59 protein-coding genes and 1 pseudogene (1 of these 60 running past the window's edge) are annotated in these 55,136 nt (G+C 58.2%); 37 read left to right on the plus strand and 23 right to left on the minus strand.

Features of this window, described 5'->3' with window-relative positions; genetic code table 11:
* The first annotated feature begins 185 nt into the window (after positions 1 to 185).
* Positions 186 to 578, plus strand: coding sequence for an H-NS histone family protein (locus RMS95_RS01310; RefSeq protein ID WP_310642886.1), 393 nt, complete (start codon positions 186 to 188; stop codon positions 576 to 578).
* A 115-nt stretch (positions 579 to 693) separates the two neighbouring features.
* On the plus strand, positions 694 to 1,017 hold the full coding sequence (locus RMS95_RS01315; protein WP_310642887.1) for a hypothetical protein: 324 nt from the start codon (positions 694 to 696) through the stop codon (positions 1,015 to 1,017).
* 25 nt (positions 1,018 to 1,042) lie between these two features.
* On the opposite strand, the gene RMS95_RS01320 is transcribed toward RMS95_RS01315, so the two are convergent.
* Positions 1,043 to 1,972 (minus strand): polyprenyl synthetase family protein, encoded by a 930-nt coding sequence (locus RMS95_RS01320; RefSeq protein ID WP_310643169.1) that lies wholly within the window; start codon positions 1,970 to 1,972, stop codon positions 1,043 to 1,045.
* A 181-nt stretch (positions 1,973 to 2,153) separates the two neighbouring features.
* Between RMS95_RS01320 and rplU the strand changes: the two genes are divergently transcribed.
* The 4 genes from rplU (at position 2,154) to proB (ending at position 5,017) form a co-directional block, all read left to right on the plus strand.
* Complete coding sequence (gene rplU, locus RMS95_RS01325) at positions 2,154 to 2,465, plus strand: 50S ribosomal protein L21 (RefSeq protein WP_104796975.1); 312 nt, start codon at positions 2,154 to 2,156, stop codon at positions 2,463 to 2,465.
* A gap of 12 nt (positions 2,466 to 2,477) precedes the next feature.
* Positions 2,478 to 2,735: a 50S ribosomal protein L27 gene (gene rpmA, locus RMS95_RS01330; protein ID WP_100131650.1), complete on the plus strand. Its 258-nt coding sequence runs from the start codon at positions 2,478 to 2,480 to the stop codon at positions 2,733 to 2,735.
* Positions 2,736 to 2,800: 65 nt separating this feature from the next.
* On the plus strand, positions 2,801 to 3,868 hold the full coding sequence (gene cgtA / locus RMS95_RS01335; protein WP_310642890.1) for an Obg family GTPase CgtA: 1,068 nt from the start codon (positions 2,801 to 2,803) through the stop codon (positions 3,866 to 3,868).
* Between the two features lie 9 nt (positions 3,869 to 3,877).
* Positions 3,878 to 5,017 (plus strand): glutamate 5-kinase, encoded by a 1,140-nt coding sequence (proB, locus tag RMS95_RS01340; RefSeq protein ID WP_310642893.1) that lies wholly within the window; start codon positions 3,878 to 3,880, stop codon positions 5,015 to 5,017.
* 180 nt (positions 5,018 to 5,197) lie between these two features.
* Here the strand turns inward: proB and RMS95_RS01345 are convergent.
* A pseudogene (locus RMS95_RS01345) lies at positions 5,198 to 5,689 on the minus strand (RNA pyrophosphohydrolase); the annotation flags it as partial.
* Between the two features lie 104 nt (positions 5,690 to 5,793).
* Here RMS95_RS01345 and RMS95_RS01350 point away from each other — a divergent pair.
* From RMS95_RS01350 to RMS95_RS01360, 3 genes are all read left to right on the plus strand, one after another.
* Positions 5,794 to 7,539, plus strand: coding sequence for a proline--tRNA ligase (locus tag RMS95_RS01350; protein ID WP_310642897.1), 1,746 nt, complete (start codon positions 5,794 to 5,796; stop codon positions 7,537 to 7,539).
* Between the two features lie 68 nt (positions 7,540 to 7,607).
* A complete protein-coding gene (locus RMS95_RS01355; protein WP_405023348.1) occupies positions 7,608 to 8,276 on the plus strand; it encodes a lytic transglycosylase domain-containing protein in 669 nt (222 codons plus the stop codon).
* Positions 8,277 to 8,326: 50 nt separating this feature from the next.
* Positions 8,327 to 8,707 (plus strand): hypothetical protein, encoded by a 381-nt coding sequence (locus tag RMS95_RS01360; RefSeq protein WP_310642901.1) that lies wholly within the window; start codon positions 8,327 to 8,329, stop codon positions 8,705 to 8,707.
* Between the two features lie 49 nt (positions 8,708 to 8,756).
* On the opposite strand, the gene grxD is transcribed toward RMS95_RS01360, so the two are convergent.
* Genes grxD through hemA form a run of 4 tightly spaced genes read right to left on the minus strand, consistent with a single transcriptional unit; the run spans position 8,757 to position 12,332 of the window.
* Positions 8,757 to 9,074, minus strand: coding sequence for a Grx4 family monothiol glutaredoxin (grxD, locus tag RMS95_RS01365; protein WP_310642903.1), 318 nt, complete (start codon positions 9,072 to 9,074; stop codon positions 8,757 to 8,759).
* A gap of 26 nt (positions 9,075 to 9,100) precedes the next feature.
* Complete coding sequence (gene prmC / locus RMS95_RS01370; RefSeq protein WP_310642905.1) at positions 9,101 to 9,958, minus strand: peptide chain release factor N(5)-glutamine methyltransferase; 858 nt, start codon at positions 9,956 to 9,958, stop codon at positions 9,101 to 9,103.
* Entirely contained in the window at positions 9,955 to 11,064 is a 1,110-nt protein-coding gene (gene prfA, locus RMS95_RS01375) for a peptide chain release factor 1 (RefSeq protein WP_310642907.1), read from the minus strand. Before prfA ends, prmC begins: the two co-directional genes overlap by 4 nt.
* Positions 11,065 to 11,072: 8 nt before the next feature.
* Entirely contained in the window at positions 11,073 to 12,332 is a 1,260-nt protein-coding gene (gene hemA, locus RMS95_RS01380) for a glutamyl-tRNA reductase (protein ID WP_310642908.1), read from the minus strand.
* Positions 12,333 to 12,356: 24 nt separating this feature from the next.
* Between hemA and RMS95_RS01385 the strand changes: the two genes are divergently transcribed.
* The 11 genes from RMS95_RS01385 to aspS all read left to right on the plus strand — a co-directional run bounded on the left by RMS95_RS01385 (position 12,357) and on the right by aspS (position 25,407).
* Positions 12,357 to 12,641, plus strand: coding sequence for a hypothetical protein (locus RMS95_RS01385; RefSeq protein ID WP_310642910.1), 285 nt, complete (start codon positions 12,357 to 12,359; stop codon positions 12,639 to 12,641).
* A gap of 117 nt (positions 12,642 to 12,758) precedes the next feature.
* A complete protein-coding gene (locus RMS95_RS01390) occupies positions 12,759 to 16,631 on the plus strand; it encodes an FAD/FMN-binding oxidoreductase (RefSeq protein ID WP_310642912.1) in 3,873 nt (1,290 codons plus the stop codon).
* A gap of 14 nt (positions 16,632 to 16,645) precedes the next feature.
* Positions 16,646 to 17,065 carry a DUF971 domain-containing protein gene (locus RMS95_RS01395; RefSeq protein WP_310642914.1) on the plus strand — a complete coding sequence of 140 codons (420 nt, stop codon included), beginning with the start codon at positions 16,646 to 16,648 and terminating at the stop codon, positions 17,063 to 17,065.
* Positions 17,066 to 17,081: 16 nt separating this feature from the next.
* Complete coding sequence (ubiE, locus tag RMS95_RS01400) at positions 17,082 to 17,813, plus strand: bifunctional demethylmenaquinone methyltransferase/2-methoxy-6-polyprenyl-1,4-benzoquinol methylase UbiE (protein ID WP_310642916.1); 732 nt, start codon at positions 17,082 to 17,084, stop codon at positions 17,811 to 17,813.
* Positions 17,814 to 17,841: 28 nt separating this feature from the next.
* On the plus strand, positions 17,842 to 18,810 hold the full coding sequence (locus RMS95_RS01405) for a TIM44-like domain-containing protein (RefSeq protein ID WP_310642919.1): 969 nt from the start codon (positions 17,842 to 17,844) through the stop codon (positions 18,808 to 18,810).
* 59 nt (positions 18,811 to 18,869) lie between these two features.
* Positions 18,870 to 19,442, plus strand: coding sequence for a hypothetical protein (locus RMS95_RS01410; RefSeq protein ID WP_310642922.1), 573 nt, complete (start codon positions 18,870 to 18,872; stop codon positions 19,440 to 19,442).
* Positions 19,439 to 21,007: a ubiquinone biosynthesis regulatory protein kinase UbiB gene (gene ubiB, locus RMS95_RS01415; RefSeq protein ID WP_310642924.1), complete on the plus strand. Its 1,569-nt coding sequence runs from the start codon at positions 19,439 to 19,441 to the stop codon at positions 21,005 to 21,007. Before RMS95_RS01410 ends, ubiB begins: the two co-directional genes overlap by 4 nt.
* Positions 21,008 to 21,025: 18 nt before the next feature.
* Positions 21,026 to 22,471, plus strand: coding sequence for a sodium:solute symporter family protein (locus tag RMS95_RS01420; protein ID WP_310642925.1), 1,446 nt, complete (start codon positions 21,026 to 21,028; stop codon positions 22,469 to 22,471).
* Positions 22,472 to 22,577: 106 nt separating this feature from the next.
* Entirely contained in the window at positions 22,578 to 22,919 is a 342-nt protein-coding gene (locus tag RMS95_RS01425) for an FmdB family zinc ribbon protein (RefSeq protein WP_310642927.1), read from the plus strand.
* A 38-nt stretch (positions 22,920 to 22,957) separates the two neighbouring features.
* A complete protein-coding gene (locus RMS95_RS01430) occupies positions 22,958 to 23,593 on the plus strand; it encodes a DUF502 domain-containing protein (RefSeq protein WP_310642929.1) in 636 nt (211 codons plus the stop codon).
* A 2-nt stretch (positions 23,594 to 23,595) separates the two neighbouring features.
* On the plus strand, positions 23,596 to 25,407 hold the full coding sequence (gene aspS / locus RMS95_RS01435; protein WP_310642931.1) for an aspartate--tRNA ligase: 1,812 nt from the start codon (positions 23,596 to 23,598) through the stop codon (positions 25,405 to 25,407).
* An 82-nt stretch (positions 25,408 to 25,489) separates the two neighbouring features.
* Here aspS and RMS95_RS01440 read toward each other — a convergent pair whose 3' ends face one another.
* Positions 25,490 to 26,011: a hypothetical protein gene (locus tag RMS95_RS01440; protein ID WP_310642933.1), complete on the minus strand. Its 522-nt coding sequence runs from the start codon at positions 26,009 to 26,011 to the stop codon at positions 25,490 to 25,492.
* A 157-nt stretch (positions 26,012 to 26,168) separates the two neighbouring features.
* Here RMS95_RS01440 and RMS95_RS01445 point away from each other — a divergent pair, with 157 nt between their 5' ends.
* From RMS95_RS01445 to RMS95_RS01455, 3 genes are all read left to right on the plus strand, one after another.
* Positions 26,169 to 27,446: a PQQ-dependent sugar dehydrogenase gene (locus tag RMS95_RS01445; RefSeq protein WP_310642935.1), complete on the plus strand. Its 1,278-nt coding sequence runs from the start codon at positions 26,169 to 26,171 to the stop codon at positions 27,444 to 27,446.
* 81 nt (positions 27,447 to 27,527) lie between these two features.
* Positions 27,528 to 27,842 carry a cytochrome c gene (locus RMS95_RS01450; RefSeq protein ID WP_310642937.1) on the plus strand — a complete coding sequence of 105 codons (315 nt, stop codon included), beginning with the start codon at positions 27,528 to 27,530 and terminating at the stop codon, positions 27,840 to 27,842.
* A gap of 45 nt (positions 27,843 to 27,887) precedes the next feature.
* Positions 27,888 to 28,793 (plus strand): alpha/beta fold hydrolase, encoded by a 906-nt coding sequence (locus RMS95_RS01455; RefSeq protein WP_310642939.1) that lies wholly within the window; start codon positions 27,888 to 27,890, stop codon positions 28,791 to 28,793.
* On the opposite strand, the gene RMS95_RS01460 is transcribed toward RMS95_RS01455, so the two are convergent.
* On the minus strand, positions 28,759 to 29,898 hold the full coding sequence (locus tag RMS95_RS01460; RefSeq protein WP_310642941.1) for a class I SAM-dependent methyltransferase: 1,140 nt from the start codon (positions 29,896 to 29,898) through the stop codon (positions 28,759 to 28,761). The two genes, RMS95_RS01455 and RMS95_RS01460, sit on opposite strands and share 35 nt — an antisense overlap.
* Before the next feature lie 68 nt (positions 29,899 to 29,966).
* Entirely contained in the window at positions 29,967 to 30,647 is a 681-nt protein-coding gene (locus RMS95_RS01465; RefSeq protein WP_310642943.1) for a hypothetical protein, read from the minus strand.
* Between the two features lie 147 nt (positions 30,648 to 30,794).
* Here RMS95_RS01465 and RMS95_RS01470 point away from each other — a divergent pair, with 147 nt between their 5' ends.
* From RMS95_RS01470 to RMS95_RS01490, 5 genes are all read left to right on the plus strand, one after another.
* Positions 30,795 to 31,532: an endonuclease/exonuclease/phosphatase family protein gene (locus tag RMS95_RS01470; protein ID WP_310642945.1), complete on the plus strand. Its 738-nt coding sequence runs from the start codon at positions 30,795 to 30,797 to the stop codon at positions 31,530 to 31,532.
* Positions 31,529 to 32,722, plus strand: coding sequence for a cardiolipin synthase ClsB (clsB, locus tag RMS95_RS01475; protein WP_310642947.1), 1,194 nt, complete (start codon positions 31,529 to 31,531; stop codon positions 32,720 to 32,722). The genes RMS95_RS01470 and clsB overlap by 4 nt, the downstream gene beginning before the upstream one ends.
* A gap of 34 nt (positions 32,723 to 32,756) precedes the next feature.
* Positions 32,757 to 33,452, plus strand: coding sequence for a GTP cyclohydrolase I (gene folE, locus RMS95_RS01480; protein ID WP_310642949.1), 696 nt, complete (start codon positions 32,757 to 32,759; stop codon positions 33,450 to 33,452).
* Positions 33,453 to 33,463: 11 nt separating this feature from the next.
* Complete coding sequence (locus RMS95_RS01485; RefSeq protein ID WP_310642951.1) at positions 33,464 to 33,889, plus strand: BLUF domain-containing protein; 426 nt, start codon at positions 33,464 to 33,466, stop codon at positions 33,887 to 33,889.
* Between the two features lie 84 nt (positions 33,890 to 33,973).
* On the plus strand, positions 33,974 to 34,813 hold the full coding sequence (locus RMS95_RS01490) for a DUF429 domain-containing protein (RefSeq protein ID WP_310642952.1): 840 nt from the start codon (positions 33,974 to 33,976) through the stop codon (positions 34,811 to 34,813).
* Between the two features lie 5 nt (positions 34,814 to 34,818).
* On the opposite strand, the gene RMS95_RS01495 is transcribed toward RMS95_RS01490, so the two are convergent.
* The gene (locus RMS95_RS01495) at positions 34,819 to 36,147 is read right to left on the minus strand and encodes a DNA-directed DNA polymerase (RefSeq protein WP_310642954.1); all 1,329 of its coding nucleotides are present in this window, start codon (positions 36,145 to 36,147) and stop codon (positions 34,819 to 34,821) included.
* A gap of 43 nt (positions 36,148 to 36,190) precedes the next feature.
* On the opposite strand from RMS95_RS01495, the gene RMS95_RS01500 reads away from it, so the two are divergent.
* Both RMS95_RS01500 and RMS95_RS01505 read left to right on the plus strand, forming a co-directional pair.
* Positions 36,191 to 36,475, plus strand: coding sequence for a type II toxin-antitoxin system HicA family toxin (locus tag RMS95_RS01500; protein ID WP_310642956.1), 285 nt, complete (start codon positions 36,191 to 36,193; stop codon positions 36,473 to 36,475).
* Positions 36,472 to 36,804 carry a type II toxin-antitoxin system HicB family antitoxin gene (locus RMS95_RS01505; RefSeq protein ID WP_310642958.1) on the plus strand — a complete coding sequence of 111 codons (333 nt, stop codon included), beginning with the start codon at positions 36,472 to 36,474 and terminating at the stop codon, positions 36,802 to 36,804. Before RMS95_RS01500 ends, RMS95_RS01505 begins: the two co-directional genes overlap by 4 nt.
* On the opposite strand, the gene RMS95_RS01510 is transcribed toward RMS95_RS01505, so the two are convergent.
* From RMS95_RS01510 to RMS95_RS01520, 3 genes are read right to left on the minus strand one after another with little or no spacing between them, the layout of a single operon-like run.
* Positions 36,801 to 38,483, minus strand: coding sequence for a SulP family inorganic anion transporter (locus tag RMS95_RS01510; protein WP_310642960.1), 1,683 nt, complete (start codon positions 38,481 to 38,483; stop codon positions 36,801 to 36,803). The two genes, RMS95_RS01505 and RMS95_RS01510, sit on opposite strands and share 4 nt — an antisense overlap.
* A 32-nt stretch (positions 38,484 to 38,515) precedes the next feature.
* Positions 38,516 to 39,844 (minus strand): sulfatase-like hydrolase/transferase, encoded by a 1,329-nt coding sequence (locus tag RMS95_RS01515; protein ID WP_310642962.1) that lies wholly within the window; start codon positions 39,842 to 39,844, stop codon positions 38,516 to 38,518.
* Positions 39,845 to 39,851: 7 nt separating this feature from the next.
* Positions 39,852 to 40,829, minus strand: a complete 978-nt coding sequence (locus tag RMS95_RS01520; RefSeq protein WP_310642963.1) for a tripartite tricarboxylate transporter substrate binding protein — start codon at positions 40,827 to 40,829, stop codon at positions 39,852 to 39,854.
* Positions 40,830 to 41,099: 270 nt separating this feature from the next.
* On the opposite strand from RMS95_RS01520, the gene RMS95_RS01525 reads away from it, so the two are divergent.
* Positions 41,100 to 41,636, plus strand: coding sequence for a MarR family transcriptional regulator (locus tag RMS95_RS01525; RefSeq protein WP_310642965.1), 537 nt, complete (start codon positions 41,100 to 41,102; stop codon positions 41,634 to 41,636).
* Entirely contained in the window at positions 41,630 to 42,124 is a 495-nt protein-coding gene (locus RMS95_RS01530; protein ID WP_310642967.1) for a thermonuclease family protein, read from the plus strand. Before RMS95_RS01525 ends, RMS95_RS01530 begins: the two co-directional genes overlap by 7 nt.
* A 63-nt stretch (positions 42,125 to 42,187) precedes the next feature.
* Here the strand turns inward: RMS95_RS01530 and RMS95_RS01535 are convergent, their stop codons facing one another.
* From RMS95_RS01535 to gpmA, 3 genes are all read right to left on the minus strand, one after another.
* Positions 42,188 to 42,940: a molybdopterin-synthase adenylyltransferase MoeB gene (locus RMS95_RS01535; RefSeq protein WP_310642969.1), complete on the minus strand. Its 753-nt coding sequence runs from the start codon at positions 42,938 to 42,940 to the stop codon at positions 42,188 to 42,190.
* An 18-nt stretch (positions 42,941 to 42,958) separates the two neighbouring features.
* The gene (locus RMS95_RS01540) at positions 42,959 to 44,419 is read right to left on the minus strand and encodes a S41 family peptidase (protein ID WP_310642970.1); all 1,461 of its coding nucleotides are present in this window, start codon (positions 44,417 to 44,419) and stop codon (positions 42,959 to 42,961) included.
* Between the two features lie 79 nt (positions 44,420 to 44,498).
* Entirely contained in the window at positions 44,499 to 45,242 is a 744-nt protein-coding gene (gpmA, locus tag RMS95_RS01545; RefSeq protein ID WP_310642972.1) for a 2,3-diphosphoglycerate-dependent phosphoglycerate mutase, read from the minus strand.
* A gap of 92 nt (positions 45,243 to 45,334) precedes the next feature.
* Here gpmA and RMS95_RS01550 point away from each other — a divergent pair, with 92 nt between their 5' ends.
* From RMS95_RS01550 to RMS95_RS01570, 5 genes are all read left to right on the plus strand, one after another.
* Positions 45,335 to 45,742 (plus strand): rhodanese-like domain-containing protein, encoded by a 408-nt coding sequence (locus tag RMS95_RS01550; RefSeq protein ID WP_310642973.1) that lies wholly within the window; start codon positions 45,335 to 45,337, stop codon positions 45,740 to 45,742.
* 19 nt (positions 45,743 to 45,761) lie between these two features.
* The gene (gene grxC, locus RMS95_RS01555) at positions 45,762 to 46,019 is read left to right on the plus strand and encodes a glutaredoxin 3 (protein ID WP_310642975.1); all 258 of its coding nucleotides are present in this window, start codon (positions 45,762 to 45,764) and stop codon (positions 46,017 to 46,019) included.
* An 83-nt stretch (positions 46,020 to 46,102) separates the two neighbouring features.
* The gene (gene secB / locus RMS95_RS01560) at positions 46,103 to 46,552 is read left to right on the plus strand and encodes a protein-export chaperone SecB (RefSeq protein WP_310642977.1); all 450 of its coding nucleotides are present in this window, start codon (positions 46,103 to 46,105) and stop codon (positions 46,550 to 46,552) included.
* A 21-nt stretch (positions 46,553 to 46,573) separates the two neighbouring features.
* Positions 46,574 to 47,629 (plus strand): NAD(P)H-dependent glycerol-3-phosphate dehydrogenase, encoded by a 1,056-nt coding sequence (locus tag RMS95_RS01565; RefSeq protein ID WP_310642979.1) that lies wholly within the window; start codon positions 46,574 to 46,576, stop codon positions 47,627 to 47,629.
* Positions 47,630 to 47,645: 16 nt separating this feature from the next.
* On the plus strand, positions 47,646 to 47,831 hold the full coding sequence (locus tag RMS95_RS01570) for a hypothetical protein (protein WP_310642981.1): 186 nt from the start codon (positions 47,646 to 47,648) through the stop codon (positions 47,829 to 47,831).
* 30 nt (positions 47,832 to 47,861) lie between these two features.
* On the opposite strand, the gene panC is transcribed toward RMS95_RS01570, so the two are convergent.
* The 7 genes from panC to metG all read right to left on the minus strand — a co-directional run.
* Positions 47,862 to 48,725, minus strand: a complete 864-nt coding sequence (gene panC / locus RMS95_RS01575; RefSeq protein WP_310642983.1) for a pantoate--beta-alanine ligase — start codon at positions 48,723 to 48,725, stop codon at positions 47,862 to 47,864.
* A gap of 6 nt (positions 48,726 to 48,731) precedes the next feature.
* Positions 48,732 to 49,622 carry a 3-methyl-2-oxobutanoate hydroxymethyltransferase gene (gene panB, locus RMS95_RS01580; protein WP_310642985.1) on the minus strand — a complete coding sequence of 297 codons (891 nt, stop codon included), beginning with the start codon at positions 49,620 to 49,622 and terminating at the stop codon, positions 48,732 to 48,734.
* A gap of 41 nt (positions 49,623 to 49,663) precedes the next feature.
* Entirely contained in the window at positions 49,664 to 50,461 is a 798-nt protein-coding gene (locus tag RMS95_RS01585) for a ScpA family protein (RefSeq protein ID WP_310643171.1), read from the minus strand.
* A 97-nt stretch (positions 50,462 to 50,558) separates the two neighbouring features.
* Complete coding sequence (locus tag RMS95_RS01590) at positions 50,559 to 50,762, minus strand: DUF3460 family protein (protein ID WP_310642987.1); 204 nt, start codon at positions 50,760 to 50,762, stop codon at positions 50,559 to 50,561.
* A 66-nt stretch (positions 50,763 to 50,828) separates the two neighbouring features.
* On the minus strand, positions 50,829 to 52,508 hold the full coding sequence (locus RMS95_RS01595) for a SulP family inorganic anion transporter (protein ID WP_310642989.1): 1,680 nt from the start codon (positions 52,506 to 52,508) through the stop codon (positions 50,829 to 50,831).
* Complete coding sequence (locus tag RMS95_RS01600; RefSeq protein ID WP_310642991.1) at positions 52,505 to 53,257, minus strand: YoaK family protein; 753 nt, start codon at positions 53,255 to 53,257, stop codon at positions 52,505 to 52,507. Before RMS95_RS01600 ends, RMS95_RS01595 begins: the two co-directional genes overlap by 4 nt.
* 6 nt (positions 53,258 to 53,263) lie before the next feature.
* Positions 53,264 to 55,136 carry the 3' portion of a methionine--tRNA ligase gene (metG, locus tag RMS95_RS01605; RefSeq protein ID WP_310642992.1) on the minus strand. The gene runs 200 nt beyond the window's last position, so the window shows 1,873 of its 2,073 coding nt (coding positions 201-2,073); its start codon lies off the right edge, out of view — the gene reads right to left on this strand; it ends in the stop codon at positions 53,264 to 53,266.

Genomic DNA, 55,136 nt, shown 5'->3' on the forward strand with positions numbered 1-55,136 from the left:
AACCGTGACGGATGAGGAATTGACTATGATTGAAAACCGATTGAATCATCGCCCCAGAAAGCGACTAGGATTCAAGACACCTCACGAGGTATTCCATGCCTCGTTAAAGCGTGTTGCACTTCGTCCTTGAATCCGCCAATTGATATATCATCTCTATTGAAACTTTACTTATTGGGGATGAATATATGGCACGTACAACCGTCGCAAATCAACTTGCTACTATTCGTAAACAACGCGAGTTGTTGGCTAAAAAAGAACAGGCGTTGTTGAGCAAATCACACGACAAAGTTCTGTCGCAAATTGTTCAAATGGCCAAAGATGCTGGCTTGACAGCTGCAGACATCACCAAGGCACTGACAGAAGGCAAGCCCGCGAAGGCTGGCAAAGTTGCCAAGGCGCCTAAAGCTGTTAAAAAAGGCGCATTGGCTGGTAAGAAAGTGGCACCTAAATACCGTAATCCCGCTAATCCAGAGCAAACGTGGACAGGTCGTGGCGTTTCGCCAACTTGGGTTCAGGCTTTGAAAACCGCCGGTACTTTAGATACTGCACTGATTGCCGTAGAGCCCGCAGCGGTTTAACGTCGTTTTGATATGCATCAAAGCCCGCGTCATGCGGGCTTTTTGTTTTATATCTGAGGTTCTGTTTGAACTTGCTCAGTTCTAGAATGAGCTTTTAAACAAAATTAATCGAAAAATGAAAAAGACAATATCAGTTCTTGGTTTTATTGTTTTTGGAATGATGAGCGTCTACGCTGCGACCGCCGGTTATCCTACGGTCCCGTTGAATGAGCTGCCAGATCCTTTGCGCTCCGTGTGGAAAGAGCAAAAACCAGAAATGACGCCAATGAGTCATTGCGCGGCCGCATTTGACAGCCATACGGATGGCGAAAAAATGATATTTCGCTGTTCGATCCATATCAAGATGTCAGCCGAGGGAGAGCGTCGTGCCATGCGCTATTGCGAGGAAAGACGTGCTGAAAAGAATATCAAAGCCCCTTGCAGACTGGTGCAGGAATAAAGGGAACTGACTTTTCGCGAGCGGCTTAACTTCTTCGATCTAAGAGTTGAGCCGCTAAGGCGTGCAACGCATCGCGGTAAGGGCTGGGCGCCAAGACGTGCAAAGCGGCAATGGCGCGCTCCGCTTCCAAGCTGGCGGAACTGCGCGTGGCCTCTAACGAGCCCGTGCTGCGCACGATGCGAACAATGTCGGGCAAGGCCTCCATATCACCGTTTTCAATGGCCCGCTGAATGATGAGGCGTTCTTGTTCAGGGGCGCGCTGCATGGCGATGATCAAAGGTAAGGTATTTTTCCCTTCGCGCAGGTCATCACCTAAATTTTTACCAAGTTCTTGAGCGTCGCCGTCGTAATCAAGCACATCGTCAATCACTTGAAATGCAGTGCCTAATGCTTGGCCATAGTCGGCACATGCCGCTTCTACCTCGGGCGTGCTGCGTGCCATGATGGCTGCTAAACGGGTGCTGGCTTCAAATAACTTCGCTGTTTTTGAGCGAATCACGCGTAAATAACCCGCTTCATCCAGCGAAGCGTCATGCATGTTCATCAGTTGCAAGACTTCGCCTTCTGCAATCACATTCGTGGCATCAGCCAAGACTTCCATCACGCGCATTTCGCCAGAGTCAACCATCATTTGAAAAGCGCGCGAATATAAAAAGTCACCGACCAGCACGCTGGCAGGGTTGCCAAACGATTCGTTGGCGGTGGCACGGCCTCGGCGCAAGGTCGACTCGTCGACCACATCGTCGTGCAGCAGGGTGGCGGTGTGGATGAACTCCACAATGGCGGCTAAGTTATGGCGCTGGGTGTCTTGATAGCCAAGAGCCCCCGACATGAGTAAGACCAAGGCGGGGCGAATGCGCTTCCCGCCTGCTGAAATGATGTACTGCGACACCGTGCTCACCAAAGGCACGCCTGAGTCCAAACGTTGCGCGATGACGCGGTCAACCTCTGCCATATCGGCAGCAATCAAAGACAGGGCGGAGGAGGAGGCAGAGGTCAAAACAGGGAGGTACTCAACAGTTGAAAAGCCAGCAAATTATAGGGATGTGCGGGTTAGCCTTGGAACTGCTACAATTTCGGGCTCTGCGGAAATTCGTTCGCAGATATCCAAATAGATTCTTATCTAGAGGTCTCACATGTACGCGGTCATAAAAACCGGTGGCAAACAGTATCGTGTTGCTGCTGGTGAAAAAATTAAAGTAGAACAGATTGCTGCGGACGTTGGCCAAGAGATTGTGATCGATCAAGTTTTGGCAGTCGGTAACGGCGCTGAACTCAAGGTCGGCACACCCTTGGTGTCCGGTGCAACTGTCACAGTGACAGTTTTGTCTCATGGCAAGCACGACAAAGTGCGTATTTTCAAAATGCGCCGTCGTAAGCACTACCAAAAACGCCAAGGGCATCGTCAGCAGTTCACTGAACTGCAGATTGCTTCCATCAACGGCTAAGGAGCATTTGACATGGCACAGAAAAAAGGCGGCGGCTCTACGCGAAACGGGCGTGATTCCAAGCCCAAAATGCTCGGTGTGAAAGCTTTCGGCGGTGAGTTGATCTCCGCAGGCGCCATCATCGTGCGTCAACGTGGTACCAAGTTTCACCCCGGCGTTAACGTCGGCGTGGGCAAAGACCACACCTTGTTCGCTTTGGTTGATGGCCACGTGTCGTTCGGCGTTAAAGGCGCTTTGAACAAGCACATGGTCAACGTGACACCTGCTTAATTGAATTAAGCAGAATGTTGCAAAGCCCCGATTCGTCGGGGCTTTACTCTTTTTAGACTACATCCATGAAATTCGTTGACGAAGCCTATATCGACATTGCCGCTGGCGATGGGGGGAACGGCTGCGTCTCGTTCCGCCATGAGAAGTACAAAGAATTTGGAGGCCCCAACGGTGGGGATGGTGGGCGAGGCGGGCATGTGTTTGCCATCGCCGACGTCAACCTGAACACCTTGGTCGACTTCCGCTTCTCGCGCCGCCATGAGGCCAAGCGCGGGCAGCACGGCTTGGGTTCCGACATGTTCGGGGCGGCCGGAGACGACATCATTCTGAAAATGCCGGTGGGCACCATCATCACTGACGCCGAAACTGGCGACGTGTTGTTTGAGTTGCTGACCCCGGGTGAGGTCATCACCATCGCCAAAGGCGGTGACGGTGGCTTCGGCAACATGCGTTTCAAGAGCGCCATCAACCGCGCGCCTCGTCAAAAAACGCCCGGCTGGCCCGGTGAAAAACGCAGCTTGAAGCTGGAGCTCAAAGTGTTGGCCGATGTCGGGTTGCTGGGCATGCCGAATGCCGGCAAGTCCACGTTGATCTCCGCGATCTCCAATGCGCGTCCCAAAATTGCCGATTACCCCTTCACCACCTTGCACCCCAATTTGGGCGTGGTGCGCGTGGGCCCTGAGCAAAGCTTTGTGGTCGCCGATGTGCCGGGGCTGATTGAAGGTGCGTCTGACGGTGCGGGCTTGGGACACCAGTTTTTGCGCCATTTGCAACGCACCCGCCTGCTTTTGCAGATCGTGGATGTGGCCCCTTTCGACGATGGTGTCGATCCCGTGGCGCAAGCCAAGGCCATCGTGGCCGAACTGAAGAAATACGACAAAGCCTTGTACGACAAACCACGTTGGTTGGTCCTGAACAAGCTCGACATGATTCCTGCCGACGAGCGTGCTGCGTTGGTGGCGGACTTCGTCAAACGTTTCAAATACAAAGGCCCCGTGTTTGAAATCTCCGCGCTCACGCGTGAAGGTTGCGAGCCTTTGATCAAAGAAATCTACAAGCACATCAAAGCGCAGCAGGTGGCCGAGCAGCCGCCTGAGTACATCGATCCGCGCTTTGCTGAGCCCACGCCTTAACGTTTCAACATGACAGAACTTCGCTCCACCGTGTTGCGCGATGCGCGTCGCATCGTGGTCAAAGTCGGTTCTAGTTTGGTGACCAATGAAGGTCGCGGCTTAGACGAGCAAGCCATTGGTGAATGGTGTCGTCAACTCAGCGCCTTGGTGCGCGATGGCCGCGAGCTCATCATGGTCTCCAGTGGCGCGATTGCCGAAGGCATGAAGCGTTTGGGTTGGACCACGCGTCCCAAAGAACTCCACGAATTGCAAGCCGCCGCCGCCGTCGGCCAAATGGGTTTGGCCCAGATGTACGAAACCAAGTTGCGTGAAAACGGCTTGGGTTCTGCGCAGGTGCTGTTGACCCATGCAGATTTGGCGGACCGCGAGCGTTATTTGAATGCGCGGTCCACTTTGTTGACCCTGTTGGCCCACGGGGTGCTGCCGGTCATCAATGAAAACGACACTGTCGTCAACGATGAAATCAAGTTTGGCGACAACGACACCTTGGGAGCCTTGGTGGCCAACTTGGTCGAGGCCGATGCTTTGATCATTCTCACGGACCAAAAAGGCTTGTTCACCGCCGATCCGCGCCATGACCCCGCCGCGACGTTTGTGCATGAAGCCCGCGCAGGCGACCCCAAACTCGAAGAAATGGCGGGCGGAGCGGGCTCCAGCATTGGCCGTGGCGGCATGATCACCAAAATCTTGGCGGCCAAACGCGCGGCAGGTTCCGGTGCTTCTACCGTGATTGCGTGGGGGCGCGAGCCCGATGCGTTGCTACGGCTGACACAAGGCGAGGCGATTGGCACCTTGCTGATCGCGCCGACTCAAAAGCAACAAGCCCGTAAGCAATGGATGGCCGATCATTTGCAATTGCGAGGTGCAATCACCATCGATGAAGGTGCCGCTGTCAAGTTGCGTCACGAGGGCAAGAGTTTGTTGCCCATTGGCATGACCGCTGTGAGCGGTGATTTTTCACGCGGCGAAGTGATTGCCATCGTGGACGGGCAGGGCCAAGAAATTGCGCGCGGTCTGGCCAATTACGCCAGCGCCGAAGCGCGTTTGCTGTGTCGCAAGCCCTCGACCGATGTGGAGTCCTTGCTTGGCTACGTGGCCGAAGCTGAAATGGTCCACCGCGATAACTTGGTCCTCACCAAGTTAGCTTGATAAAACGATGACATGGGCACCAAGAGGCCCATGCCGATCGTTTCAGCCCTCGTGGGGGCGCATCGCAGACTGAGGGTCTGGATCGAAGGTCGCGCCGGGCGGCAACTCCATGTGACCAGACACCCCAAATTGCTTGGACATCACCATCATGTCTTGCGGATGCTGATGCGTGTTGCGTTGAAATCTGTTTCGGTTGTCTTGGCGCGGCAAAAAGCGTGACAGCTCGGTCAGCGCCATTTCATACACCCCACGCTTGAACTCCACCACCACATCCAGCGGCACCCAATAATCGTTCCAACGCCAAGCGTCGAACTCAGGGTGGTTGGTGGCACGCAAGTTCAAGTGGTGGTCAGGTGCCACCAGTTGAAGCAAAAACCAAATTTGCTTTTGGCCTTTGTAAAAGCCACGCGCATCACGGCGAATAAACCGGTCAGGCACCTCATAGCGCAACCAATCACGGGTACGGGCAACGATGCGCACATGCTCTTGTTTGAGCCCCACTTCTTCATGCAGCTCGCGGATCATGGCTTGCTCGGGTGTTTCTCCTCGATCAATGCCGCCTTGCGGGAACTGCCAGCTGTGCGTGCGAATGCGCTTGCCCCAAAAAACCTGATTTTTTTGGTTGAGCAAGATGATGCCGACGTTGGGTCTGAACCCCTCTCGGTCAAGCATAATCAAACCTCAAATTTTTAAACTGAGACCATTATGCACAGAGCTGCATCTTGTCTCTCGGATTTACCTAAATTCCCCTCTCTTTATCGACCTTAGTTGCCCGCATGAAAGCCTCTCAGTTTTTAATTTCCACCCTCAAAGATGCCCCCGCAGATGCCGAAGTGGTCAGCCACAAATTGATGATGCGTGCGGGCATGATCAAAAAGCTCGGCGCTGGTATTTACAACTACATGCCCATGGGCTTGCGTGTGATTCGCAAGGTCGAGGCGATCGTGCGCGAAGAGATGAACAAGGCGGGTGCCATTGAGCTGACCATGCCCGTGGTGCAACCCGCCGAGCTATGGCAAGAGACGGGCCGTTTCGACAAGATGGGCCCTGAGTTGCTGCGCATCAAAGACCGCCACGGCCGCGACTTTGTGGTGCAACCTACCAGCGAAGAGGTGGTGACCGACATCGCCCGCCAAGAAATTCGCAGCTACAAGCAGTTGCCCAAAAACTTCTACCAAATTCAAACCAAATTCCGCGATGAGCGTCGTCCCCGATTTGGTTTGATGCGTGGTCGCGAATTCATCATGAAAGACGCGTACAGCTTTGACCGTGACCAAGTCTCGGCCAAGCAAAGCTACCAAGTCATGGCCGACGCGTATCGCAAAATTTTTGACCGGTTCGGCTTGACCTACCGCGCGGTGGCCGCTGACAGCGGCGCCATCGGTGGCGACTTGAGCGAAGAGTTTCAAGTGATTGCCGCCACGGGCGAAGACGCCATCGTCTATTGCCCCACCAGCAACTACGCCGCCAACATGGAAAAGGCCGAGGCCTTGGCCCCCACGCAAACACGCGGCTCAGCCACGCAGGCGCTGACTAAAACCGCCACGCCTGGCAAGAGCACCTGCGAAGACGTGGCGGCCTTGTTGAACGTGCCGTTGAACACCACCGTCAAGTCACTGGTGCTGGCCACCGATACGCTCAACGACAAAGGCGAAGTCGTCAAGTCACAAGTCTGGCTCTTGCTCTTGCGCGGCGACCACGACATGAACGAAGTCAAAGTGGGCAAGCTGCCCGGCTTTGAAGGCGGCTTCCGCTTTGCGACGACTGGTGAAATTGATGACCACTTCGGTTGCAAGCCTGGCTACCTCGGCCCCGTCAACTTGAAGCAGCCTTTGAAAATCGTGGCTGACCGCGATGTGGCTCTCATGGCCGATTGGATTTGCGGCGCCAACGACGTGGACTTCCACATGACGGGCGTCAACTTTGGCCGTGATGTGGCTGAACCTGATTTGGTGGCCGACATTCGCAATGTGGTGGCCGGTGACGCATCACCCGACGGCCAAGGTGTGCTCGCCATCGAGCGCGGCATCGAAGTGGGCCATGTGTTCTACCTCGGCACCAAGTACAGCCAAGCCATGAACGCGACGTTCTTGGATGTAAACGGCAAGCCTCAATTCATGGAAATGGGTTGTTACGGCATTGGCGTCACACGCTTGCCAGCCGCTGCCATCGAACAAAACCACGACGAGCGCGGCATGATTTGGCCTGACGCCATTGCACCGTTCACGGCCGTCATTTGCCCCGTCAACATGGACCGCAGCGAAGACGTCAAAACCGCCGCCTTCAAGCTCTACCAAGAACTGTTGGCTTTGGGCGTGGACGTCATCTTGGACGACCGTGGCGAGCGCCCCGGCGCGATGTTTGCCGATTGGGAGCTGATTGGCGTGCCACACCGCGTGACCATTGGTGACAAGGGTTTGAAAGACGGTGTGGTCGAGTACCAACACCGCCGCGACACCGAATCTACCAAAGTGGCTGTGGCTGACGTTTTGGCGCATGTGAAGGCCAAACTCGGTCTGTGATGCAACAGGCTGCTTGCTCCCGCCTAGGCCAAGTTGGCTTGGCGGGTGTTGAGCTTCTGATGCGGGTCATGGCCCTGCAAGGGGGGCGCGCTCTCAGGCCCCTCAGGACCGTGTTTTCTTTGTTCTGTGCCGCGTGCATCGCTTCGGCCCACGCAGGCAGTCAGCGTGAAGAACCCTTGATCGACTCGGTGCGCACCGCACTCAGTGCGGCCGTGAACTCGTCGGCCCCACCCAGCTTGGTCCATGCCGACGACAAAGCCGCGCAAGCCTTTCAGCAATGGCTGACACAGGCTGAGGCGCGCTTAGCCAAACAACTGCAGCGTCGCAAAGCAAGCACGACGTCGCCCGATGCATTAACCCATGAGTTAGCCAGCGCACATTTGCGTCGCGAATTTCTACAAACCGTTTGGTACGAAAGCCAGCGGGCGGGTTTGGAGCCTGCATTGGTTTTGGGGCTGATTCAAGTCGAGAGTGGTTTTCGCAAGTTCGCCATCAGCAGCGCAGGCGCGCGGGGCTTCATGCAGGTCATGCCCTTTTGGACGCGCGTCTTGGCACAAGACGATGCATCGGTGCTCTTTCAAGCCCAAACCAATTTGCGCTTCGGCTGCGTGATCTTGCGTCATTACCTCAACCTCGAAAACGGGCATTTGGCCTTGGCGCTGGGTCGTTACAACGGCAGCCGAGGGCAGATGGACTATCCCAATGCCGTCATCTCCGCCAAAATGGCGTGGCAATGAAACCTCATTTTTTTTCACACCTTGGTTATTGGCTTTTCATTGGGCTCTTGATGCTCAGTGGCTGTGCCACGCCTGAGTACAAGGCGGCGTACCAAGAGTGTTCGCCCAGCGCGTACAGCCAATACCCAGAGGACAAGGTTCGCTCGTTCGAGATGCGTCAGCGTTGGGTTCAGGTGCCGACGGGGCGAGTCAATTGCGTCACCGTCCAAGATGCGGCGCACAACAAGCAAACCGTGTGTACGCCCGTCATGTGGATGGACAGCGTCATGGTGATGGAGCCTGTGATCGTGGACCGCAACGAAGAGCCACGTCGACGTCTGATCAGCGCATGCGCGGAAAGTTTGTGCGTGCAGCGTTTTGGCAATCACGAATGCAAACCCACGGTCCCTGCGCCTGAAGCTGCACCCCCTGCCGCAGCCACGCCACCATGAAAAAAGCCCGCTGCAAGAGCGGGCTTTGTCTCAAATGACAAGTCGTAGATTAGCCGTTGATCACTTGGGTCAACTCGCCCGACTCGTACATTTCCATCATGATGTCTGAGCCACCGATGAACTCGCCCTTGATGTAGAGCTGAGGAATGGTGGGCCAGTTGCTGTATTCCTTGATGCCTTGACGAATTTCGGCATCGTCGAGCACGTTCACGGTCTTGATGGCTTTGGGGTCGACGCCGCAGGCTTTCAAGATCTGAATGGCGCGGCCAGAAAACCCGCACATGGGGAAGCTTGCGCTGCCTTTCATGAACAGCAACACCTCGTTGCCCTTTACCAGCTCATCAATACGTTGTTGCACATCGCTCATGGGTCACTCTCCAAATCAAAAGTTAATTATTTCACTGTTGGCCATTGTCCGCCCGTGCAGCGCAGGATGCCCGCGATGTCAGGGCGGCTTTGTACCGCTTCGAAGCCTTGGTTGCTTAACAAAGTTTGCACGGCATGGGCTTGGTCAAAGCCGTGCTCCAGCAGCAGCCAGCCGCCGGGTTTGAGGTGGTGGCTGGCTTGGCGCACGATGGCGCGAATGTCATCTAAGCCATCGTGGCCTGACGCCAATGCCGACAAAGGTTCGTGCTTCAACACGGCCAAATGGGCATCGTCGCTGGCCACATAAGGTGGGTTGGAGACGATGGCATCGAAGTGCTGGGGCTGGCCAACGTTTGGCGCCTCAAATGGGGCGAGCCAAGATCCATGGTGAAACGCCACAGCCAGCCTGAGGCGTTGCGCATTGGCTTGGGCCACGGCCAAGGCGTCCGCACTGGCGTCTACGGCGCAGAGTTGGGCGTCTGGGCGTGCGTGTTTCAGGGCCAATGCAATGGCGCCGCTGCCCGTGCCTAGGTCTACCACAGAGGGGGTGGGCGTATCAGCGAGGCAAGACAAGGCCCATTCCACCAAGGTTTCAGTGTCGGCACGTGGATCGAGCACGCGGGCATCCACTTGCAAACGCAAACCAAAAAATTCTTTGTGACCCGTGATGTAGGCTACGGGTTCTGTGTTGAGTCGCCGTTGTACGTAGCTGGCAAACGCGTCTTGGATGCCCGCGTCGAGCACATCGTCGCTGTGCGCGAGCAGCCACGCGCGGTCGTGTGGTTCGCGGCCCAAGGCGTGCAACAACAGCACTTGCGCGTCTAGGCGCGGCAGCCCTAAAGTTTGCGCGCCCATGAGGGCTTGTTGCACGGTGGGGGCGCTCATGTGTTGCCCACTTCCAGCGCCGCCAACTGCTCGGCTTCGTGGGCGTGACGCAAGGCTTGCAGCGCATCGCCCAAATCGCCTTCCATGATGAAGTTGAGCTTGTAGAGCGTGAGGTTGATGCGGTGGTCGGTCCAACGCCCTTGCGGGAAGTTGTAGGTGCGAATGCGGTCTGAGCGGTCGCCGCTGCCAATCAGCCCCTTGCGCATGGCCGCGTCTTTGGCGGCGCGCTCGGCGCGGTCTTTTTCTTGGATGCGTGCGGTCAGTACTTTGAGGGCCGATGCTTTGTTGCTGTGCTGGCTGCGGCCATCTTGGCATTCGGCCACGATGCCCGTGGGCAAGTGGGTGATGCGCACCGCAGAGTCGGTCTTGTTGATGTGCTGGCCGCCCGCACCGCTGGCGCGGTAGGTGTCGATGCGCAAATCAGACGGGTTAATTTTGATGGCCTCGGCTTCATCCGGCTCGGGCAGCACCGCCACGGTGCAGGCGCTGGTGTGGATGCGGCCTTGGGTTTCGGTGGCGGGCACACGCTGCACGCGGTGGCCACCTGACTCAAACTTGAGCCAGCCATACACGCCGTCGCCGCTGGAGCCGCCGTCCATGCGGACCACCACTTCTTTGTAGCCACCTAGTTCGCTTTGTGATTCGCTCACGATCTCAGTGCGCCACCCTTGGCGCTCGGCGTAGCGCATGTACATGCGCAGCAAATCGGCGGCAAACAGGGCCGACTCGTCGCCGCCCGTGCCTGCGCGAATTTCAATGAACGCAGGACGCGCATCGTCGGGGTCTTTGGGCAGCAGCATGCGCTGCAATTCGGCCTCTAACTGCGTCAACTCCGCTTGGGCGCTGGCAATTTCTTCGTCCGCCATGGCGCGCATCTCGTCATCGTCGCCCACGTCTTGCAGCATGTGTTGCGCGGCTTGCATGTCGGCTTCGCGCTGTTGGTAGCGGGTGAAACGGCTGGCGGTGGCGGCCACATCGGTGTGTTCGCGAGACAGGGCCAAAAACTGCGCCATGTCTTTCATGATGTCTTCGCGAGACAGCAAAAAGTCGAGCTCGGCCAAGCGTTGCGTGTAGCGCGCCAGTTGGGCGCGTAAAAAGTCTTTCATGGGCGAGCCTAGCGGTTGCCGCGCAAAAAGAAGTGCTCAATCGCGCGGCGGGCGTCTTCGCGGGCGGTGATGTCGCCGGCATGCAGCTCAGCCATGGCACCGTGCAGCATTTTTTGGGTCAGACCGCGTGACAGCGTTTCGAGCACCGCATCCACATCCTCGCCTTTGGCCAGCAGCTTGCGTGCGCGGGCGAGTTCGGCTTGGCGCCATTCGTCGGCTTGGGTGTTGAGTTGCTGAATCAGCGGTACGTTGCTGCGCTGGTCTAACCAGTTGGCAAAGCTTTGCACGCCTGCGTCAATGATGGCTTCGGCTTGCGCCACAGCGGCTTGGCGGTTGGCTTGGCCGGTTTGTACCACCACCGACAAATCGTCTACGGTGTAGAGGTACACGTCTTCGAGCGACTTCACTTCGGGCTCAATGTCGCGTGGCACGGCCAAGTCGACCATGAACATGGGGCGGTGCTTGCGTTGCTTGAGTGCACGTTCGACGGCGCCCAAGCCTATCAGGGGCAGGGTGCTGGCGGTGCAGCTCACCACCACGTCGAATTCATGTAGGCGCTCGGGTAAGTCGGCCAAGCGCATCACTTGGCCGCCAAATTGTGTGGCGAGTTTTTCGCCGCGCTCGAGTGTGCGGTTGGCGATGGCGATGCCTTTGGGCGTTTTGGCCGCGAAATGGGTGGCGCAAAGCTCAATCATTTCGCCTGCGCCCACAAACAACACGCGGGTTTCGCTCAAATCTTCAAACAATTGGCTGGCCAAACGCACGGCAGCGGCGGCCATGCTGATGGAGTGCGCGCCAATCTCGGTAGAGCTGCGCACTTCCTTGGCCACGGCGAACGAGCGTTGGAACAGTTGATTGAGGGTGGTGCCCAACGCACCGGCCTCTGAGGCGGCACGGACCGCGTCTTTCATCTGACCCAAAATTTGGGGCTCGCCCAGCACCATGGAGTCGAGGCCGCTGGCGACGCGAAAGGCGTGGCGGGCTGCTTGGTCGTCTTGCAGGGCGTAGGTGTGGCCGTGCAGCGCATCGGGTGACACGCCCCCCGATTGGGCCAGCCAAGCCAAGGTTTGTTGCAGTTGGGTGGCATCGCCCGCGCCGTAAATTTCGGTGCGGTTGCAGGTGGACAAGATGGCCACCTCGCTGTCTTGGGTATGGCTCAGGCGCAACGCACTCAATGTGGGCGCCATTTGTTCGAGGGCGAACGCGAACTTTCCCCGCAAGTCGAGCGGAGCTGTGTTGTGATTGAGGCCCAAAGCCCAGACTGCCATCCCCAGATTATAAAATTTACGCGCATGGGTCCTTCAGAACACATCATTCACACTTTTAACTTCATCGCCCCCGCGTGGTGGATGGCCTTGTTTTGCGCCTTGTTCGCCCGTTTTGTCCTGCGCCGCTGGCTCTCTGCCTCACGCTGGGGGGTACTGACACAGACTTTTTGGGGCGGTGTGTTGGGCACGCTCATCTTGTTGGGCGGTTTGTGGCTCTGGGGCGTTGACGGCAAGATGGCCACCTACGGCGCTTTGGTGCTGGCCTGTGCCACGGCGCAATGGCTGATGTGCCAAGGCTGGCGACGCTGAAGCATCCACTTCGTGGGTAAGTTCTCTCTGGGGCTGCTCGGCCTTAGGGGCATACCCTGCAGTACCATTCATGCCCAATAAGCGAACCTTAAGCGCCGTCTACGCGCACCCTGATCTATGAACGCTCCCACCTCGCTCAACCATTTGCTCGCCACGGCCCCTGAAAGCCCTCGGCTGCGCGAAATCCCCTACAACTACACCTCGTTTTCTGACCGCGAAATCGTGATCCGTTTGCTCGGTCTCGATGCTTGGGAGTTGTTGTTGCGTCTGCGCCAAGAGCGTCAAACGGGGCGTTCGGCACGCATGTTGTACGAGGTGTTGGGTGATATTTGGGTGGTGCAGCGCAACCCGTATTTGCAAGACGATTTGCTGGACACGCCCAAGCGTCGCCACCAATTGGTGGAGGCTTTGCACCACCGTTTGGGCGAAGTGGCCCGCCGCCGCACCCCACAAGACGATGCTGAGCGCGATGCCTTGGTGGGCCAGTTGTTGCAGGCGGCCAGCCGTGCCATTGAAGAATTCAATGCGCAGTTCGACACCATCGCCGATTTGCGCAAAAAGACCACCCGGTTGTTAAAGAAGCTCACGGCCAGCGACAACATCAAGTTCGATGGCCTGTCGCGCGTGTCGCATGTGACCGACGCCACCGATTGGCGTGTGGAATACCCCTTCGTCGTGCTCACCCCCGACAGCGAAGCTGAAATGGCCGGCATGGTCAAAGGCTGTATCGATTTAGGCTTGACCATCGTGCCGCGTGGCGGTGGCACGGGCTACACCGGGGGTGCCATTCCCCTGACATGGCGCAGTGCGGTGATCAACACCGAAAAACTCGAAGCCATGACCGAGGTGGAGATGCGCCAGTTGCCGGGCCTCGACCAGCCCGTGCCCACCATCTGGACCGAAGCCGGTGTGGTGACGCAGCGCGTGGCCGATGCCGCCGAGCGTGGTGGTTTTGTGTTCGCGGTAGACCCCACTTCCGCCGAAGCCTCTTGCATTGGCGGCAACATTGCCATGAACGCGGGCGGTAAGAAGGCTGTGTTGTGGGGCACCGCGCTCGACAACTTGGCCAGCTGGCGCATGGTGACGCCGGACGCGCAGTGGCTGGAAGTCACCCGCGTGCAGCACAACCTCGGCAAGATCCACGATGCCGAGATGGCCAGCTTTGTGCTGAACTATTTCCAAGCCGATGGCAAAACGCCCATCCGCGAAGAGCGCCTCGACATCCCCGGTAAAACCTTCCGCAAAGAAGGCTTGGGCAAAGACGTGACCGACAAGTTTTTGAGCGGTCTGCCGGGCATCCAAAAAGAAGGCTGCGACGGCTTGATCACCAGCGCCCGCTGGATCGTACACCGCATGCCGCAGCACACCCGCACGGTGTGCATGGAGTTCTTTGGCAACGCCAAAGACGCGGTGCCCAGCATCGTGGACATCAAAGATTTCATGTTTGCCGAGCAAAAGCGCAGCGGCGTGTTGTTGGCCGGTTTAGAGCATTTGGACGACCGTTATTTGCGCGCGGTGGGCTATGCCACCAAGAGCAAACGCGGTGGTCTGCCCAAAATGGTGTTGATCGGTGACATCGCCGGTGACAACGCCGACGACGTGGCCCGTGTTACCTCTGAAGTGGTGCGTTTGGCCAACTCACGCAGCGGCGAGGGCTTTGTGGCTGTCAGTGCTGAGGCGCGTAAAAAGTTTTGGTTGGACCGCAAACGCACAGCAGCCATCAGCCGTCACACCAACGCCTTCAAGGTCAACGAAGACGTGGTCATTCCACTGCCGCGCATGGCCGAGTACACCGACGGCATTGAGCGCATCAACATCGAACTGAGTTTGCGCAACAAGATCGCCTTGTGCGACGCCTTGGACGATTTTTTTGCCAAAGGCAACCTGCCGCTGGGCAAGTCGGACGATGCGGCGGACATTCCATCCCCCGAGTTGATGGAAGACCGCGTACAGCAGGCACGCGCCCTCATTGAGGACGTTCGCGGCCTGTGGCAAGGCTGGTTGCGTGACTGCGATGGTTTGTTCCCGCAGTTGCAAGACCACAGCTTGCGTGCCAGTTGGAAAACCCAAATCCGTGCGGTGTTGCAAAACATCTTCACGGGTGCCCAGTTCTTGCCCATCTTGGACGAGTGCAATGCCATTCACAAACGCGTGCTCAAAGGCCGCGTTTGGGTGGCGCTGCATATGCACGCCGGTGACGGCAACGTGCACACCAACATTCCGGTCAACAGCGACGATTACGCCATGCTGCAAACCGCCCACGAAGCGGTGGCCCGCATCATGGTGCTGGCGCGTTCGTTGGACGGCGTGATTTCGGGCGAGCACGGCATTGGCATCACCAAGCTGGAGTTCATGACCGACGCCGAGTTGAAGCCCTTTGCTGACTACAAAGCCCGTATCGACCCCGAAGGCCGTTTCAACAAAGGCAAATTGCTGCGCCATGCGGACGCCGATGCCACCGTGCGTCATGCCGATTTGAGCCAAGCCTACACGCCTAGTTTTGGCTTGATGGGCCACGAATCGCTCATCATGCAGCAGTCCGACATTGGCGCCATCGCGGGCAGCGTGAAAGACTGTTTGCGTTGCGGCAAGTGCAAGCCCGTGTGTTCTACCCACGTGCCACGTGCCAACTTGCTTTACAGCCCACGCAACAAAATTTTGGCCACCTCTTTGTTGGTCGAGGCCTTTTTGTATGAAGAGCAAACCCGTCGTGGCGTGTCCATCAAACACTGGCAAGAGTTTGAAGACGTTGCCGACCACTGCACGGTCTGCCACAAGTGCTTGACGCCTTGCCCCGTGAACATCGACTTCGGTGACGTGTCCATGAACATGCGCAATTTGTTGCGCAAGATGGGGCAAAAGAGCTTCCGCCCCGGCAACGCCGCGGCCATGTTCATGCTCAACGCGACCAACCCCGAGACCATCAAGTTCGCTCGCAGCGCGATGGTGGACGTGGGGATGAAGTTGCAGCGTGTGGCGCACGACGTGCTGGGCGTGATGGCACGCAAGCAAACCAAAGCCCCGCCCGCCACCGTGGGCACAGCGCCCATCAAAGAGCAGGTGATTCACTTCATCAACAAAAAAATGCCGGGTGGTTTGCCCAAGAAAACCGCCCGTGCTTTGTTGGACATTGAAGACAAAGACTACGTGCCGATCATCCGCAACCCGCAGGCCACCACCTCAGAGACCGAGGCTGTGTTCTATTTCCCCGGTTGCGGCTCGGAGCGCTTGTTCAGTCAAGTCGGTCTCGCCACGCAAGCCATGTTGTGGCATGCGGGCGTGCAAACGGTGTTACCGCCCGGTTACCTGTGCTGCGGTTACCCGCAAAAGGGCTCGGGTCAGTTTGACAAGGCCGACAAAATCATCACCGACAACCGCGTGCTCTTCCACCGCGTGGCCAACACACTGAACTACCTCGACATCAAAACCGTCGTGGTCAGCTGCGGCACGTGCTTTGACCAGTTGCAAGGCTACGAGTTCGACAAGATCTTCCCTGGTTGCCGCATCGTCGACATCCACGAGTTCTTGCTCGAAAAGGACATCAAGCTCAATGCCGAACAGCAAGCGGGCTATTTGTTTCACGATCCTTGCCACAGCCCCATGAAGCAGCAAGACCCGATGAAAACGGTCAAGGCTTTGGTGGGCGATCAAGTGGTCAAGAGCGACCGTTGCTGTGGCGAGTCGGGCACTTTGGGTGTGACGCGCCCTGACATTTCGACCCAAGTGCGCTTCCGCAAAGAGGAGGAGTTGCAAAAAGACGAAGTCGCCTTGCGTGCCATGACTGGCCAAGCCAAAGGTGACATGAAGATCCTCACCAGCTGCCCCAGCTGCTTGCAAGGTTTGACCCGTTACGGCGACGATTTGCAAAATGGTTTGCTCGAAGCCGACTACATCGTGGTCGAGATGGCGCGCAAGATCTTGGGCGAGCAGTGGATGCCCGAGTACGTGGCCCAAGCCAATGCCGGTGGCATTGAGCGCGTGTTGGTTTAAACCGAAAGACAGCAATGGCCGGCCTCGAAAAACATACCCCCACACCGCAAGACATCACCGTGCACGGCGCGTCCCGTGCGCTTGAAATTAGCTTTTCAGATGGCGCGACGTTCCGCATCCCGTTCGAGCTGATGCGCATCTACAGCCCCTCCGCTGAAGTGCAGGGCCACGGCCCGGGCCAAGAGGTGTTGCAAACCGGTAAGCGCGAGGTGGGGTTGGAGGGCTTGGAGCCTGTGGGTAACTACGCCGTCAAGCCCACGTTCAGTGACGGCCACGACAGTGGGTTGTTCACTTGGGAATACCTGTATTTCTTGGGTTCCGAGCAAGACCAGCTTTGGGCCGATTACGAACGCCGTCTGAGCGAAGCGGGCACCAGCCGCGATGCCCCCATGCCTGAAAAGGCAGGTGCAGGCTGTAGCAGTCACGCACATTGATAAAATTGTCAAAATTATGAGTAGCACCCATTTCGGTTTCAAAACCGTCGACGAAGCAGAAAAAGCCAAGCATGTCCGTGGCGTGTTTGACTCTGTCGCGTCCAAATACGACGTGATGAACGACCTCATGTCCGCCGGTTTACACCGCCTCTGGAAGCGTTACACCGTGATGGTGGCTGATTTGCGCGAAGGCTCGCAAGTGCTCGACATTGCAGGTGGCACGGGCGATTTGTCGATGGCGTTTGCCAAAAAGGTCGGCAAAACGGGCCGCGTGGTGCACACCGACATCAACGAAGCCATGCTGCGCACGGGGCGCGATCGTTTGCTTGATCACGGCTTTGTGTTGCCCACCTTGGTGTGCGATGCCGAAAAATTGCCATTCCCAGACAACCACTTTGATGTGGTCAGCGTGGCTTTTGGTTTGCGCAACATGACGCACAAAGATGTGGCGCTCAAAGAAATGTGCCGCGTCCTCAAGCCCAACGGCAAGTTGCTGGTGCTCGAATTCTCCAAAGTGGCCAAGCCGCTGGAGAAGGCCTACGACTGGTATTCCTTCAATATCCTGCCCAAGTTGGGCCAGATGATTGCGGGGGATGACGCCAGTTACCGTTATTTGGCCGAGTCCATTCGCATGCACCCCAGCCAAGAAGAACTCAAAGCCCTCATGAAGCAAAGTGGTTTTGGTCATGTGGACTTTCACAACATGAGCGCAGGCGTTGTCGCGCTTCATGTTGGAATCAAGTGCTGAACAATTAAAAATCAATGGAGATCAAGAAATGAAACAACTGTGGACCACGATTTTGGTGATTGCAATGGCGCTCACCAGCCTGCACGCCGAGGCTGCCAAGCGCTTGGGTGGCGGCAAGTCCATGGGGCAGCAGTCCAGTAACGTGACGCAACGTGAGGCGGTCAAACCCGCCCCAGCTGTCACGCCCGCTCCCAGTACCGCGCCCAGCGCAGCCCCTGCGGTGGCTCAACCTAAGAAATCTTGGGGCATGGGCGGCATGTTGGGTGGCTTGGCGGCCGGTTTAGGCTTGGCTTGGCTGGCGCACTCCTTGGGCTTTGGTGCTGAGTTTGGCCAGTTTTTGATGTTTGGTTTGATTGCTTTGGGCGTCATGATGGTGGTGGGCATGGTCATGCGCCGTCGTCAACCTGAGCAGGCGGGCAACAGCCCTTTCGCCTTTGAAGGCGCGGGTGCTCCCGTCAACCCCAGCAATTTGCCGCAATACAACCCCAAAAACGTGGGCAACGACGCTTCGGCTCGCCCCATGGATACCGATCCAACTTACGCCCCTCAAGCGGCTTATGCGGGCGGCTCCATGATCGGTTCGGGCTTGGCTGGCAACCAGACGTGGGGCATTCCGGCTGGGTTTGACACCTTGGGCTTTGTGAACGCTGCCAAACAAAACTTCATCACCTTGCAGCAAGCTTGGGACCGTTCAGACATCCCCGCCTTGCGCGTCATGATGACGGACAGCATGCTGGACGAGATCAAAACGCAATTGGCAGAGCGCGAGGCCACGGCCAGCGGTCAAGTCAACCACACCGAGGTGGTGATGTTGGATGCACAGTTGTTGGGCATCGAAGAAGTCGGGGCGGCTTACATGGCCAGCGTGGAGTTCTCAGGCTTGATTCGCGAAGACACGTCGGCCGGTCCCACACCATTCCGTGAAGTTTGGAACATGACCAAACCCAAAGACGGCAGCTTGGGTTGGTTGGTCGCGGGCGTGCAAGCGCTGCAATAAACCACGGCTTTATCAGGACGCTTCGAGAGGGGCGTCCAAACAAGGAATAATTGGGGACTATGGCAACACAGTCCCCTTTTTCTTGGTTGGCCGACGCAGCAGATGCGTTGCGCGCCAAACTCCCGACCGATCTCCCGTCTTCTTTCACGCCGCCTGCTTGGGCGGTGGCCGAAGTGCAGCAACGCGTGGTCTTGTTTTTGAACCATGTGTTGATGCACGAGCCTGCTGCACGTGATCGTTTGCAGCGCCAAAAAGGTCGCCAAGTGCAGGTCTGCTGGCGCGACCAAGTGTTTCAGTGTCAATTCACACCGGCAGGGTTGGTCGAGTTCATACCTGCGCAAGACGGGGCCTCGGCGGCCGACTTGGTGTTGCGTGTGAACGAGCCTTCGCCTTTTGCCTTGGCCAAAACTGTCTTGCAAGGCGAGAAGCCCCCCATTCGCATTGAAGGCGATGTGCAGCTGGCTGCTGAAGTCAATTGGCTCATCGACCATGTGCGTTGGGACGCAGAAGAAGATTTGGCGCGTTTGATCGGTGACGCGCCTGCCCACACCGTGGTGCAAACCGGTCTGAGGGTGGTCGAGGCCTTGCGCAGCTTTGTGCAACAGCGCATGACGACGAAGGCTTCGACATGACACGCTTTTTGCGCGGTTTTTACATTGTTCTGATCGTCTTGCGCTACGGCTTGGACGAGTTGGTGCTCACCAGTTTCCAAAAGCCGGGTCTGCGTTTGTTGGCGCGCATTGTGTCCATCGGGCGCGATTTGTCGGCTCCTCGCGGCCAGCGCTTGCGTGAGGCGCTGGAGCACCTTGGGCCTATCTTTGTGAAATTTGGACAGGTGCTTTCTACCCGTCGCGATTTGTTGCCGCCCGACATCGCTGACGAGCTGGCGCATTTGCAAGACCGTGTGCCACCGTTTTCGTCTGACGTGGCGGTGGGCATCATCGAGCGTGCGTTTGGACGTTCGTTGGATGAGATCTTTGTGGAGTTCACGCACAAGCCCGTGGCCAGCGCGTCCATCGCGCAGGTGCATTTTGCGGTCATCAAAAATCGCGACGGCACAACGCGCGAAGTGGCGGTCAAGGTGTTGCGCCCTGGCATGCTCACAGTGATCGATAAAGACCTCAGCCTCATGCGCATGATGGCCGGTTGGGTGGACCGCTTGTCGGCTGACGGCAAACGGTTGAAACCCCGCGAAGTGGTGGCCGAGTTTGACAAGTACCTGCACGACGAACTCGACTTCATGCGTGAAGCCTCCAACGCCGCGCAACTGCGCCGCAACATGGAAGGCCTCAGTTTGGTCTTGATTCCCGAAATGATTTGGGACTTCTGCCGCGATGATGTGATCGTGATGGAGCGCATGAAGGGTGTGCCCATCAGCCAAGTGGACCGTTTGCGTGCCGCGGGTGTGGACATTCCAAAGCTCGCACGCGATGGCGTGACCATCTTTTTCACCCAGGTGTTTCGCGATGGTTTTTTCCACGCCGACATGCACCCCGGCAACATTCAAGTGAGCTTAGAGCCGGCCACTTTTGGACGTTACATCTCGCTGGACTTTGGCATCGTGGGCACGCTCACAGAAACCGACAAAGAGTACTTGGCGCAAAACTTCACGGCCTTCTTTCGACGGGACTACAAACGCGTGGCTGAACTGCACATCGAGTCCGGCTGGGTGCCCGCTGATACGCGGGTCGACGAGTTGGAATCCGCCATTCGCGCGGTCTGCGAACCGTACTTTGATCGCCCGTTGAAAGAAATTTCATTGGGCCTGGTGCTCATGCGTTTGTTTCAAACCTCGCGCCGCTTCAATGTTGAGATTCAGCCGCAGCTCGTGTTGTTGCAAAAAACGCTGCTCAACATCGAAGGCTTGGGCCGCCAGCTCGACCCTGAGCTGGACTTGTGGAGCACCGCCAAACCGTTCTTGGAAAAGTGGATGCTCGACCAAGTGGGCCCCAAAAAACTGTGGGACCAATTGGTGGCCGAAGCCCCGCGCTACGCCAAGCTGTTGCCCGAATTACCTCGCTTGGTGCATGACTTTTTGAAGCATCGCCAAAACGACAGCAACGCACAGTTGCAATTACTCATCGATGAACAGCGCCGCACCAACCGCATGCTGCAGCGCCTGATGTGGGTGGGGGCAGGCTTTTTGGGCGGTTTGTTGCTGGTGCAGCTGTTCATGCGTACCCACGCTTTTTATTGATTTTTCAGGAGTTGACCCGTGCTGCTCACACTCGTCATCGTCTATTTGTTGGTCACCATTGCCATTGGTTTGATGGCGGCCAAACGCGTTCAAAACTCGGCTGACTTCGCCATTGCGGGCCGTCACCTGCCCATGGCCATGATTGTCACCACCACGTTTGCGACGTGGTTTGGCTCGGAGACCGTGTTGGGCATCCCCGCCAAGTTTGTGAATGGCGGTCTGCACGGTGTGGTGGAAGACCCGTTTGGCGCGGGTTTTTGTTTGATTTTTGTGGGCTTGTTCTTCGCGGCCAAGCTCTACCGCATGACGCTGCTCACCATCAGCGATTACTTTCGCGAGCGCTATGGCCGCACGGTAGAAGTGGTGTGCTCGCTCATCATCATAGTCAGCTACCTCGGCTGGGTGTCGGCACAGGTCACGGCTTTGGGCCTTGTCTTCAACCTGTTGTCTGATGGCGTAGTCAGCATGGAGCTGGGGATGGTGATTGGTGTGGTGTCAATCTTGGCGTACACCTTGTTTGGCGGCATGTGGTCGGTCGCGATCACCGACTTCATCCAAATGATCATCTTGGTGGTGGGCTTGTCGATCTTGGCGTTCTTTGCGGCAGGCCAAGCGGGCGGGGCGGACAAGGTGCTGGCGCTGGCCATCAGCCAAGACATGTTCAAGTTCTGGCCCGAGCCCAACACCAAAGATGTGTTGTTCTTTTTGGCCTCGGCCATCACCATCATGTTGGGCTCTATTCCGCAGCAAGACGTGTTTCAGCGTGTCATGTCGGCCAACAGCATCAAGGCGGCCACACATGGCCCAGTGATCGGTGGCATTTGCTACATCTTGTTTGCGTTTGTGCCCATGTTTTTGGTGGTCAGTGCCATGCTCATCATGCCAGAGCAAGCCACGGCGCTCATGGCCGATGACCCACAAAAAGTGTTGCCCACGTTGGTGATGACGCAGATGCCGTTTGTCATGCAGGTGCTGTTCTTCGGTGCGTTGCTGTCGGCCATCAAGTCTTGTGCTTCGGCCACCTTGCTGGCGCCCAGCGTGACCTTTACCGAGAATATTTGGCGTCAATTTCAGCCTCACCAAAGTGACAAACAAGAGCTCAAGGCGATGCGTGTGACGGTGTTGGTATTCAGTCTCTTGGTGCTGGGTTATGCCATCCGCATGCAAGGCACCTCGATTTATGAAATGGTCTCGGGTGCTTACCAAGTGACGTTGGTGGGGGCGTTTGTGCCGCTTGTCTTTGGTTTGTATTGGGCACGCGCCACCACCCAAGGGGCCATTTTTGCGATTGTTTTGGGGTTGCTCACGTGGGGCATTTTCTTGGCCACGCCTGCGGGGCAAGCGTTTCCTGCGCAATTGGCTGGGGTGTTGGCCAGTTGGGTGGGCATGGTGGGCGGCTCGTTGGGCCCACAAGCCATTCGCAATACCCACAGCAGCCATCACAAATTGGTGGGTGTGGCCTGACCAGCCAGAAGCGCTGGGCAAGCCTCGGTTGCGCCAAGCTTGTGGCGTAGCCCTTGAAGACGGGGCGGGCGCCTATAATTAGTGGTTTTACCGAACCCTCCTAGCCATGCCCATTTACGCCTACAAATGCGGGTCCTGCGGCCATGCCAAGGACGTCCTGCAAAAAATGGCCGACGATCCGTTGACCGACTGCCCAGCCTGCGGCAAACCCACGTTTTCTAAACAACTCACCGCCGCGGGCTTTCAGCTCAAAGGTTCGGGTTGGTACGCCACCGACTTCAAAGGCGGTTCAGGCGGCACATCGGCACCAGCCGCCGTGCCTGCCGAGTCGTCGTCCACGGGGGGCGACAGCGCTGCTGCACCCGCGGTTGCCAGTGCTGCCACAGAGTCTTCTTCGACCAGCACCCCTGCTGCAGGTGGTTGCGGCGCTTCGTGCGCTTGTCATTGATTCGCGTTTGAACGCCTTCCTCCCAACCCGAGCACCTCATGCCCATTAAAAAATATCTGCTCGCAGGCCTGTTGGTCTGGACCCCTCTGGCCATCACGGTTTGGGTGCTGACTTGGCTCGTGGGTGTGATGGATGGCATCTTCATTGACACCCTCTCCAAGTTCCGTCCTTTGGTGTCGCAAACCACCGTCACCTCCTTGCGCGATATGACGGGCTTGGGCGTGATTTTGGTGTTGCTGGTGCTGCTGGTGACCGGTGCGTTGGCCTCCAACGTGTTGGGCAAATGGCTGGTTCGCCAGTGGGACAAGTTGTTCACCAACATCCCCATCGTCAAGTCGATTTATGCCAGCGTCAAAAAGGTGTCTGACACCTTGTTCTCCAGCAATGGCAATGCGTTTCGCCAAGCGCTGCTGGTGCAATACCCTCACGCGGGCATGTGGACGATTGCTTTTCAGACGGGCACACCCGTGGGTGAAGTCGCCAGCAAGCTGCAAGGCGAGTACTTGAGCGTCTATGTCCCGACCACACCCAACCCCACCAGCGGATTTTTCCTGTTGGTGCCACGCAGCGATGTCATTGAGCTCGATTTGAGCGTCGACGAAGCGCTGACGTATGTCATCTCCATGGGCGCTGTGTCCCCCAGCGCCCCAGCTATCAACCAAAAGAGAAAATAAAAATGGCAATGCGCTCCCACTATTGCGGTCTGGTGACCGAAGCCCTGATCGGTGAAACCGTGAGCCTGTGCGGCTGGGTCAACCGTCGTCGTGACCACGGTGGCGTGATCTTCATTGACCTGCGCGACCGTGAGGGCTATGTGCAAGTTGTGTGTGACCCAGACCGTCCCGAGATGTTCAAAGTGGCTGAGAACGTGCGCAACGAGTTTTGTATCCAAGTCAAAGGCTTGGTACGCGCCCGTCCTGAAGGCACGACCAACGAAGGCCTCAAGAGCGGCAAGATTGAAGTGCTGTGCCACGAGCTCATCGTGTTGAACGAGTCCGTCACACCCCCGTTCCAAATTGACGACGACAACTTGTCTGAGACCACGCGCCTCACACACCGCGTGCTCGACCTGCGTCGTCCGTACATGCAAAACAACTTGATGTTGCGTTACAAAGTGTCGATGGAAGTGCGCAAGTACTTGGACGAAAACGGCTTCGTCGACATCGAAACACCGATGTTGACCAAAAGCACGCCCGAAGGCGCGCGCGACTACCTTGTGCCCAGTCGCGTGCACGATGGCCACTTCTTTGCATTGCCACAGTCGCCACAGTTGTTCAAACAGCTGTTGATGGTGGCGGGCTATGACCGTTACTACCAAATCACCAAGTGCTTCCGTGACGAAGACTTGCGCGCAGACCGTCAGCCTGAGTTCACCCAGATTGATATTGAAACCTCGTTCTTGAGCGAGGAAGAAATTCGCGACATGTTCCAAGGCATGATCAAGCGCGTGTTCCAAAAGACCATTGGTGTGGACCTCGGCGAGTTCCCCGTCATGACGTACCAAGACGCCATGCACATCTATGGCTCAGACAAGCCTGATCTGCGCGTGAAATTGCAGTTCACCGAAGTGACCGATGTCATGAGCGATGTGGACTTCAAAGTGTTCTCAGGCGCTGCCAACATGAAGGGCGGCCGCGTGGTGGCCCTGCGCGTGCCCAATGGCTCCGTCGAAGGCGGCGGCATCAGCCGTGGCGAGATCGACGCCTACACCGAGTTCGTCAAGATTTACGGTGCCAAAGGCTTGGCCTACATCCGCGTCAACGACTTGTCCAAAGGCCGTGACGGTTTGCAGTCGCCCATCGTCAAGAACATCCACGATGCAGCACTCAATGCCGTGCTGGAGCGTTCAGGCGCGCAAAACGGCGACTTGATTTTCTTCGGCGCAGACAAAGCCAAGATCGTGAACGACGCCATCGGCGCGTTGCGCATCAAGATTGGCCACAGCGAGTTTGGCAAGAAAAACGGTTTGTTCGAAAACCGTTGGGCGCCGATGTGGGTGGTCGACTTCCCGATGTTCGAGTTCGACGACGAAAGCCAGCGTTACACCGCTGTGCACCACCCCTTCACCGCGCCCAAAGACGGCCACGAAGACTGGATGGTCACAGCGCCCGAGAAGTGCATCTCCAAGGGCTATGACATGGTGTTGAACGGCTGGGAAATGGGTGGCGGCTCCGTCCGTATCCACCGCGCCGACGTGCAACAAAAAGTGTTTGACGCTTTGAAGATCACGCCCGAAGAAGCTCAGCTCAAGTTCGGCTTCTTGCTCGATGCCCTGCAATACGGCGCGCCGCCACACGGTGGCTTGGCCTTCGGTTTGGACCGCATCGTCACCTTGATGACCGGCGCTGAATCTATCCGCGACGTGATTGCTTTCCCCAAGACCCAACGCGCGCAGTGTTTGCTCACGCAAGCACCGAGCCCTGTGGACGAAAAGCAGTTGCGCGAATTGCACATTCGTTTGCGCAACTTGGATGCAGCCAAGGCTTAATCAGCCCTGATGTTTCTCAGCCAAACGCCACCTTCGGGTGGCGTTTGGCTTTTGTGGCCCACGCGTTGTCGCAGCGTCCGACTCAAAGCTGAATCAGTGATGCCAAATCAACCCCCTTGGGCACGGTGTAATCGGCCACCACCCATGCCCGTGTGGGGTGCGCGCTCATGTCTTGCAAAAAGCCCAAGACTTCTTGAATGGATGCCGCGTCCAGCGAGACAAACGGTTGATCGAGCAAAGTCACCATGGCGCCCGAGGCCAGTGCGCCCGCAAGACCTACTTTGCGGCGGCTGCCTGTCGACAGCATGAAGAGCTGTTTGTGGGTGTGCTCGCTCAAGTTCAGGGCTTCAATGAGTTGTCGCAATAGCGCGTCGTCGAAGTGCGGGTAGCGCGCCTGCCACGCATCCCAGCAGCCTTGCGCGGTGTCGTTGTCTTGACCGGGCAAGCTCAAATCGCACTCAAACACTTGCTGCGCGTAAGCCGCCGCCAATTGGTGCAGCAAACGAGTTTTACCTGAGCCTTCATCGCCGATCACGGCCGTGACACCAGCAGAAAGAGTGAGAACGGGCAGGCTGTTGTCCGTGTTATGGGTGTGTTTGAGCATGTCTGCGATGTTAGCGGTGGCGCTGATAGCGCTTTTATTTTTGTCACATGCGTGTCTGATTTCGTGGGGTACCTAGGGTTTTCAAGGTGCGACTAAACCTTACTCATTCTTAGTATGAATGCAGGGAATATTCCCTGCAACGGATTAAAGGTGCCTCGTGAACTTGATCAAACTCTCTGCGCTCGCCCTGGCTGTGTCAGCGCTGGCCACCACTTCTGCCATCGCTCAAGACAAAAACTTGTCGACGCTTCAGCGCATGGGCAATACCGCCACCAACATGAACATTCCATCGATTCCTCAAGAGGGGAAAAATGCGGATGCCATTCGTGCCAACCTGAAAAAAGTCAAACTGCCTGAGGGCTTCAAAATTGACCTCTACGCTGTGGTGCCCGACGCACGCTACATGGCCGTTGCCCCGTCCACCAACATGCTGTTTGTCGGTACGCGCAAAACCACCGTGTGGGCTGTGACGAACCGCAACAACGGCGATGCCGCCACCGAGGTCAAAGCATTCGCGCCGTCGATCAAATTTAGCAACCCCAACGGGGTGTGTTTCACCAAGGACGGTTTCTTGATCGTGGCTGAATCCAACCGCATCTTGCACTTCCCCGCTGCAGAATATTTCTACGAAGGCCCAGACGTTGCGGTGGACTTGGTGGTGCCAGAAGGCAAGCTGATTCCTGTGGAAGAGCAATCGTTCAACCACACAGGTCGTGTTTGCAAAGTGGCCAACGATGGCAAGATTTTTGTCACCATGGGACAGCCGTACAACGTGCAACCCAAAGACAAAGTTGCCTTGTATGAAGAGGTCGGTATTGGCGGTGTCTTGCGTTTCAACGGTTTAGACGGTTCCGGTCGTACCGTTTATTCCAAAGGGATGCGCAATCCTGCGGGCATCTCGATTGGGCCTAAGGGCGACATCTGGGCCACGGACAACCAAGTCGATGGTTTGGGCGATGACATTCCACCAGGTGAGTTGAACAAACTCACCAAAGCGGGCGAGCACTTTGGCTTCCCGTACTACAACGGTCATTTCAAAGTGGCGGGTTCTGCTGCAGCCCCCGATTTGAAAGACATGAAAGAGCCAGCTGGCGCCATCTACCCACAAGTCGAATTTCCTGCGCACCAAGCGCAACTGGGCTTGACCCACTACACCGGCACGGCTTTCCCCAAGAAATACCAAGGCGGTTTGTTTGTGGCGTCGCACGGTTCTTGGAATCGCTCGACACCTACGGGTTACTTGATCAACTACGTACCGATCAAGGCCGATGGCACAGCAGGTCCTTCTGAAGTGTTTGCCGATGGGTTCTTGGACAAAGTCACCGGTCGTGCCTTGGCGCGCCCTGTCGACGTGGTCAACTTGCCCGATGGTTCCATCTTGGTGTCTGATGATTACGCGGGTGCGCTCTATCGCATCAGCTACACCGGCAACTAAGTGGGGTTGATACAAGCCTTGCGCTTGTAGCGCATCCAACGCGGGGCCTCATTGCGAGGCCCCGCTTTTTGAAGGGTCTTCATGAAAATAGCCTTGTTTATTTCTTTGATGTTGGCAGCGTTCAACAGCTTGGCCGATGACGTCACGGCAGGTCGCGCCAAAGCCGATGTGGCATGTGCGTTATGCCATGGCCCTCATGGCGTGGCCACGCTGCCGAATGCGCCCAACTTGGCAGGCCAGCAAGCGCTTTACTTGAGCGAGCAGCTCAAAAGTTACCGCGGTGGCCAACGACAAAATGCAGTGATGGGCGTGATCGCCAAGCCGCTCACCGATGCTGAAATTGCACAACTCGCAGCTTGGTATAGCGCGATCAAGGTGACCGTTGAGCTGCCTTGATGTATTTTCCAGAGATCGTTGGATGAATTAGGATAAACCCTAGTTATGACCACTTCTCAATTCCCCGCCCGTTTTTATCCTTTGCCCCACACGCAACGCCACTTGGCGTACAGCGAGGTAGGCGATGCCAGCAGCACGCATGTGTTGTTGTGTTTGCCAGGGCTGTTAGAAACCCGTGCCTCGTTTGATGCTTTGTTGCAATCGGCGCAAGGTGTGCGTGGGCTGCGCGTGATCAGCGTGGAGCAATGCGGTCGTGGTGACTCAAGCCCATTGCTGCGTGATGAGGGCTACGCGATGTCGGTGTATTTGGCCGATACCTTGGCTTTCATCAACCAAGTCGTCTTGCGCGAGGGTGGGCCTGTGACGCGTTTGGAGGTGATGGGCACCAGCATGGGCGGTATTTTGGCGATGTATCTGGCGCACGAGTTGGGCTCTCGGGTTGCTGGCTTGTTTTTCAACGACATTGGCCTGAGCCTGCATTGGATGTCTATTTACGGTTTGTATGACGGCATGAAAGTGCAAGGTCGCTTGCCCGAGCCCGAGGCATTGGCCGCGCAACTCAATGTCTCATTGGGCGCAGTGCATGCGGTGCAGTTGCCGGCACATTTTGATTTGCCTTATCGCAAGGACTGGAAAGGCATGAAGTTCGGCCACTTGCTGAGTCATTTTGAAGGGCCTGTTCGCCTCATTCATGGTGGCGCGTCAGGCGTTTGTCCCCCGCAGCAAGTGCGTGAGATGCAGCAAGAGTTTGCGCAATGTGAGGTGTTCGAAGTGGCCGGTGCCGCTCACCCTGCGCCGTTCACGCCCGCGGTGTGTCAGTTTGTGCTGCAGGCGTTGAGCCAAGTACCCGTTGATGCCGCCTTCACCGCAGCCAAGCAAGCCCGAGAAGACACGGAGCGTGGCTTTTGGCCTTGGATCAAGCGGCGCTACCAAGGCGCCACAGGGACGTAATTTCTTGAGACCGTGCGGCATGGAGCGGGTCAGACGCATCAGCCGCTTTGCCGTGACGCGGACGGATATCGTAACGGCCTAGAACCGTCAAGCCACCCTCTGCGATCCAGCCCAACAGTTCCTCACGTGAGCGCAGGCCCAAGTGCTCCGCCAAATCTGACAAGATCAGCCAGCCTTCTCCTTGTGGGCTTAAATGCGCGCGCAGGCCAGATAAAAACCCACGCAGCATGCGGCTGCCTTCGTCGTACACCGCATGCTCAATTGGCGAGCTGGGGCGGGCGGGCACCCAAGGCGGGTTGCACACCACCAAGGGCGCTTGGCCCTCGGGAAACAAGTCGGCTTGCACCAGTTCCACTTTGTCGATGCGTTGCAGGCGTTTCAAGTTCTCGCGGGCGCAGGTGAGGGCGCGTGGGTCAAGGTCGGTCGCGACGATGCGCTGCACCCCGCGTTTGGCCAACAAGGCCGAGAGCACGCCTGTGCCTACGCCAATGTCAAAGGCCAGGGTTTTGTTGGGCAGCGGTGTGTTCGCCACCAAATCGAGGTATTCACCACGCACGGGCGAGAACACGCCATAGTGCGGGTGAATGCGGTTGTTGGGGGCATCCCCCAACGCGGGGATTTCAAGGCCCTTCTTGCGCCATTCGTGTGCGCCTACGAGGCCTAGCAGTTCGCGCAGCGACACCATGCAGGCTTCGCCCGTGGCTGGGCCCCATGCTTCGGTGCAGGCTTGGCGCAAATCGGGGGCTCGCCGCAGGGGAATGGTGTAGTCGCCGTTGAGGGGCACCAGCACCATCGCCAGCGTGCGGGCACGTTGGCCTAGAGCTTGGCGGTGCAGGTGGAAGTGTTGGGCGGGCGTTGGAGGCGCTTCTGCTGTTTTGCTGGCTTTGCGTGGCTTGCGCTCTGCGCGGCGCATGAGGGCTTGCAGCAATTGGCGAGCGTTGTGAAAGTCGCCTTGCCACAACAGGCCCGTACCTTCGCAGGCCAAGCGGTACGCCGAATCGGCTGACAAAGTGTCGTCCGCACGCACCACGCGGCGAGGTGCGGGCGCGCCACTTTCGGCGCGCCAAGTGGGTAAGTCAGTGAGAGATTCGGGAGCTTGGGACATGGCGCGCATCATAGAGGCGCGTCAGAGTGCTCACTGGCGCGAGCGGTTGGAGGTCGCTCGCCATGGCCTTAAAAATTCAAGACAGCGCCGATTTGCCAGCGGGTGCTTTTGGGTTCGAACCAAGATTGACCGTTTGATCGCACGGTGTCCGAGTCGCCCAAACGAGTCACCCGGACGAAAGGTGACAGGCTGGTGCCATCGTCCAATTTGAAACGTGTGTTCGCTTGCAGGTACGTGCCATTGGTTTGGGTGTTGCGAATGTCGGCATTGGCCGCGTTGGCTTGCGACAAACGCGAGGTGTGGGTGCCGCGCAGCAGCAGGCCACCTTCAAGTTCCCACGCATTGGCGCTGGTCCAACGCACAGGCAACCAAATTTGGGTGGCGAGGCGCTCGTAGCCTGCGTAGTTGGTGCTGGTTCTGCCGCGCAAATCATTCCACAACGTGTGCAGACCCAACCCCCCAGAGAGGCCTTCTTGACCTGCTGCGCCTGTTCGATAAATGGGTGCCAGCGCACGCCAGCGGGTTTCGACGTTGAGTACGCCATCCAAGTTACCGGTGTCTGTGCTGGTGTATTTTTGACGCCCCAAAGAAACATCACCTTCGAATTGCCAGTTGGGCAAATCGCTGAGGCCGCTGAGACGCGCATGCACGCCCACTTCAGTGCCCAGCAGCTGCATTTTGGGTTCGGTGTAACGGTTGATCCCCAAGCTCATGCCCCATTGCACTTTGGGCTCGGTGTAGCGCTGCATGACGGTGTCGTTGGCGTGAACGCTTGCTGATGCCAGTAGAAGCGCGGAAGTAAATAGGAAAGTATTGGTTTTCAACATATCTAGTTTGTATCAGATTTTTGTGACCTTGATCCGTCTTCTGGCTCAGGCACACTCTGAAACATCAAGATGCAAACCTTCAAAGTCGCCACTTACAACATCCACAAAGGCGTGCAGGGCTTAGGGCCCGCACGTCGTTTGGAAATTCATAACCTCGGCCATGCCGTGGAGCAGTTCGATGCGGACATCGTGTGCTTGCAAGAGGTCCGCGCCTTCAATCACCGCCATGCGCGGCGTTTTGCGCATTGGCCGGCCTTGGGTCAAGCGGATTTTTTGGCACCCGAGGGCTACACGCCGGTGTACCGCACCAATGCCATCACGCGTCATGGTGAGCACGGCAATGCCTTGCTCAGCCGTTGGCCTGTCTTGACGCAAAGTCATGAAAACATGTCCGACCACCGGTTTGAGCAGCGCGGCTTGTTGCACGTTGCCTTGCGCGTGCAAGAGCGCGACTTGCATGTGGTGGTGGTGCATTTGGGTTTGTTGCCAGCCAGTCGCGTCCGGCAAATCAAGCAGCTGCACGACTACATCGCCCGTGAGGTACCAGCGGAGATGCCGTTGCTGGTGGCCGGCGACTTCAACGACTGGGGCAGCACCATCACCCGCATGATGGCGGGCGTGGACTTGCACACCAACGGCGATGCGCCCGCACCCACTTACCCGTCGCGGTTGCCCTTGGTGCAACTCGACCACGTGTACGCGCGGGGCGTGCATATCGTGGGGACCCAAGTGCCGAAAGGCCACATTTGGGGCCGCATGTCAGACCATTTGCCGCTGCTGGTGGAGTTGGCTTGGGAGGCCCCATGACCCCAACCTCCCCAGTCACAGCTCAAACGCATCCCATGCGTTTGCTTGTGGGTGCGGTTGATTTGTTCCCTGCTTTGGTGGAGGCCATCGACGCGGCCAAGCACGAGGTGCGTTTAGAGACGTACATCTTCAGCATGGCGGGTGCCGGCGCCGATGTGGCCGAAGCTTTGGTGGCAGCAGCTCAGCGTGGTGTGGCGGTGCGCGTGGTGGTGGACGGTGTGGGGACGGGGCAATTGCCTGCCGTGTGGTCGCAGCGCTTGACGCAAGCGGGGGTGCAATGGCGGGTGTTTTCGCCTTTGACGCGTCTGGGCTTGACAGTGCCTAGCCGTTGGCGGCGGCTGCATCGCAAGCTTTGCGTGGTCGATGCACACGTGGCGTTTTGTGGCGGCATCAACATCTTGGATGATTTCTTGGACCCACATGTGCAAGGCCTGTTAAGCGCCCCGCGTTTGGACTATGCCGTGCAAATTCATGGCCCTTTGGTGAGCGCGGTGCATGACACCATGGCCCAGCTGTGGTCACGCATGGAGGCTGTGCGCGATTTACGCCATCAAGATTTGGTGGGCGCTTTGGAGGCGCTGCGCTTGGCCCATCCGTTGCGGCATCACGCCTCGCGTGGGGGCGTGCATTTGGTACTGCGCGACAACGTGCGTCATCGCAGTGAGATTGAGCGCACCTATCGCAAAGCCATTGGTACGGCACACCAAGAGGTGGTGGTGGCCAGTGCCTATTTTTTTCCGGGCCTGCGTTTGCGCCGTGCTTTGGTGATGGCGGCCAAGCGCGGCGTGCGGGTGCGCTTGTTGTTGCAAGGTCAATACGAATATCTGTTGCCTTACCGAGCCTCGCGTCAGCTGTATGGGCAGCTGATGTCTGCAGGCGTAGAGATTTACGAATACCACGCGAGTTTTTTGCACGCCAAAGTGGCGGTGATCGACGCGCAGTGGGCCACAGTTGGCTCTTCCAACCTCGACCCTTTGAGTCTGTTGCTGGCCCGCGAGGCCAATGTGGTGGTGCGCGACCCCGCGTTTGCACGCGATCTCAAGTCCAACTTGGAAGCCGCGATGAATGCGGGTGCCCGCCGCGTAGAGCCACACGATTACCTCCATCGCCCTTGGACGCAGCGGGCTTTAGACGTTTTTGCGTCTTGGGTGCTGCGCTTTGGCGTGTTTTTGACGGGCAAACGTTACTGAATAGGGATATTTGTTCGCTGCTACCATCGACGTCATGAATGAGAATGACAACTTTGAAGGCACCCCCGTATCTGTCAAGATCCGTGAGCGCATTGCCGCCGCCCGTAAGCGATTTCACTCCAACGACAACATCGCTGATTTCATTCAGCCTGGGGAGTTGGAGGCCTTGCTCGACGAAGTCGAAACCAAAATGCAAGGGGTGCTCGACAGCTTGGTGATTGACACCGAGAACGACCACAACACCGGCGACACCGCACGTCGCGTGGCCAAGATGTACCTGCAAGAGGTTTTCAAAGGCCGCTACGTCAAAGCCCCCGCCATCACCGAATTCCCCAACGCTGAGCACCTGAACGAGCTGATGATCGTCGGCCCCATCACCGTGCGCAGCGCGTGTAGCCACCACTTTTGCCCCGTCATTGGCAAGATTTGGATTGGCGTGTTGCCTAACGAGCGCACCAACGTGATTGGTTTGTCCAAATACGCGCGCTTGGCCGAATGGGTCATGGGCCGTCCTCAAATTCAAGAAGAGGCAGTCGTCCAACTGGCCGACTTGATTCAAGAAAAAACCCAACCCGACGGCTTGGCCATCGTGATGGAAGCCAGCCATTTCTGCATGTCATGGCGCGGCGTGAAAGACATGGACAGCAAGATGATCAACTCGGTCATGCGCGGGGCTTTCCTGAAAGACCCCAATTTGCGCCGTGAGTTCTTGTCTCTGATTCCTAAATAAGGATTGATGCCATGTTGGTTCGTTTGTTGTATGTCAGCCGTTCGGTCAATCCAGAGTCGAACGAGGCGACGGAGTCTATTCTGGCCAGTTCTCGTGCGCACAACCTGAGTCACGGCATCACCGGCGTGCTTTGTTATGGCGGTGGTATTTATTTGCAAGCCATCGAAGGTGGTCGCAACCAAGTCAATGCCTTGTACACGCACATCACCAAAGACGCGCGTCACAAAGACGTGGTGATCTTGGCCTACGAAGAAATCACCGAGCGTCGTTTTGGTGGCTGGACCATGGGCCAAGTGCGTTTGGACAAACTCAACCCGTCCATCGTGTTGAAGTACTCCGAAACCCCCGAGCTCGACCCTTACAGCGTGTCGGGCGAAGTGTCGTTTGCCTTGCTCGAAGAACTGATGGCCACAGCGTCCATCATCGGCCGCGCCTGACCCGCTTCGCATTGATCATGATGGTGGCGTGGGCGCCCGTGGGTTGCCCTTGCGGCACGCTGGTTGGATGACATTGGGCTTGGCATGAGCAACCCCCCTTTGTTGATAGGCTGCGATTTCAGCAGCAGCCCCTCCAAACGCAAGCCCGTGGTGCTGGCCTTGGGGTACGCCAAAGCAGGGCGCGTGCAACTGCAAAGCTTGGAACGCTTTGACAACTTGAGCGCTTTTGCCGATTGGCTGCAACAGCCACAAGCGTGGGTGGGTGGGTTTGATTTGCCCTTTGGTCTGCCCCGTGAGTTGGTTGAAACCTTGAATTGGCCCCGCGATTGGTTGCCCTGCATGCAGCACTACGCCGCTCTCAGCCGCGCCGAAATACGCGAGACCTTCAAAGCCTTTTGCAATGCGCGGCCCGTGGGCGGCAAATTCGCCCACCGTGCCACCGACACGCCTGCGGGTTCGAGCCCATCCATGAAATGGGTGAATCCACCCGTCGCCTACATGCTGCACGCGGGCGTGCCGCTGTTGATTGAGGCAGGCGTCACCTTGCCCGGTCTGCATGCCCCCGCTGTGTTGACCGACGTCCCGCGCATTGCCTTGGAGGCCTACCCCGGCTTGTTGGCGCGTGAGCTGATCGGCAACACCAGCTACAAAAGCGACGACAAAGCCAAACAAACCCCCGAGCGCTTGATTGCCCGTAAACAGCTTTTGCAAACCTTGGAGGTGGGCCAAACCCGTTTGGGCCTTCGCCTCAAACTCACCCACGCCCAACACGACACCTTGGTCGACGACGCCAGCGGTGACAGCCTCGACGCTGTGTTGTGCATGGTGCAAGCCGCGTGGGCCCAAGCCCAGCACGCAGCGGGTCATGGGCAATACGGTTTGCCTGAGTGCGATCCGTTGGAGGGATGGATCGTGACAGCTTAAGACGCCTAACGCTCCGACGCCAAATCAGGAATTCGATTGAACGCAATGCGCATCGGCGCGTGGTCTAGACCCGCTTGCGCGCTGGCGAAGTACACCGTGTTTTTGCCGTGCTTGCCGTTGAGCGTGTCGATCGCGGCCAGCAGTTTGCGGCGGTCGCGCACAGGGGCAATTTTTTGGGCCGTGCGCGCGGACAGCGAGCCCGCAGGGTCGGGCGCAACCCCCGCAGCATCGGCTGCAGCTTCATCAAACCCAAACAAATCGCCTGTGTGTTGACCCGCTTCAATCAACCCATGCAACTGCACGCCCACCGTCACGGGCTGAGCCAGCAGGTGCAGGCCGCTGTTCCACAAAATCTCTAAGGTATGCAACAAAAATGCTGTGTCTTGGGTTTCGCCAATCTGTGCGGCGCGGTCGCCACCCATCATCAGGCCTTTGGGGCCACCGCGTCCGTGCCCGTGGCGGCATCGCACATGCACGCTCAGGCTGGTGGCGTACACGTTTTGTTTGCGCAGGCGCATGGCCGCTTTTTGCGTCAGGCGGTTGAGTACGGCAAATGCGCCTGCGGGGTTGCGCAGGTCGGGCGGCAGCACGTGTGAGTGGCCCAGCGACTTGGCCACCGTCTCGCGTGGGCCGTACCACTGGCCGCGCAGCTTGTCGTACATCTCGGCCCCCGCCACGCCGCCCCATGCCGTGCGCAGCAGCTCGCGGGGCGCGGCATACAGCTGCGCCATCGTGTGAATGCCGCAGCGCTCTAGCCGCTGCACCATGCGCGGGCCAATGCCGTTGATCGCTTTGGGCTTGAGCCCATACAAACGCTGCGGCAGCTCGTGCGCCTCAATCACTGTTAGCCCATCGGGCTTTTGCATGTTGGACGCCAGCTTGGCCAGCAGCGTGTTGGGCGCAATGCCCACCGAGGTGCGCATGCATTCGCCCAGCTGCGCCACCACCTCAGCCTTGATGCGCTCGGCCAGCCCCACCGCACGCTCGCGCTGTTGCCAGCGGCCGGTCAGCTCGCACTCCATCTCGTCAATCGACAGCACTTGGCGCACGGGGGCCAGCGTATCCACCACCGCCACGGCGCGGTGGTGCATCTCGACATACTTGGCGTGGTCGGCCAGCACGATGGCAATGTCGGGGCACAGCTGCCGCGCCTCGGCCACACCCGTGCCCGTGCCAATGCCCAGCGCCTTGGCCTCGTAACTGGCGGCAATGCAGCACGACGTGTCGGCCAGCACCGGCACCACGCCCACAGGCCGCCCGCGCAGCGCGGGGTTGAGCTGTTGTTCTACCGAAGCGAAGTAGCTGTTGAAGTCGACGAAGAGGGAGCGAAGCATGATTACTGTATTTAAACACAGTATTTTCTAATGGGTGTTGCCTGTGCTTGCACTTTTTGATAGCATTGTTCGCGTCAACACCAAACACCGCAAAACGCTGCGTGCTGTGTTTGCCAAGCCCACCTCGGCCTCGTTGGTGTTTGCAGACATCGAGTCCCTGTTGGTGGCCTTAGGTGGTGAAGTGCATGAGCGAGAAGGCTCACGCGTCAAGATCATCCTCAAGGGGGAGCAATGGCGCTGTCACCGCCCGCACCCAGGCAAAGAAGCCAAGCGTTATCAGGTGGAAGAAGTGCGCGAGTTGTTAGAACGAATCGGAGTGAAGCCATGAACACCATGACCTACAAAAACTACATTGCTCGCATCGAGTTTGATGAGCGAGACAACATCTTTGTTGGCCGCGTTTTGGGCTTGCGCAGCATCATCAGTTTTCATGGAGAAACTGTGTCTGAACTTCGCCACGAGTTTGAAGTGGCGATTGACGACTTTTTGAACGACTGCAAAGCACAAGGCATCACGCCCGAAAAGCCCGCATCAGGCAAGCTCATGTTGCGTGTGCCGCCTGAAACACATGGGGCTGCTTTGGTCGCAGCGCAGGCGGCGGGGAAGAGTTTGAATCAGTGGGCGACTGAGGTGTTGCAGTCCGCTGCGCACGTTTAAATACACCACCCCATATCCGCAGGCAACGCCTCCAGTTGCCGCAGCTGCGCAATCGCCTCCGCATCGGTGCGATACATGTGCAGCCCCGCATGCGCTTGCAGGCAGCCTGCGCGGCGCAGCACGGTTTCTACCGGTAGCTTCATGCCGCTGATGTGCAGGCTGATGCCGCGCTCGCGCAGCATGGCTTCTAGTTTTGCGAGGCTTTCTACACCAGTGGCATCGATGCGGTTGATGGGCAGGGCAAACAGGCACACATGGGCCACGTTGGGGTGCTGGCTAAGGTGCTCCATCACCGTGCGTTCTAGGGTGCTGGCGGCGGCAAAGTCCAGTTCGGCGTCCATGCGCAGGGCATAAAGGTGGTTGGCCAAGGGGGGTAGTTTCCACAGGTGGCGGTCGCGCAAGCTGCCATCGGCGTGCAGCCCCACTTCAATGATGCGCGGGTGCAAGCGCGTGTGCAAAAAGTGACTCAGGCCCATCACCACACCGGCCAGTACGCCCCAATACAAACGCGGGGCTGAGAGCAGGGTGATGACAAACGTCACCACGGCCGTGGCTGCCTCAACGCGGTTAATTTTGTACAGCTGCACAAACGCATGTGGCTTGATCAGCCCCATCACTGCCGCCACCACGATGGCCGCCAGCACCGACTGCGGCACGGGGTGCAACATGGAAGTGAAAAACAAGAGGATGACCAAGATCACGGCCACCGAAACCAAAGTGGCCCAACTCGTTTGGGCGCCCGCATACAAGTTCAGCGCCGAACGGCTGAAGGACGAACTTGTGGGAAATGCACCGCACAGGCCTGAAGCCACTTTGGCGAGGCCTTGGCCAATCAGGTCTTGGTCTTGGTCCCAGCGTTTGCCGCTGCGGTCGTTGTCCACCTTCGCACTCGATGCGGTTTCTAAAAAGCTCACCAGCGTGATCACCAGTGTGGGCAGCACCAATTGCTTGAACACTTCCCAATCAATCACACTGGGCACAAACAACGCCGGCAAACCTTGCGGCAAGGCGCCCACCACCGCCGTGCCCGAAGCCTCAAGCCCCAACGCCCAGCTCAAACCTGCCGCGCCCAACACCACCACCAAGACGGTCGGAAACGTAGGGCGCCAGCGGCGTGCCAACACCAGCAACACCAAGGTGACCAAGCCAAACACCAAGCTGGCCCAGTCCATGCCTAAGCCGCTCAGCAGCGTTGACCAACCCTGCTGAAACCCGAGCAACGCCGGCAGTTGCGACGAGATGATGAGCACGCCCGCGCCTTGTGTGAACGCCATCAACACCGGCGAGCTGACCAAATTCAACAGCCAGCCAAAACGCGCAAAACCCAGCACCACTTGCAACAAACCCGTCATGAGCGACAGCCACACCGTGAGGTTGACCCACGCTGCACTGCCCGGTTCCGCCATCCCGCTGAGTGACGCCGACACCAAAATGGCCGTGAGCGCCGTGGGCCCCACCGACAAACGCTGCGATGCGCTGAACAGCACCGCCACCAACGCTGGCAGCAGCGACGCATAAATGCCGGTGATCAGCGGCATGCCCGCCAACGCCGCATACGCCACACCTTGTGGAATGACCATCAGACCGACGCTCAAGCCTGCGAAGGCTTCGCTTTTGAGCAGGTGTGAGGTGGGGCGTTGCCAGTTTAAGAACGGGAGCCAGTGTTTCAGGTGGTGCATGTGTTGATCGTAATCGGATGCACGTTGTTATATCAGCGTTGAGGCATGTCTTTGACGGAATAGCCCAGACTCACGGTGGCGTCTTCGGGGATGGGGGGCATGGTCGCGTGCCAGTCTTCCCACGCTTGACGCATGGCTTGCAAGCGTTCGGGTTGGCGGCCCCCGAGGTTGGCACGCTCACGTTCATCGGCGGGGATGTTGAACAGGTAGTCGTTGCCGTCCACGCGCAAATACTTCCAATCGCCATGGCGCAATGCGCGTTGACCGCGGTGGTTCATGCGCCAGTGCAGGGGGCGATCAAACTGGTGCGAGGCATCGCGCAGCACCGATGTGAGCGACACGCCGTCGAGTGGGTGTTGGGCATCGGGTGTGGCGCCACCGAGCTCCAGCATGGTGGCTGACCAGTCCATGGTCATGCAATGTTGTTGGCTCACACCGCCGGGGGCAATCACGGCGGGCCAGTGGGCGATCCAAGGCACGCGAATGCCGCCTTCGGTCAAGTCCATCTTGCCGCCCACCAAGGGCCAGTTGTCGCTGAAACGCTCGCCGCCGTTGTCGCTGGTGAAGACGACCAAGGTGTTGTCGAGTTGGCCGGTACGCTCCAGCGCTTGCATGAGCCAACCAATGCCTTCGTCCATGTGATGGATCATGCGGTGGTAGGTGTGAATGTTGCCGCCGTGCAGGTGAAACAAATTGCTTTTCACCTCTTCGGCCAAGGCGTGGTCTTCGCGTGTTTCCCACGGCCAATGGGGAGCGGTGTAGTGCAGGCTCAAAAAGAAAGGCGTGTCTTGCGCCGCACCTGGGGCCATGCGCTCCACATAGTCCACGGCACGTTTTGACAACAGGTCCGTCAAATAGCCTTCTTCTGAATGCTCTTCTTCGCCGTTGTACAGATCGTGCGTGCCGTTGCCGCTGCAATGGCTGAAGTAGTCCACGCCACCGGCCATGGGGCCGTAGAACTCTTCGTAGCCCGACTTGAGGGGGCTGAACGAAGGGGGGTAGCCCAAGTGCCATTTGCCAATCAAGGCGGTGCGGTAGCCGCTGGCTTTGAGCAGCGATGGCAAGGACGGGTGTTCGGGCGGCAAACCCAGCGTGGTGCTGCCTTTGCTGCGGCTGTTGATGGGTTCTTCGGCCGCACCGCGCAAGCGGTATTGGTAGCGTGCCGTCATCATGGCGAAGCGGGTGGGCGAGCACACGGGGGAGTTGGAATAGCCTTCGGTCAAACGCAGGCCGTTGGCGGCCAAGCCGTCGAGTACCGGAGAGACGGGGCCAAATTTGGCATCGCGGCCGCCGTAGCAACCGAGGTCGGCAAAGCCTAAGTCGTCAGCGACGATGAAGATGATGTTGGGGCGTTGTGTCATGGGCCGTTTATTCGATGTGCATGCCAGTGGATTTGATGATGGGGGCGTACCGGTTGCGCAGGCCTTCAAGGCGTTGTGCAGCGGCGGTGCCTGTTTCGGCTTCGATGACCAAGTCCAAGCCATCTAAGCGTGTTTTGATGTCAGGGCGTGCCAAGGCGTCAGCCATGCCTTTTTGCAAAATGGCCACCACCTCGGGCGGCGTGGCCGTGGGCACCATGGCGATGTAGAGCACTTCCAACGACAAGTCTTTCAAACCCAGTTCGGCCACGGTAGGCACCTCGGGTGCGAGGGGGGAGCGTTTGCGGCTGGTCACGGCCAGCGCATTCATCTTGTCGGCTTTGACGAAGGGCAACATGCCCGGTGTGGCGAGTACGCCGCCATCGACTTCCCCTGAAATCACCGCCGTCACCGCGGGCGTGTTGCCTTTGTAAGGCACATGGGTCACTTTGACTTTGGCGGTGTCTCCCAAAATCTCTGCGGCTAAATGGCCGGGGCTGCCGTTGCTGCCCGAGCTGAAGGTCAAGCCTTTGCCACGTCCGCGTGAGATCAAGTCGTTCATGGTTTTGATCTGCGTGGCTGGGTTCACACCAATCAACAAGCCCGACGATGCAATGATCATCACGGGTTTGAGGTCGTTCACCTTGTAGGGCATGCTGGTGTAGATGCTTGGGTTGATGGTGAACGTGGTGTCGATGCCGATCAACACCGTGTGCCCATCGGGCGCGCTCTTGGCCACCAAGTCTGCGCCTAAGTTGCCACCCGCACCGGGGCGGTTTTCCACCACAAAGGGTTGTTTCAGGGTTTGCTGCATGGCTTCGCCCAAAGAGCGGGCCAAGATGTCGGATGGCCCGCCCGGTGGAAAGCTATTGATCAACCTGACGGGTTTGTTTGGAAAACTCGGCGCTTGTGCCAAAGCCGCCGTGAACGGGCTGATGCATGCCATGGCGAGCGCCAACCAGCGTAAGAGTGTGGGTGTGTTTTTCATAGGGTGTTGATGTGGTTAGTCCAGCGAGACGCCGGTGACTAAGTTGGCACTGTTGGAGTCACTGGCTTCGTAGCCCAGTTTCAGCATGTATTTTGAGCACTAGCCTGTCTTGCGCGTGCGCCAGGTGCAGCGGCGCCAAACTGGCGAGCCATATCCAGCGGCGGAAGTGAGATTTGAATTTCATCGTGCGTCAGTGGAGGTTCGGAACCTTCACAATGTAGGCGCCAGCCCCTTGATTGTTCTAATCAATTGCTCTCCTCGGAAACCCTGATGACACAACGCACACCTTCCCAGCGCCTCGACTCTGTCGATGACTTGCTTTTGTTTCGACTGGGTCTGTTATCGGCTGACGCGGGTGCCATGGTCGTGCGCTTGTGCGAAGGGCGTTACGGCATCACGCGTCGCGAATGGCGTGTGCTCGGGTTGCTTTACGGACACGAAGGCATGCCTCCGTCCACGCTGGCTGAGCGCGCGCATTTAGACCGTGCGCGCACCTCGCGTGCCATCACCACCTTGGTTGAAAAGCAGCTGATCATGCGAACCACAATGCCTTCCGATCGACGTGGCGCACGGTTGACGCTGACGGCAGAAGGTTTGCGCCTGTACCAAGAGCTGATGCCCGAGGTGCAAGACATCAATCGCCGCATTTTGGGCGTGTTGTCGCCCGAAGACATGGTGCAGTTAGACAGCTTTCTCGCGCGCTTGCATGTGAGTGCCCAAGCGCTCAAACACGAGATCGAGCCTGATTTGCCCAAGACTTACCGCTTGCGAGGGCGCAAGTTTTCAGGAGATGCCTCGTCGTGCTGACCTTGTCAGCGAGGCCCTTGAACCGCCTTGTTGTCGTGGCGTGTTGGTGGCTGAGCACGTCTGCGTTGGCGTGGCAGGGCATGGTCACACATGTCAGCGATGGCGACACGGTGTGGGTGCAGCCACTGCAAGGCGGTGAGGTTCAAAAAATACGTTTGCTGGGGCTTGATGCGCCCGAGGTGTGTCAAGCGTGGGGGCCGCAGTCGCGCGAGGCCTTGCATGGGGTGTTGCAAGGGCAGTTGGTGGAAGTGCAGGGCCGTTACCGCGACACCTATGGTCGTTTGCTGGCGAACATCTCACGCCAAGGGCACGACGTGGGGGCGTGGATGGTGGCGCAGGGACACGCTTGGTCTTCGGGTTACCAACGCCGTGCAGGCCCATATGACGCGCTGCAGTTGCAGGCGCAGAGTCAGCATTTGGGGTTGTTTGCCGATGGGCGGGCGGTGCTGCCTCGGGTGTTCAGAAAGCGGTTTGGCGGTTGCCACTGAGGACTTTGACGCGCCGCATGCGCTGCGTGTGTGACGCCTTGCCTTTTCGCTGAGGCTGGCGCGTCAGTGGCTTTTTCCGCAGACCGGGCAGCTCGGGTTGCGCTTCACCCGCATTTCATTCCATTCCATACCGCGACCATCCAGCATTTGCAAATGCCCGACCAAGCGCGAGCCGATGCCTGTGATGAGCTTGACCGTCTCCATGGCTTGCATGGTGCCAATCACGCCCACCAGCGGTGCGAGCACGCCCATGGTGGCGCAGCGCACTTCTTCGGGCGCGGTGTCTGGCGGGAAAATGCAGGCGTAGCAGGGCGATTGCACGTCGCGTGCGTCATACACAGCCAACTGACCATCCATGCGAATGGCGGCGCCTGAGACCAATGGCACATGGTGCTTCACGCAGGCCGCGTTGACGGCTTGGCGTGTGGTGAAGTTGTCGCAGCAATCGACCACCACGTGCACGGTGGGCACCAAGCGGTCGAGTTCGTCGGCGTCGAGTTTGTGGGCCAGTGTGGTCACGCGCACTTCGGGGTTGAGGGCATGCATGGCCTGCGCTGCAGACGTCACCTTGGCTTCACCAACGCGGTCGGTGCTGTGCGCAATTTGGCGTTGCAAGTTGGTCAGATCGACCGTGTCGTGGTCAGCGATGGTGATGTGGCCCACGCCTGAGGCGGCCAAGTACAGCGCGACGGGCGAGCCCAAGCCTCCCGCACCGACGATCAACACATGGCTGTCAATGAGTTGCTGCTGCCCCTCGATGCCCACCTCGTCGAGCAAGATGTGGCGCGAGTAGCGCAGCAGTTGGTCGTCATTCACCGCAAACCCACCTGTGGCTTATTTGTCTTTTTTCTCGGCAGGACGCTCGGTTTGCGTCTTGCTGGCCAACACGGGCTGGCCTTTGAGCTGCTTGAGCGCTTGTTGCAGTTGGAAGTCTTGCTCGCTGCCAAACTCAGGCGGGCGACGCTCGCTGTTGGGCTTCTTAGACTCTTCTTCCAAGCGCTTCATGGCTTCTTCGCGGGCTTTTTCTTTCTCTTTTTCTTTGGCAGCGTCTTTGGTGTCTTTGCCTTGGCCGCTTTCCAAATGCTTGTCTAAGTCGGCTTCACGCATGCGCAAAATGGCGAATGGGCTGCCTTCGGCGGTGTCGTCCAGCAACACTTCAGGCACGATGCCTTTGGCTTGGATGGAGCGGCCGCTTGGCGTGTAGTAACGCGCCGTGGTGATCTTCAACGCTGTGTCTGCACCCAGCTGACGCACGGTTTGCACCGAGCCTTTGCCAAAGGTTTGGCTGCCCATGATGGTGGCGCGTTTGTGGTCTTGCAGGGCGCCCGCGACGATTTCGCTGGCCGAGGCCGAGCCTTCGTTCACCAACACCACCAAGGGGACGGTGCGGTAAATCCCTTTGGTCGCTTGGTGCAAGCGGGCAATCGGGTCATTGCCGCTGGTGCGACGGTAAAACTCGGGCGAGGCTTTGTAGACAAACTTGCTCTCAGCCAATTGACCATTGGTTGACACCACGGCCACGTTTTCAGGCAAGAACACGGCGGACACGGCCACCGCAGCATCTAACAAACCACCTGGGTCGTTGCGCAAGTCCAGCACCAAGCCTTTGAGCTTGGGCTCTTGTTTGTAGATGTCTTCGAGCTTTTTAGCGAAATCGTCCACCGAGCGCTCTTGGAACTGGCTCAGGCGAATCCAGCCCATGCCGGGCTCCACCACTTTGCCTTTAACGCTCTGTGTTTTGATCTCTTCGCGAATGATGTTCACGGGGAACGTGCGGTTTTCGTCTTTGCGGAAGATGGTCAGCAACACTTTGGTGCCGGGCTCGCCACGCATGCGTTTGACCGCGTCGTTGAGCGAGAGGCCTTTGACCGCGGTGTCGTCAATTTTGGTGATCAAGTCGCCGGACTTCATGCCCGCACGGAAAGCGGGTGAGCCTTCGATGGGCGACACCACTTTGATCAAACCTTCTTCTTGGGTGATCTCAATGCCCACGCCCACAAAGCGACCGGTGGTGCCTTCGCGGAATTCTTTGAAGGTCTTTTTGTCGTAGTACTGCGAGTGCGGGTCAAGGCTAGCGACCATGCCGGTGATGGCGTCGCTGATGAGTTTTTTCTCGTCCACAGGCTCGACGTAGTCGCTCTTGACCATGCTAAACACGGCGGCGAGTTGCTGCAGCTCTTCCAACGGTAGCGGTGCCATGTTGGCGCGTGCCGTGGTTTGCAGCGAGACGGTGGTCAGTGCGCCGGCCAGCGCGCCGACGGTGATCCAACCTGCGATCTTGAGTTTGTGGCTCATGTTGCCCTTGAGTGTTGACGTGATTTGCGAGAGGCTCAATATACAACGCGCCTTGACGGCGCGTTGGTTGACAGGTCGATTAGGCTTTGCCTTGTGAGGCCACTGCGGCCGCGGCTTTGGCGGCAGCTTCGGCATCGCCCAAGTAGTAATGGCGAATGGGTTTGAGGTTTTCGTCCAATTCGTACACCAAGGGGATGCCATTGGGGATATTGACACCCACGATCTCGTCATCACCGATGTTGTCGAGGTACTTCACCAAGGCGCGGATGGAGTTGCCGTGCGCGGCCACCACGATGCGTTTGCCAGCTTTGATGGCGGGGGCCATCGACTCGTTCCAGAACGGCATGACCCGTTCGACGGTGTCTTTCAGACATTCGGTCAGCGGCACTTGCACGGGGTCGAGCTTGGCATAACGGGGGTCGCTGCGCTCGCTGCGGGGGTCGGTAGCTTCGAGCACAGGTGGGGGGGTGTCGTAGCTGCGGCGCCAGATCAGCACTTGTTCGTCGCCGTATTGTTTGGCCATGTCGGCTTTGTTCAGGCCTTGCAAACTGCCGTAGTGGCGCTCATTCAGACGCCAGCTTTTCACCACGGGCAGCCAAGTGCAGTCCATCTCGTCCAAAGCGAGGTAGAGGGTGCGAATGGCGCGTTTCAAGACGCTGGTGTAGGCCACGTCGAATTGAAAACCTTCGGCTTTGAGCAAACGGCCCGCCGTTTTGGCTTGTTCGATGCCGGTGGGGGTGAGGTCAACATCGGTCCAGCCGGTGAAGCGGTTTTCAAGGTTCCAGGTCGATTCGCCGTGGCGGATTAAAACAAGCTTGTACATGGTGTGTGAAACAAAGTCAGTGAAAGGTTAGCCATGATTTTAGAATGCGGGGCTGACACGAATTTTTCTAACCCCCCTGAACTGGATTCCCCGTGAAATTTATTCTCGATAACTGGATGTTGATTGCTGTGGCACTCGGCAGCGGCTTCTTCTTGGTGCTGCCTGTGGTGCAAGGTGCTGCTGCAACCGGTATTTCGCCCAATGAGGCGGTGCAGTGCATGAACCGTGAAAAAGGCATCGTCATTGACGTCTGCAGCGCTGAAGAATTTGCGGCTTCGCACATCAACGGCGCCGTGAACGTGCCTTTGGACCAACTTGAAGGCCGTTTGGCCAGTGTGGTCAAAAACAAAAGCGTGCCTTTGATTTTGGTCTGCGCCGCCGGTTCGCGCTCCAAGCGTGCCCAAGCGGTGGCTCAAAAACTGGGCTACGAGAAGGTGCATTCTTTGCAGGGCGGACTCAAAGCTTGGAAAGAAGCTAACCTTCCTCTCTCCAAAGCCTAATTACCTCTGAAAGACCTGCATGCAAGCCGTCAAGATGTATACCACCGCCGTTTGCCCCTATTGCATCCGTGCCAAACAGCTGTTGACCGCCAAAGGCGTCGCCAACATTGAAGAAGTGCGCATCGACACTGACCCGCAAGCGCGTGCCTATATGATGGAAATTACGGGGCGCCGCACGGTGCCTCAAATTTTCATTGGTGACACCCATGTGGGCGGTTGTGACGACCTGATGGCGCTCGACAGCCAAGGCGGTTTGGTGCCTTTGTTGCAGCTTTAAGCTGACATAATTCAGCTTCCCGATGGGTCGCCCGCTTCGGTGTTTTGCCGACGCGGGTTTTTTTATGCACTTGGAAAAGAATAATGTCTGACGAACAACAAACTCCCGTATTTCAAATTCAACGCGTCTACTTGAAAGACATGTCGTTGGAGCAACCCAACTCGCCCGCCATTTTGATGGCCCAAGAGCAGCCTTCTGTGGACATCCAGTTGGGCGTGGGCATGGAACAAGTGGCGGATGGCATCGTTGAAGTCACCGTGACAGCTACTGTGACCACCAAAATTCAAGACAAAACCGTGTTCTTGGTCGAAGCCAAACAAGCCGGTATTTTTGAAGTGCGCAACCTGCCCGAAGACCAAATGGGTCCCGTCATTGGCATCGCTTGCCCACAAATTATTTACCCCTACTTGCGCGGTAACGTGGCCGACATCATCCAACGCGCGGGTTTCCCACCAGTGCACTTGGCTGAAATCAACTTCCAAGCCATGTACGAGCAACAACAGCAGCAACAAGCTGCCGCTGCGGTTCAGTAATTTCAGACCTAGGCTGTTGCGATGAAGATTGCCGTGCTTGGCGCTGGTGCTTGGGGCACCGCCTTGGCCATCAACGCAGGCGCACACCATGCGGTGACCTTGTGGGCGCGCGATGCGTCCCAAGTGCAAGCCATGCAGGCGGAGCGTGTGAACACGCGCTACCTGCCCGGCTTGCCGTTCACTGCCGGTGTGCAGGTGTCTTCAGAAGCTCTGGGCCCATGGCTGGCCGAACAAGATTTGGTGGTCGTGGGCTCGCCCATGAGCGCCTTGCGCGGCATGCTGACGCAGTTGGCGCCAATCTTGGGCGACCGAGTGCCCGTGGCGTGGCTGTGCAAAGGCTTTGAGGCTGCGCAGCCCGAGGCCTTTAACTTGGACGCTTCGCACGCCAGTTCTGCACGCCCAGATGCCTCGCCGATGGGCGTGGGCTTGATGGCCCACGAAGTGCGCGCACAGGTCGCCCCCGTGTTGCGCGGTGGCGCATTGAGCGGCCCCAGTTTTGCCCAAGAAGTGGCACGCGGTATGCCCACTGCCTTGGTCGCTGCCAGCAGCGATGCTGCGGCGCGTGATGCGATGGTGCAAGCCTTTCACAACCCCAGCCTGCGCGTGTACGCCAACGACGACATCGTCGGCGTCGAAGTCGGCGGCGCTGTGAAAAACGTGCTCGCCATTGCCACCGGTTTGTGCGACGGCTTGCAGCTCGGGCTCAACGCCCGTGCAGCCTTGATCACCCGTGGGTTGGCTGAAATCACACGCTTAGGCGTGGCCTTGGGCGCCAAGGCCGAAACCTTCATGGGCTTGTCGGGCTTGGGCGACTTGGTGCTCACCGCCACCGGCGACCTCAGCCGCAACCGCAAAGTGGGCCTCGCCTTGGCCCAAGGCATGACTCTGCAACAAGCGGTGGACTCACTCGGTCATGTGGCCGAAGGCGTGTATTGCGCCCGTACCGTGGTGCAACGTGCCCAAGCCTTGGGCGTGGACATGCCGATTGCCCAAGCTGTGGTGGCCTTGCTCGATGGCCAGATTTCGCCTGCACAGGCGGTCGCTGTCTTGATGGGGCGTGGGGCTAAGGGCGAGTAAAGGCAGGCAGCAACAGATGCGTCTGCTTTTCGCATGGCTCTTGTGTATCTGCCTCACCGCGTGTGGCGTGGTCACGGAGCAGTCTGTGTATGAAGGTATTCGCGCCACGCAGCGTGCGAAATCTGCGGGGACGGGGCAAGATGACAAGGCCTTGCCAGACTACGACCAATACAAACAGGAGCGTGAGAAGCTCAAAAAATAGGCGTCAGCAGCAGCTTTGGCGCCATCGCGCTCAAACCTCCAAGTTATCAATCAACCGCGTCTTCCCCAACTTAGCCGCACCCAGCACCACCAGCGGTTCGTCACAAGGCCCGGTGAGCGGCGATAAATCATGTTGACGGCGCACCGTCAGATAGTCAGGTTGCCAGCCACGCGCACGCAGCGCTTCCATCGCAGCGGCTTCGATCGTCGTCACATCCAGCACGCCAGCCGCATTACCTGCACGTGCCGCAGCCGCCAAGCCCTTCAACGCCATCGACAGTTGCACGGCTTCCGCACGCTCTTCGGTGCTCAAGTAGCCATTGCGTGAGCTCAGGGCCAAACCGTTTTCAGCGCGTCGCGTTTCGCCGCCAATGATCTCGATGGGCAGCGCCATTTGTTGCACCATGCGGCGGATGACCATGAGTTGTTGGTAGTCTTTTTTGCCAAAGAACGCGATGTCGGGCTGTACGCAGTTAAAGAGTTTGTGCACCACGGTGCTCACGCCCACAAAGAAGCCGGGGCGGAAGGCGCCTTCCAAGATGTCGGCCAGGTCAGCGGGAGGGTGTACTTTGAACACTTGGGGTTCGGGGTACAGGTCTTTTTCAGAGGGCGCAAACAACACGTCGCAGCCGTTGGCGGCGAGTTGCTCGCAGTCGCGCTCGAAGGTGCGGGGGTAGGTGTCGAAGTCTTCGTTGGGGCCGAATTGCAGGCGGTTCACAAAGATGCTGGCCACGGTCATGCCGCCTTGCGGGGCGCGGGCGTCTACCGCTTGGCGGGCCATTTGCATCAAGTCCAAGTGGCCTTGGTGCAGGTTGCCCATGGTGGCCACAAAGGCGCGCAGGGCGGCTGGTTTCAGTGCGCGACGGAGGTCGTCAATGGTGTGGACGATGTGCATGTGTGTTTACCAAGCGTGTTCAGCGTTGACAGGGAAGCTGCCGTCTTTCACGGCGGCCACGTAGGCCTCCATGGCGGCTTGCACGCTGGGGCTGCCGGTCATGAAGTTGCGAACGAATTTGGGGTTCTTGCCGAGGTTGATGCCCAGCATGTCGTGCATCACCAGGACTTGACCGGCAGTGCCATTGCCCGCGCCAATGCCAATGGTGTGGCAGCGGGGCAGGTCGTGGGTGAGTGCGGTCGACAGGGCTTCGGGCACCATTTCCAGCACCACCATGGAGGCACCGGCGTCTTGCAGGTCTAAGGCGTGTTGGCGCAGTTGGACCGCCGACTCGCCACGGCCTTGCACACGGTAGCCACCCAAAGCGTGGACGGTTTGCGGTGTCAGGCCTAAGTGGGCGCACACGGGGATGCCACGCTCGACCAGAAAGCGCACGGTGTCGGTGGTCCAGCCGGCGCCTTCGAGCTTGACCATGTGCGCGCCGGCTTGCATCAACACGCTGGCGCTGCGCAAGGCTTGCTCTTTGGACTCGTGGTAGCTGCCAAAGGGCAGGTCGCCAATGATCCATGTGGTGCCTTGCACCCGTTGCACGCCACGCGCCACGCATTCGACGTGGTAACGCATGGTGTCTAAGCTGACACCCACGGTGCTCGACAAGCCTTGGCAGACCATGCCCAGCGAGTCGCCCACCAACAGGCACTCCACGCCAGCGGCATCGGCCACGGCGGCAAAGGTGGCGTCGTAGGCGGTGAGCATGGTGATTTTTTCGCCACGTGCGCGCATGTCGTGCAAGCGCGGCAAGCTGATGGGTTTGCGGGCCGATACGGGCGAGGCCGGTGGCAAGGTGCCGTAAGGCGATGCGTTTTGACTTTGGGGGGCGTTGCTGGAGTTGCTCATAAAGGATGCGGCCAGATGCCAGTCGTTGAGGTGTGGACGCGTTAGCTCGGCGTGTAGGCCAAACGCACGTAAATGGGCGCAAAGGCCTCGGCCTGCGTGATTTCGATCAGGGTTTCTTTGCCCAGTTCAAGCAGCGCGATGAAGGTGACCACCAACACGGGCACGCCCTGTGCGGGGTCAAAGAGTTTCTCAAACTCGACAAAGCGTTGGCCTTGGAGTTTGCGCAGCACGATGCTCATGTGCTCGCGCACCGACAGCTCTTCGCGCGAAATTTTGTGGTGCTGAATGAGCTTGGCGCGCTTCAAAATATCGGCCCACGCCTGCTGCAACTCCACCACCTGCACGTCGGGGAAGCGCGGTTGCAGCGATTGCTCGATGAACACTTGCGCCTTCAAGAAGTCGCGTCCGTATTGCGGCACTTCGTTGAGCTTGGCGGCCGCCAGCTTCATTTGCTCGTATTCGAGCAAGCGGCGCACCAACTCGGCACGCGGGTCTTCGGGCTCTTGGCCTTCAGCCACCTTTTTGGGCGGCAGCAGCATGCGTGACTTGATTTCAATCAGCATCGCGGCCATCAGCAGGTATTCGGCGGCCAGCTCTAGGTTGCGGCTGCGAATCTCGTCCACATAACTCAGGTACTGGCGCGTGAGCGCCGCCATCGGGATGTCGAGGATGTTGAAGTTTTGCTTGCGGATCAAGTACAGCAGCAAATCCAATGGGCCTTGGAAGGCTTCGAGGAAAACTTCCAGCGCATCGGGCGGGATGTACAAGTCCTGCGGCATGGCGAACAGGGGCTCGCCATACAGGCGGGCCACGGCCACGTTGTCGATCACCTCAGGCATGGCGGAGGCAGGTGGTGCCTCGGCGGTGGGCAGGGTGATGTCAGCAGGGTTCACAGCGTGCGCTTAATCGGAAGGCTTAGGCCAAGACCGAAGGTCTTTATGCGTTCGTTTGGTAAACGTAAGGCTTTTGCGCCACGCGGCCGGCTTGCAGGTCTTGCTGCACGTCGCGGTTCACTTCTTTGTCCCACAGCAGGGCGCGGCCATCGCGTTGCGCTTGTTCCAAGCCAGGCTTTTGGGCTTTGAGCTGTTCGATGAACTGCGTGGCTTCAGAGGTGTAGTGGTCGCGTTGAAAGATCGACATGGTGAGGGTTCCTAAGAGAAGAGGTGAATTTTAACGATGCAGGCTGCACGGGTCCTGACGCGTGGCTCAGGTTGTGGCCAAGGCAATGCCTTGGGTCAAGTCAGCGGCCATTTCGGCATGCGAGGCCTCGCCCACCAAGCCGCTGCGTTGGGCAATGTCCAGCGGCTGGTGGGCCAAGCCACACAGCACCAATCGGCGTTGTTTTTTGTGACAGGCACGGGCCAAAGACAGCAAGGCATCGACGCCCGACGAGTCGATGTAGATCAGGTTTTTCAGGTCCAGCACCACCGCGCGGGCGGGTAAGTTTTCTTCCACGGCCTCCACCAGCTTCACCGCGCCAAAAAACAATGCGCCGTAAAAGCGGTGCGCTTGCACGTCGTCGCCCAGCCCCGCCAAGGCGGGTTGGTCTTGCGCCGACACGGGTTCGGCGCGGGTGAGGTTGGAGATGCGGTAGATGAAAGTCAGGCACGCGGCAATCAGGCCCACCTCGACGGCCACGGTCAAATCGACCACCACCGTCAGCAAAAACACCGCCAACAGCGTGGCGCGGTAAGGCATGCGGTATTGGCGCAGGTGCACAAATTGGCGCCATTCGCCCATGTTCCACGCCACGAACATCAAAATGGCCGACAACGCCGCCAACGGCACGTTGGCCGCCAAAGGCGCAGCCACCAGCATCACCACCAGCAAGGTCAAGGCGTGCACCATGCCCGCGATGGGGCTGTTGCCACCGTTTTTCACGTTGGTCACAGTTCGGGCGATGGTGCCCGTGGCGGGCATGCCACCAAAAAATGGGGTGACCATGTTGGCAATGCCTTGCGCCATCAGCTCTTGGTTGGCGTCATGGCGGTCGCCATAGGGGCTGTCGGCCATCATTTGGTCGGCAATGCGCGCGCACAGCAGCGACTCAATCGAGCCCAGCAAGGCCAGCGTGGTCGCCGGAATTAACAAAAATTTAGCGGTTTCCCAGCTGAACGTGGGCCATTCAAAGGCGGGCAAGGTGTTGGGAATGCTGCCAAAGCGTGAGGCGATGGTTTCTACGTTCAAGTTCAGTGCTTGGCTGGCCAGCGAGGCCAGCACCAGCACCAAGACAGAGCCGGGCACCACGCTGATCTTTTTGGCGTGCGCGTGTTGCTGACTCAGCTTGGGCATCACAAATTGCCACACGACCAGCAGCCCCAAACAGCCGCAGGCCAGCGCCAAGGCTTGCAGGTTGAGTGTGTCGAGGTGTGAGGCCAGCGTGCGCAAAATGCCAAAGAAGTCGGCGGGCATGGCTGTGACGCTGAGCCCTAAAAAGTCTTTCACCTGCGACACCATGATCAGCACCGCAATGCCGTTGGTGAAGCCAATCACCACGGCGACGGGGATGAACCGAATCAAACTGCCCAAGCGCATCACGCCCATGGCAAACAGCATCATGCCTGACATGACGGTGGCGATGATGAGGTTGGCCAAGCCGTAGCGTTCCAAAATGCCGTACACGATGACGATGAACGCCCCCGCAGGCCCGCCAATTTGCACGCGACTGCCGCCCAAGGCTGAAATCAAAAAGCCCGCCATGATGGCGGTGAACAAACCCGCTTCCGGCTTGAGGCCCGAGGCAATGGCAAACGCCATGGCCAGCGGCAGTGCCACCACGCCCACGGTGACGCCTGCGCCCACATCTTGCACAAAACGCGTGCGGTTGTAGCCCTGCAAGGCATCGAGCAAACGGGGACGGAAAAAAGAGAAAGAAGCCAAATTCATCGTTGCAACCTATCTTTGACGTCGTCGAGCACGGGGCGCAAAGCCACGGTCCACAGCAACAACGCCAACGGCAAGGTGGTGATGTAGCCCCAGCCCTTAAAGCCCAGAGCCCCCACCACGCCGCCACAAAAAAAACAAGCAATCAACAACGCTTGAAGACGCAGGCGTTGACGGTTGGCACGCACTTGGGGCACGCCTTGTGCCGAGGTGCTGCTGCGGTTCACATAAAGTAACTTGCCCAACTCAATGCCAAAGTCGGTCACCAAGCCGGTGATGTGCGTGGTGCGAATTTCGGCATGGGAGATTTTGGTGATCACTGCGTTTTGCAAGCCCATCATGAAGCACAGCAGCATGACCGTGAGTGGCAAAAATACGCTGGCAAAGCTGCTGATGGCCGCTCCAAACAAACCAAACACCAGTAGGGCCAAAGATTCCAACAGCAAGGGCAAGCTGTAAGCGCTGGCGAGATGGCGGCGCAGTCCCCAATTCACCAACACGGCGGTGCTCATGGCACCTGCCACGAAGGCGATCAAACTCCCCACGCCCGTGGCGACCAAGTCGAAATGCCCCAGCACCAAGTCGTCAGCCACCGAAGACACCACGCCCGTCATGTGCGAGGTGTAACGTCCGATGGCTAAAAAACCACCCGCATTGGCCGCACCCGCCACAAAACTCAACACGGCCCCCAACTTGACGTTGGCTTGGTTCGACCGCGCAATGCTGGTCCAGCCGTGGATGAGTGGGAACATGCCGACTCAGTGAATCCGCATGCCTGGCTTGGCACCTGGCCATGGGTGCAGGACGTGAATGCCGGGTTCGGCTTTCTCGTCCGCGTGGCTGGCGGCGAGCACCATGCCTTCGGAAATGCCAAATTTCATCTTGCGTGGGGCCAAGTTGGCCACCATCACGGTGAGTTTGCCCACCAAGTCTTCGGGCTTGTACATGCTGGCGATGCCGCTGAACACATTGCGCGTTTTGCCTTCACCCACGTTGAGTGTGAGGCGCAGCAGTTTGGTGGAGCCTTCCACCGCTTCGCAGTTGACGATTTCGGCGATGCGCAAATCGATCTTGGCAAAGTCGTCGATGCTGATGGTGGGGGCGATTTCTTCGCCACCGGGGGTGACTTTTTCTTCCACCACGGCTGGTGGCTCAAACAAGGCTTCGAGTTGTTCGGGGGTGACGCGTTGCATGAGGTGTTGGTAGGGCTGAATGTGGGTCACGTAGCCTGTGGCGTTCCAGTTTTGCATGGGCGTGCCGGTGAAGGCTTCAACGGCTTGCGCGAGTGCTGGCAACACGGGGGCCAAGTAGCGGCTCAGCTCGGCAAAGGCGTTGATGAGCAACGAGCACACTTGGTGCAGGGCTTCGTTGTTGGCCGCGTCTTTGGCCAAGTCCCACGGCTTGTGTTGGTCCACATAAGCGTTGACCTTGTCGGCCAGCAACATGATTTCGCGGGCGGCTTTGCCGTATTCGCGGGCGTCGTAGGCTTGGGCGATGCTGTCTTTGGCGGCGTGAATGTCGTTCAACAACGCAGTGCCTTGCTCGCCAAAACTTTGTGTGAGTTTGCCTTCAAAGCGCTTGGTCAAGAAGCCCGCCGCACGCGACGCGATGTTGACGAACTTGCCAATCAAATCGCTGTTCACGCGCAGCATGAAGTCTTCGGCGTTGAAGTCCACGTCTTCGTTTTTGTTGTTCAGCTTGGTGGCCAAGTAATAGCGCAGCCACTCGGGGTTCATGCCGAGGCTGAGGTACTTGAGCGGGTCGAGGCCCGTGCCACGGCTCTTGCTCATTTTTTCGCCGTTGTTCACGGTGAGGAAGCCATGCACAAACACGTTGTTGGGCGTTTTGCGGCCGCTGAAGTGCAGCATGGCGGGCCAGAACAGCGTGTGGAACGTGACGATGTCTTTGCCAATGAAGTGGTATTGCTCCAGCTTGTCGTTGGCCATGTAGGCGTCGTAGTTCTCACCGCGCTTGTCGAGCAAGTGTTTCAGCGAGGCCAAGTAGCCCACGGGCGCGTCGAGCCACACATAAAAGTATTTGCCCGGCGCGTCTGGAATTTCGATACCAAAGTAAGGTGCATCACGCGAAATGTCCCAATCGCCCAAGCCTTCACTGGTGGTGCCATCGGGGTTGGTGCGCACAGTGAACCACTCTTTGACCTTGTTGGCCACTTCGGGCTGCAGCTTGCCGTCTTGGGTCCACTTCTCTAAAAACGCCACACAGCGAGGGTCAGACAGCTTGAAGAAGAAGTGCTCTGAGCTTTTCAGTTCAGGCTTGGCGCCCGACAAAGCGGAGAAGGGGTTGATGAGGTCGGTGGGCGCGTAAACCGCGCCGCACACTTCGCAGTTGTCGCCGTATTGGTCGTGGGCGTGGCACTTGGGGCACTCGCCTTTGATGAAGCGGTCGGGTAAGAACATGTTCTTCTCGGGGTCGAAGAACTGGTCAATCGTGCGGCGCTCAATCAGCGAGCCGCCTTCAGATGCAGGGATGTCGCGCAGGTCACGGTAAATCTGGCGGGCCAGCTCGTGGTTCTCGGGCGCGTCGGTGCTGTGCCAGTTGTCAAACTGGATGTGAAAGCCGTCCAAATACGGCTTGCGGCCTGCAGCGATGTTGGCCACAAACTGCTGCGGG

The sequence above is a fragment of the Limnohabitans sp. genome (genome assembly GCF_031539175.1).
In the GTDB taxonomy this organism is placed as follows: domain Bacteria; phylum Pseudomonadota; class Gammaproteobacteria; order Burkholderiales; family Burkholderiaceae_C; genus Limnohabitans.

Coding starts and splice junctions, on each gene's coding strand:
- RMS95_RS01385 (WP_310642910.1), top strand. CDS start 12,357: ATGGGTCCTTCAGAACACATCATTCACACTTTTAACTTCATCGCCCCC.
- RMS95_RS01490 (WP_310642952.1), top strand. CDS start 33,974: ATGAGCAACCCCCCTTTGTTGATAGGCTGCGATTTCAGCAGCAGCCCC.
- RMS95_RS01505 (WP_310642958.1), top strand. CDS start 36,472: ATGAACACCATGACCTACAAAAACTACATTGCTCGCATCGAGTTTGAT.
- RMS95_RS01320 (WP_310643169.1), bottom strand. CDS start 1,972: ATGGCAGAGGTTGACCGCGTCATCGCGCAACGTTTGGACTCAGGCGTG.
- RMS95_RS01590 (WP_310642987.1), bottom strand. CDS start 50,762: ATGTCGATCTTTCAACGCGACCACTACACCTCTGAAGCCACGCAGTTC.
- RMS95_RS01600 (WP_310642991.1), bottom strand. CDS start 53,257: ATGTTCCCACTCATCCACGGCTGGACCAGCATTGCGCGGTCGAACCAA.
- panC (WP_310642983.1), bottom strand. CDS start 48,725: ATGCACATCGTCCACACCATTGACGACCTCCGTCGCGCACTGAAACCA.
- RMS95_RS01570 (WP_310642981.1), top strand. CDS start 47,646: ATGCGTCTGCTTTTCGCATGGCTCTTGTGTATCTGCCTCACCGCGTGT.
- RMS95_RS01525 (WP_310642965.1), top strand. CDS start 41,100: ATGACACAACGCACACCTTCCCAGCGCCTCGACTCTGTCGATGACTTG.
- hemA (WP_310642908.1), bottom strand. CDS start 12,332: ATGGCAGTCTGGGCTTTGGGCCTCAATCACAACACAGCTCCGCTCGAC.
- RMS95_RS01485 (WP_310642951.1), top strand. CDS start 33,464: ATGTTGGTTCGTTTGTTGTATGTCAGCCGTTCGGTCAATCCAGAGTCG.
- RMS95_RS01310 (WP_310642886.1), top strand. CDS start 186: ATGGCACGTACAACCGTCGCAAATCAACTTGCTACTATTCGTAAACAA.
- RMS95_RS01585 (WP_310643171.1), bottom strand. CDS start 50,461: ATGCCTGAGGTGATCGACAACGTGGCCGTGGCCCGCCTGTATGGCGAG.
- grxD (WP_310642903.1), bottom strand. CDS start 9,074: ATGAGCGATGTGCAACAACGTATTGATGAGCTGGTAAAGGGCAACGAG.
- RMS95_RS01425 (WP_310642927.1), top strand. CDS start 22,578: ATGCCCATTTACGCCTACAAATGCGGGTCCTGCGGCCATGCCAAGGAC.
- proB (WP_310642893.1), top strand. CDS start 3,878: ATGACAGAACTTCGCTCCACCGTGTTGCGCGATGCGCGTCGCATCGTG.
- clsB (WP_310642947.1), top strand. CDS start 31,529: ATGACCCCAACCTCCCCAGTCACAGCTCAAACGCATCCCATGCGTTTG.
- cgtA (WP_310642890.1), top strand. CDS start 2,801: ATGAAATTCGTTGACGAAGCCTATATCGACATTGCCGCTGGCGATGGG.
- folE (WP_310642949.1), top strand. CDS start 32,757: ATGAATGAGAATGACAACTTTGAAGGCACCCCCGTATCTGTCAAGATC.
- RMS95_RS01470 (WP_310642945.1), top strand. CDS start 30,795: ATGCAAACCTTCAAAGTCGCCACTTACAACATCCACAAAGGCGTGCAG.
- RMS95_RS01465 (WP_310642943.1), bottom strand. CDS start 30,647: ATGCAGCGCTACACCGAGCCCAAAGTGCAATGGGGCATGAGCTTGGGG.
- RMS95_RS01390 (WP_310642912.1), top strand. CDS start 12,759: ATGAACGCTCCCACCTCGCTCAACCATTTGCTCGCCACGGCCCCTGAA.
- RMS95_RS01455 (WP_310642939.1), top strand. CDS start 27,888: ATGACCACTTCTCAATTCCCCGCCCGTTTTTATCCTTTGCCCCACACG.
- prmC (WP_310642905.1), bottom strand. CDS start 9,958: ATGAGCGCCCCCACCGTGCAACAAGCCCTCATGGGCGCGCAAACTTTA.
- ubiE (WP_310642916.1), top strand. CDS start 17,082: ATGAGTAGCACCCATTTCGGTTTCAAAACCGTCGACGAAGCAGAAAAA.
- RMS95_RS01440 (WP_310642933.1), bottom strand. CDS start 26,011: ATGCTCAAACACACCCATAACACGGACAACAGCCTGCCCGTTCTCACT.
- RMS95_RS01405 (WP_310642919.1), top strand. CDS start 17,842: ATGAAACAACTGTGGACCACGATTTTGGTGATTGCAATGGCGCTCACC.
- RMS95_RS01460 (WP_310642941.1), bottom strand. CDS start 29,898: ATGTCCCAAGCTCCCGAATCTCTCACTGACTTACCCACTTGGCGCGCC.
- RMS95_RS01395 (WP_310642914.1), top strand. CDS start 16,646: ATGGCCGGCCTCGAAAAACATACCCCCACACCGCAAGACATCACCGTG.
- prfA (WP_310642907.1), bottom strand. CDS start 11,064: ATGAAAGACTTTTTACGCGCCCAACTGGCGCGCTACACGCAACGCTTG.
- RMS95_RS01355 (WP_405023348.1), top strand. CDS start 7,608: ATGGCCCTGCAAGGGGGGCGCGCTCTCAGGCCCCTCAGGACCGTGTTT.
- rpmA (WP_100131650.1), top strand. CDS start 2,478: ATGGCACAGAAAAAAGGCGGCGGCTCTACGCGAAACGGGCGTGATTCC.
- gpmA (WP_310642972.1), bottom strand. CDS start 45,242: ATGTACAAGCTTGTTTTAATCCGCCACGGCGAATCGACCTGGAACCTT.
- rplU (WP_104796975.1), top strand. CDS start 2,154: ATGTACGCGGTCATAAAAACCGGTGGCAAACAGTATCGTGTTGCTGCT.
- RMS95_RS01510 (WP_310642960.1), bottom strand. CDS start 38,483: ATGCACCACCTGAAACACTGGCTCCCGTTCTTAAACTGGCAACGCCCC.
- RMS95_RS01450 (WP_310642937.1), top strand. CDS start 27,528: ATGAAAATAGCCTTGTTTATTTCTTTGATGTTGGCAGCGTTCAACAGC.
- RMS95_RS01410 (WP_310642922.1), top strand. CDS start 18,870: ATGGCAACACAGTCCCCTTTTTCTTGGTTGGCCGACGCAGCAGATGCG.
- RMS95_RS01565 (WP_310642979.1), top strand. CDS start 46,574: ATGAAGATTGCCGTGCTTGGCGCTGGTGCTTGGGGCACCGCCTTGGCC.
- RMS95_RS01315 (WP_310642887.1), top strand. CDS start 694: ATGAAAAAGACAATATCAGTTCTTGGTTTTATTGTTTTTGGAATGATG.
- ubiB (WP_310642924.1), top strand. CDS start 19,439: ATGACACGCTTTTTGCGCGGTTTTTACATTGTTCTGATCGTCTTGCGC.
- RMS95_RS01520 (WP_310642963.1), bottom strand. CDS start 40,829: ATGAAAAACACACCCACACTCTTACGCTGGTTGGCGCTCGCCATGGCA.
- RMS95_RS01595 (WP_310642989.1), bottom strand. CDS start 52,508: ATGAATTTGGCTTCTTTCTCTTTTTTCCGTCCCCGTTTGCTCGATGCC.
- panB (WP_310642985.1), bottom strand. CDS start 49,622: ATGAGCAACTCCAGCAACGCCCCCCAAAGTCAAAACGCATCGCCTTAC.
- RMS95_RS01515 (WP_310642962.1), bottom strand. CDS start 39,844: ATGACACAACGCCCCAACATCATCTTCATCGTCGCTGACGACTTAGGC.
- RMS95_RS01350 (WP_310642897.1), top strand. CDS start 5,794: ATGAAAGCCTCTCAGTTTTTAATTTCCACCCTCAAAGATGCCCCCGCA.
- grxC (WP_310642975.1), top strand. CDS start 45,762: ATGCAAGCCGTCAAGATGTATACCACCGCCGTTTGCCCCTATTGCATC.
- secB (WP_310642977.1), top strand. CDS start 46,103: ATGTCTGACGAACAACAAACTCCCGTATTTCAAATTCAACGCGTCTAC.
- RMS95_RS01495 (WP_310642954.1), bottom strand. CDS start 36,147: ATGCTTCGCTCCCTCTTCGTCGACTTCAACAGCTACTTCGCTTCGGTA.
- aspS (WP_310642931.1), top strand. CDS start 23,596: ATGGCAATGCGCTCCCACTATTGCGGTCTGGTGACCGAAGCCCTGATC.
- RMS95_RS01430 (WP_310642929.1), top strand. CDS start 22,958: ATGCCCATTAAAAAATATCTGCTCGCAGGCCTGTTGGTCTGGACCCCT.
- RMS95_RS01540 (WP_310642970.1), bottom strand. CDS start 44,419: ATGAGCCACAAACTCAAGATCGCAGGTTGGATCACCGTCGGCGCGCTG.
- RMS95_RS01360 (WP_310642901.1), top strand. CDS start 8,327: ATGCTCAGTGGCTGTGCCACGCCTGAGTACAAGGCGGCGTACCAAGAG.